The sequence below is a fragment of the Legionella sp. PC1000 genome, from assembly GCF_014109805.1.
Classification (GTDB): Bacteria; Pseudomonadota; Gammaproteobacteria; order Legionellales; family Legionellaceae; genus Legionella; species Legionella resiliens.
On the sequence record NZ_CP059400.1, the window covers coordinates 229,829 to 277,500 of the forward strand.

The window sequence follows — 47,672 nt, forward strand, 5'->3', positions numbered from 1 at the left end:
CCAAATAGAGGAGAGTCAAAACGAAGCAGCTCAATTGAGAACTACTTTAGACGATGTGCGTACAGAGCAGCAGCTTCTGTTGCACTACGAGCAGATTATCTCATTACAAGAACGTTTTAATGAACAAAAAGAATATTTAATTAAACTGAAGTCCAAAGAACTAAAGTTAAGCAAGAAAATAAAAAATGCCGAATTTATGCAAGTCATGGATAGAGGTGTTGGTTTAAGTTTGTGCACAATGGGTATGATAGGTTTGATTGTGTCCGTATATTTCCCGATGGCTGGTTTAGGAATATTAACTGCAGTATCTGTTATTTCTCTTGCATACTTTATAATTCGGTTAGCGGTGCCGTTGCTGCAACGGTTCGGAGGATGGATTGCGAGCAAATTCAGGCCACGGACTGATGGGAGCATCTCAGAAGAGGATCCAGAGCAAACGTATGAGCATAATCAAGAGCCTTCAACCGATTTGATGATAGAACATTTTTTTGGCAGTAAAAAAAATGCAAATGAATTTTTTAAAAGAATCCCCCAAAAAGATGAGGATTTATCGCTAACGAGTACGACTTCAATATTTCACACCGAGAAAAGCCAATTCAAAGGGAGAGAGATAAAAAAGAGTTCACTTGTTATGAATTAATTATCTGAAAATGGATTCCATAAACTGAAATAGTTGATAACAATTCTATTATCTTGGCCCTAATCTAACGAATTGGTAACAGATCCTAATTTCTTTGTCCAAAAAGCTCATTGCAAAAAATTAAAAACTCCTTTAACTTAAAAATTTACCCTTAAGGAAAAAAACTCATGGTGAATATACTTCGCGAGCAACCCCGTGCATTTCACATGATTTTTATGTTGGAATTATGGGAGCGGTTTGGGTTTTATACAGTTCAAGGGATTTTGACTTTGTTTTTTATTCGCTATTTGGGTTACAGCGACACAATTTCTTATTATACATTTGGTGCTTATTCAGCTCTAGTTTATGGTATGGTGGTTGTTGGCGGATACTTGGGAGATAGGATATTAGGTACCAAACGTACCATAGTTCTTGGCCTTATTACTTTGGCAACCGGTTATTTTTCTTTAGCGATTACAGATAAAGAGCATGTATTTTTTGCGCTGGGTTTAATTTGTGTCGGTAATGGTTTATTTAAGGCAAATCCATCGAATTTGCTCGCTAAGTGTTATGAGGAAAATGATCCTCGTTTGCATGGCGGTTTTACTTTGTATTATATGGCGATCAATTTGGGCAGTATGATTGCATTATTTGCAGGCCCAGCGATTTCGAATCGATACGGTTATTCTTATGCTTATTTGATGAGTGCAATCGGCTTGCTCATCGGCTTAGCCAATTATTGGCTGCAACACCAATTTGTAGCACACATTAATACTGATGCTGACAAACGGAAAATCTCGCACTCTCAGTGGTTGATGATATTGTTTGGAATATTCTTTCTCACTGAATGTGCTTCTTATTTATTACAGCATGTGATGCTTGCTAAAAACTTATTTTGGTTTATTACCATTTCGGTAATTATTTATTATCTATTTATGACGCGTAAAGAAAGCAAAAGCTCCAGAATGCGTATGCTGGTTGCCTTGGCATTGATGCTGGAAGCAATTATTTTCTTTACTTTATATCAACAAATGCCAACTTCACTGAATTTATTTGCCGTACACAATGTAATACCGGTTTTCTTTGGAATCACGATTGATGCACAAAGCTTCCAGGCGCTAAATCCAATCTGGATAGTATTGATGAGCCCTGTTTTGGCTTATTTTTATAATTTCCTTCATAGGAAAGGCATCGAATTTTCCATTCCTTACAAATTTTCTTTAGGTATGACCATGTGCGGCATAAGCTTTTTAATGCTCTTTTTTGCTCGTTATTTTTATACAGATCAGGGCATGGTTTCTTCCTGGTGGTTAATTATAAGCTATTTATTTCAAAGCCTTGGTGAGTTATTGGTATCAGCACTTGGGGTGGCAATGGTTGCAGAATTGGTCCCTGCGCAAATTGCAGGTTTTGTGATGGGAATGTGGTTTTTAACTTCTGCTATAGCCGGGTTTATTGGCGCCACAGTAGCTTCCTATACAGCACTTCCTGAGCAGATTAAACCAGGGGTCGGATCTTTGATGATTTATACTTACGTATTTGCCTGTATTGGTATCGTCACCCTAATTATCGCAGTGTTGATGTGGTTATTATCCCCGCGATTAAGTCGTTATATTGCCACAAAAAAGACAGATTTACACCAGGAAGCAAAAGAAGCAGAATATTCTGTATCTAAATGTTTTATGACCCAGGCGGGATTAGAGCATCGTTCAAATGCTTCTTAGGGCAAAGCAAAAACATGAATAGAACTGTTCAATCTCAGTGGTTTACTCATCTTGGAAATTAGTTAACCCAAATTCAACTGGCGAATTTAGGTTAACTGAATCATTAGGTTAATTGAGTTTGGCTTTTTTATCTCCAATGGCCATGCCAACCGCCGCCGTGCCAGCCAACGCCACGCCAACCGACACCGCCCCAACCGACACCGCGCCAACCTCCATACCAACCACGACCACCCCAATAACCCAAGCCACTATAACCCAAACCACCATAACGCCATCCAGAATAGTAACGACCTGGATAATAGGAGTAACTTGAGTAGGAATAGGGATAATAGCTAGAATAATAATAGCTATTAGGGGCTGCTGCAGTAACATAACAGCCACTTAAAAAAAGTGTAGGTACAAACACTAATACTGCGATAATAATTTTTTTCATGATCGCTTTCCTTAGTCAATGTTCGCACATTAATTATACTGTATGGTCATATATTAATCAAAAAATATTTATTTATATTTCAATTGCTCAGCTGGTAATTGCTTATCAATTGAGGTTTGTTTTAATATAACTTGGATAAACCATGTCCATATCAATGGGTTCTATCGTGCGTATTTTATGAAGTACGGTTGTAAGCAGTTGAGAAAATGAATATTGAAATCAGTCTGCATTCGCTAAAATTAATAAAGAAATATTTATTAGCCGCCGGTGTTCATCCACGTGAACTCCGCTCTATTTCTTTGCCTGCTGATTTTATAACGTTGATGTCTTGGCTCGATGAAGAGCTAATAAAAAATTCCGAGAAATCATCAAAGGAAGAAAAGCAAAAAATAGAATTTATTCTTGTCTCCTTACGCACTGAGCTATTGCGCGATCTTTTCCTTTCTATGCAAGGAGATGATACCAACTTGCCTAAAGAAGTTGAAAATAATACGAAGGAAAAAATGAAGTTCGTAGTACTTACCATGGCAGGTATTTTGGTGGCAGCATGTCAGGGGTTTGATGGTATTGTGACTATGTTGAGTATTTTCAGCTTGCCTTCCTCGATAATTCTAGGCATTGGATTTGCGTTTTCATTCCTTTCTGTAATTGTTTTTTGTGGATTCGATTTAGTAAGAGTTTCGAATGCTCTAGGGATTAAGCTTAGTGATGCGTATAAGCTATTGGATGCATACTTGTTACAATTGCAAATGATTAAATCCATTCGAAAGAAAATAGATGATTATTATCTTTCAGATTTGTCTTCAAGTGACTTGAAGCAATTGGAGCTTATAATTTCCATGCTGCAAAAACACTTTGCATTACTTACTAAAGCCAGCACGCAATTTGAAAAGGCACTAAATAGTGAAAGCATTCAAACGGTTAAAACTCTGATTTCAGGTCTTTCTGCATTACTTTTCTTTGGGGGTGGTTTTTTTACAGGCCAATCAGTAGCTCTTTTTATGTCAAGTCTTATCATTAATTCAGCAATTCCGCCTTTTTGGCCGGTAATTATTTTTAGTGTCTTGGTAGGTTTAGCGGCATTGAGTATTTATTGGTATGTAGAGCGCCCGGTGCTAGACAAATTAGTGAGCAGTTGGTTTGGTTTGAATGAAGAGAGTGTAAAAAAATTATGTGATAAGCATTTAATCATTAAAGAAGAAAAAAAATTAGACCATTTGGAGGGGAAAGTAATCAGTGCTGCCAGGGTACCTCAAAAAAAGCCACAGCCGGAGCAACTTATTGATGAGCATGAGTCACAGGAACATAATGAATCAGTTCATGAACGAGTCAATATTGGTGCTAGAGTAAGTACTAATTATTATTCTTTTCTTAAACCATTGGCCCCCCCAGATCCATTACCAGCAATTTTAATTGAGGAAGAAAATTTTGATACTATCACGTGTTGTTCTATTTAGTGTGCGTTCACACCCGGAACGGTAATAAGCGTAAGAAAAAGGCAATTCGATGGTAATAGCCAGTTAAAGTTTATAAAAATCGAGTTGTAGCAATGAATTCTTCCTTTATATCAATTCACAGGTGAATTAAATTTTTTTGACAAATAGCGGAAATTTTTAAAAGCTTTACTGACGGTTTTTTCAACTATACTCATGGATGAAGCACCAATAGAACATCGTCAAATTCATTAATTGAGGCTGGATAGGTAATAGGATAAGAATATGTATTCAAAGGCACTTTCAAGGCTCGATAAAGCTGCGTCATTTTGTCATGTTGACGCAGAGGCTTTAGAAAAACTCAAACACCCTAAATCCTGTCTGGAAATATCCCTTCCCGTTCGCATGGATAATGGGGAGTTAAAAATTTTTACCGCCTATCGAGTCCATCATAACGACAGTCGTGGTCCTATGAAAGGTGGTATTCGTTTTCATCCGAAATTGAATTTGGATGAGATGAAAACCCTTGCGTTATGGATGACAATAAAATGCGCTGTTGTTGATATTCCGTTTGGGGGGGCGAAAGGCGGAATAATCGTTGATCCAAAACAATTATCTCGCATGGAGCTGGAACGGTTAAGTCGAAGCTATATTGAATTAGTAGCGGATTTTATCGGTCCAGACAAAGATATTCCTGCTCCCGATATGTACACCAATGAGATGATCATGGGCTGGATGATGGATGAGTATGCCACCATTGCTCGCCAAAATGTTCCAGCAGTAATCACCGGTAAACCTATTCCCTTGGGAGGATGCCTTGGACGTGAAGGAGCAACTGGCCTTGGGGCTTATTATTGCATTAAAATTCTTGAAAAAAAGAAAAAATGGAAACCTTCTAAGGTAAAGGTTGCTGTTCAAGGATTTGGGAATGTTGGAAGGAGCATAGCTCAGCTACTTTACGACGATGGCTATAAAATTACTGCAATAAGTGATTCAAAAGGAGGAGTTTATAATAATAAAGGCATCGATATACCGCGCATAATTGAAATTAAAAACTGCTCTACCAAAGCGGAGTCTCTCTATTGCAAAGAGTCTATTTCTGATATGGTGCAGGAAGATAAAATCACCAATGAAGAATTATTGGAACTTGATGTAGATTTACTTATCCCGGCTGCGGCGCAAAATCAAATTACTTCAGAGAATGCAGCAAAAATTAAAGCCCCTGTCATCATTGAAATTGCTAATGGCCCAATAACTGTGGAAGCAGATACAATACTGGAAAAAAAGAAAGTATTAATTGTGCCCGATATATTAGCCAATGCAGGTGGGGTAACCGTAAGTTATTTTGAGTGGGTGCAGAATAAATCAGGTTATTATTGGAGCTTAGAAAAAGTTCAAAAAGAATTACATACTATTATATCCCGTGAATTCAGTAATATTTGGAAGTTGATGGAAAAACACCAAATAGATATGCGGCAAGCGGCTTACATTCATGCTTTAACTCGATACGATAAAGCCGTGACAGCTCAAGGTACTCGCGGATATTTCGCAAAATTATAATCCATAGTTCCGATTAGAACAGGCTTTTTTGCATTTCCATTAGAATTGATGCAGGATAAAAAAATTGGTTTTAATGTGTAAGTTAAATATTCAATGTATCTTTTACAAACGGGATCGTTATTTTTCGCTGCGCTGCAAGAGAGGCATCATCCAAGCGATTGAGTAAATTATGTAAATCATGCATATTGCGAGAGCATCTATTCAATAAGAATTGTCCTACACTTTCTGGTAAGTCAAATCCTCGTTTTAAAGCATGGAGTTTTAGAGTATTAATTTTATCTTCATCATTTAATTCCATCAACTGAATCACTAATCCCCAACTTAATCTAGAGCGCAAGTCCGCCAGTTGGATAGGGATTGTGGTTGGTGATTGATTTCCCGAAATGATCAAAATACTTTTTTCCATGTCTTTTATTTTATTATATAAATGGAATAAAGCCTCTTCCCAGGAGGGATCTTTTGCGATTACATCAATATCGTCAATACATATTAATTCTTGCTCTTCCAGTCCTTCTATAGTTTGCGGTCCCCATTCTTTGAGGAGTGTTAAAGGGAGATAGATTGCGGAATGAGCATGGGCGGCTTGGCAACACGCTTGTAATAAATGAGTTTTACCACTGCCAGCATTGCCCCAGAGGTAAAGCAATCGGTCTTCCCTATGTGTGAGCATGTTATGTAATTGCTGTTGCAGCAGTTTATTACTTCCCCAATTAAAATCAGCAAGGGTTGCTTCATCATTTAATTTTATAGCTAATGCCAACTGCTTGTTCATTATGAGTGTTCTTTTTTGGGCCATGCTTTTCTGCCCCAGGTCCAAATATAATCAACATAAGTAATTGCGGTAGTAAACGTCGTTAAAATGATCAGAACATTAAGGAGATAGGGAGGAAATTCAAAATAAGCCAATTCAAATAAACAAAAAGTGACTAGAGTCAGTTGTAATGCCGTATTAATTTTACTGAGCAGCGTGGGTTGAAAGTCCAACTTACGACGAATAAATTGATACCAGGCAAGTACCCCTAAGGAAATGGTTAAATCTCTGAGGAAGACCAAAATTACGAGCCACCAAGGTAATACACCAATTAAGGCTAGAGAAATGAAGCTGGAAGCGATTAGTAATTTATCAGCCAGCGGATCAATAAAAGAGCCAAAAAAACTTTGCCAGTTAAAACTTCGGGCTAAAAAGCCATCTAAGCCATCACTCAATCCTGCGAAAATAAATAAATAAAAAGCAATAACATACTCATGACGATATAAATAAAATAGAAAAGGGGCGATTAACAGGAGCCGCAATAAAGTCAAAGCATTTGGAATGTATTTTAATATCATAGGCCATACGATAATTAATTTAATTACCCCTTATTTTGCCGCCTTTACAATGTTAATTTAGGGATTGGCTTTTTGAAGGGGATATGTTTGCTAAACAATATAGTCTAGTGTATACAATACTCGCAGTTCTGTCACTTATGTTTGTCTTCATTTTTACGATACATAATCACTGTGTTACCAATCATTTGTACGAGTTCAGCATGGAGTTGCCCACATAGCTCAGCAGCCATAATAAGTCGGTCTTCTTTTTCTGCACCATTTATTTTTACTTTTATTAATTCATGTGCAAGTAATGCGATATCTGTTTCTGCAATAACAGCTTCAGTTAACCCTTTAGCACCAAGAAGCACAACGGGTTTCAGATGATGCGCTTGGGCTTTAAGAGATTTTTTGAGTGAAGTATCCACGTAATGTTCCTTAATATAAACAGACCCTAATGCACTGATTTTCGAGACTGAATGATAAAATGGTAAATTATTGCACGTTTTGCTGGGAAAAGGTAGTAAAATTCAGTATCATAGATCAAATTGATACTCTATATAAATTTATGAAGCGTACTAAAAGCAGCAAACGATGGTTGCAAGAGCACTTTGATGATGTTTTCGTTAAAAAAGCACAAGTAGAGGGCTATCGCAGTCGTGCGGTATACAAATTGAAAGAAGTAGATGAGAAAGAGTCGTTGCTCAAACCAGGAATGACTGTTGTTGATCTGGGCGCAGCTCCAGGGGGATGGACTCAGTATGTATCTGAACGGTTACAAGGCCGCGGACGTATAATTGCACTGGATATTTTGCCTATGGATACCATACCTGATGTGGATTATGTACTGGGTGATTTCCGGGAAGATGAAGTGTTGCAAAGGCTCATAAACCTAATCCCAGAACACAGCGTCGACTTGATATTATCAGATATGGCCCCAAATATGAGTGGAACCACTGCAATTGATATTCCACGAGCAATGTATTTGGTTGAGCTGGCCTTTGATTTTGCGGAGAAAATGTTAAAGCCTGGAGGTTCTATGCTTATTAAAATCTTTCATGGGGCTGGTTTTGATGAGTTAGTAAAGCAAGCGAGATCTTCTTTTGAGAAAGTCGTGATTCGAAAGCCTTTGGCTTCTCGTGCTCGCTCAAAAGAAACCTATTTGCTGGCAAAGGGATACAATTTATAGTAACTTTATGATCTAAGAATTTCGATCATAAAATAACAGCTGTACGTCACTAACGAGGTTAATACTTTGAACGACATGGTTAAGAATTTATTTTTATGGCTGATTATAGCGATCGTGCTTGTTTCGGTTTTCAGTAATTTCGGCCCTCGAAACTCGGTTGCTGAGAAACTTTCTTACAGCCAATTTTTGAAAGAAGTCGATCAAGGTATGGTTAATTCAGTCACCATCGAGGATGATAAGATCATCAAAGGGATGACTAAAAATAATAAGCGATTTATTACTTACATGCCTATGCAAGATAATGCTTTATTAGGTGAATTACTGAAAAGCAAAGTCGATGTAAGCGGCCAAGAAAAACAACAAGAAAGTTTCCTCCTCCATTTGTTTATTAATTGGTTCCCGATGCTGCTTTTAATTGGCGTTTGGGTATTTTTTATGCGTCAGATGCAAGGCGGGGGTGGCCGAGGTGCCATGTCGTTTGGTCGTTCAAGGGCACGCTTACTGGGCGAGGATCAAGTTAAGGTAACTTTTGCGGATGTTGCTGGCGTAGATGAGGCTAAAGAGGAAGTTAAGGAATTAGTTGACTTTTTACGCGATCCTACCAAATTCCAAAATCTGGGCGGACGTATTCCTCGCGGTGTGTTATTAGTTGGTTCTCCTGGAACAGGTAAAACCCTTTTAGCTCGAGCTGTTGCTGGTGAAGCTAAAGTACCTTTCTTCACAATTTCGGGTTCTGATTTTGTTGAAATGTTTGTTGGTGTGGGTGCGTCTCGTGTGCGCGATATGTTCGAGCAAGCAAAAAAACATGCTCCTTGCATTATTTTCATTGATGAAATTGATGCGGTAGGTCGTCATCGTGGCGCTGGCCTTGGTGGAGGTCATGATGAGCGCGAGCAAACGTTAAACCAATTACTGGTTGAAATGGATGGTTTTGAAGGAAGTGAGGGGGTTATTGTTGTTGCCGCAACAAACCGCCCAGATGTTTTGGATCCTGCGCTATTACGCCCAGGTCGTTTCGATCGCCAGGTTGTAGTTCCTTTACCGGATATACGGGGTCGCGAACAAATATTAAGGGTGCATTTGCAAAAAGTTCCGGTAGATAGCAATGTGGACATTATGGCGATTGCCCGAGGCACTCCAGGGTTTTCTGGAGCAGATCTCGCAAATCTGGTGAATGAAGCGGCTTTATTTGCTGCACGTGCAAACAAACGTAAAGTCAGCATGGCAGAACTGGATAATGCAAAAGATAAAATTATGATGGGAGCTGAACGACGCTCTATGGTGATGGATGACAATGAGAAAAAACTGACTGCATATCATGAAGCAGGCCATGCGATCGTTGGTTTATCTGTACCCGAACATGATCCTGTTTATAAAGTTTCTATTATTCCGCGGGGCCGCGCTCTTGGTGTGACAATGTTTCTACCGGAGCAAGATAGGTACAGTCATAGTAAACGTCGTTTGGAAAGTCAATTATCCAGTCTATTTGGTGGCCGCATCGCAGAAGAGCTTATCTTTGGTCCGGAAAGTGTAACCACAGGGGCATCGAATGACATTATGCGTTCTACTGAAATAGCACGCAAAATGGTTACCACGTGGGGGCTGTCGACTTTGGGCCCACTGACTTTTGGTGAAGAAGAAGAGGAAGTATTCTTAGGCCGCTCAATGAATAAACATAAAGAAATGTCAGATAGAACCGCACAACAAATTGATGATGAAGTGCGTGCAATTATTGACAGGAATTACAAGCGTGCTAAAGAAATTCTGGTTTCCAATATGGATACGTTGCATTTAATGGCTCAAAGTTTAATTAAATACGAAACGATTGATCTCAAGCAAATACAAGAGATTATGTCTGGAAAGGAACCTTCTCCACCCGAGGACTGGGGTTCATCAAAACCTCTGGATGGAGCTGAAGTGGTAAATAACTCATCAGAAAAGCCAACAGAGAATGAAGTGAGTGTAAATCCTGCTGAAGAGCACTGAGATTATTAGTGAGAGACGCAGGTGAATTCAAAGCAATTTTCAGGTTGGCTTGAGCGTCAACGCCAACCTTCTTTAGATAATCTATCAGAAAAACCATTAATTATGGGCATCTTGAATGTCACTCCGGATTCTTTTTCCGACGGTGGTAAATTTTTATCTCCGGATAGGGCTTGTGAACAGGCATTCCACCTAATAAGTCAAGGAGCTGATTTAATCGATGTTGGGGGGCAATCTACCAGACCAGGTGCACAGTATGTTCCACTTGATGTAGAATTGACCCGGGTCATTCCTGTCATTGAGCAAATTCGTATTAGTTCAGATATTTGTATCTCTATCGATACAAATAAACCCGAAGTAATGGAAGCTGCTGTGGGTGCTGGGGCCAACATAATTAATGATATTTATGCCCTACGCACTGAAGGGGCTCTCGAAATGGCTGCAAAACTAGCCGTTCCTGTTTGTTTGATGCATATGCAAGGAGCACCCCATAATATGCAACAAAACCCATATTATCCAGATGGTGTGCTTACTGAAGTGAAGCGTTTTTTTATAGAGCGCATAACAGAGTGTGATCGTGTCGGTATTCAAAGAAACAATATAATTTTGGATCCGGGCTTTGGATTCGGAAAACAAGTACAAGATAATTTGCTCTTAGTCAAAAATCTTGATAGCTTTGCAACATTTAAAATGCCTCTGCTTTTAGGGGTATCACGCAAAAGCACTATTGGAGCAATTCTTGCTAAAGGAGTGGATGAGCGTTTAATAGGAAGTATAGCGGTCGCAGTTTATGCTGCACTGAAAGGTGCTGGGATCATTAGAACGCATGATGTCGATGAAACAAATCAAGCGTTGCATATGATTGCCACGATAGAGAAGGCCAACATATCAGCTCATACGGGCTAAAAATTCTTGATAAGAGGTGGTTAAGGATGAGTCAACGTAAATATTTTGGTACGGATGGTATACGCGGACACGTGGGTTTATCAAATATTAACCCTGAATTTGTATTGAAACTGGGTTGGGCAGTTGGTCGAGTCCTTGCCAATGGCCAACGCAAAAAAGTAGTGATTGGAAAAGATACAAGGGTATCGGGTTATATGTTGGAATCTGCTCTTGAAGCAGGACTGTCCGCTGCTGGTGTTGACGTTGCTTTGCTTGGACCTATGCCGACACCAGCTATAGCTTATCTAACCCAAACACTTAGAGCAAATGCAGGGATTGTCATCAGTGCATCCCATAATCTGTTTGAAGATAATGGAATCAAGTTTTTTTCCTCTGAAGGAGGTAAATTACCTGATAGTGTTGAGCTGGCAATTGAAGCTGAACTGGAAACGAAAATGCAAACCGTACCTTCTCAGAATTTAGGGAAGGCAACACGAATTAATGATGCAAGTGGACGGTATATAGAGTTTTGTAAATCCACTATTCCGTCATTAACGCGGTTATCGGGGCTGAAAATTGTAGTTGATTGCGCGAATGGTGCGACCTATCACATTGCCCCTAACGTATTTTCTGAACTCGGAGCCCAAGTTATTTCCATTGGAAATCGTCCTGATGGTTTTAATATTAACGAGGATTGTGGCTCAACCTCTCCCGAACTGCTAAGACAAAAGGTCATAAGTACTGGAGCAGATATTGGTGTCGGCCTAGATGGTGATGGCGATCGTGTCATCCTTATTGATTCGGATGGTCGTTTAATTGATGGAGATCAAATCCTTTATATTATTGCCAAAGACAGGCATCAGCGAGGCGTACTAAACGGTGGTGTAGTTGGTACCCAGATGAGCAATTATGGGCTGGAAATCGCTATTAAGAGTTTAGGCATTCCCTTTGTCCGAACTCGGGTAGGCGATCGATATGTTTTAGAAGCCTTGCGGGAAAAAGATTGGAAAATAGGTGGGGAAACTTCGGGACATATCGTCTGCTTGGATAAAACTACAACAGGTGATGGGATAGTTGCTGCCTTACAAGTATTATCAATTATGGTTAAGCAGGGTAAAACGCTGCAGCAATTAATTCAGGGCATCAATCTATTACCACAAAGTTTAGTGAATTTAAAAACCAATTATGCAACCTTACTCGCAGAACACTCACAAGTAGTTGAAATAGTGAGGGCTTTAGAATCAAGTCTAAATGGAGAAGGAAGAGTGTTGCTCAGACCTTCAGGAACTGAACCCTTATTACGTGTTATGGTAGAGGGCCTGGATGAGTCTATGGTGAAACGACACGCGCAAAAGCTATGTGATGATATAAGTCAGATTGAGAGGAATTTAAACATTTAGTGATAAATCAGACATATCAACTGAACCATTTGATAAAAAAATCACAATAGGACTACACATCAGCAATTAGTTTGGGTATAGTCCGCAGTTGAAAATGAAGGGGCATCTGATGAGACACAAGATAGTTGCTGGCAACTGGAAAATGAACGGACAGCTGCAGCAGGTAATTCAATTAAGTAATGAACTTAAAGAGTTACTTTATTCTATTGGCAATGTGCACGTAATTGTAATGCCACCTGCGATTTATATTCCGCAAGTTAGAGATATTCTTGCTGAGAGTATAATTAATATAGGCGCCCAGAATGTGTATCCAAAGGATTTTGGTGCCTACACTGGTGAGATATCTGCACCTATGTTAAAGGAGTTTAACTGTCGTTATATTTTGGTAGGACACTCTGAGAGAAGACATTGTCTTCATGAAGATGAAAATTTTGTAGCGCAAAAATTCCACCATGTGAAAGAACATGGTATGATACCGATTCTTTGTGTCGGTGAAACGCTTGCTGAACGCGAAAAGGGTCAAACAGAACAAGTAATTGCTAAGCAACTGCTTGCGGTAAGTGAACACGATAAAAATTGTTTTCGTGATTGTGTTATAGCTTACGAACCCGTCTGGGCAATAGGTACAGGAAAAACTGCATCACCAGAACAGGCACAGGAAGTACATCAGTTTATTAGAAAGCTGATTGCAGAGATAAATCATAGCGATGCTCAGCGTTTACCGCTTCTTTATGGAGGGAGTGTAAACGAAAACAATGCCAGGGCTTTATTTGCCATGCCCGATGTAGATGGTGGCCTGGTTGGCGGTGCATCGTTGAACGCGAAACAGTTTGTGGAAATTGTGAAATGTATCAATTGATATTAATGATTCATGTAATTGTTGCTGTAGTCTTAATAGGCTTGGTCCTTATCCAGCATGGTAAAGGTGCTGATATTGGTGCGGCTTTTGGATCTGGAGCTTCGAATACCTTATTTGGAAGCCAGGGAACAGGTGGTTTTTTATTTAAACTAACCGGTGGTTTGGCGCTGACCTTTTTCATCACCAGTTTATTGTTATCCTATTTGGTGTCTGTTCAATATCAAAAGGCGGATCAGCAAATAATTCCTCAACAAAACAGTGTACCTGCGAATTCAATTCCAGTACCAGTAGATAATGGTAAGAAAAAATAAATAAAATATCTTCCTCTGCACTTGAATATAGAGAAGATTGGGAATGAATAATTATTAATAATAAAGAATTGCCGAAGTGGTGGAATTGGTAGACACGCCGTCTTGAGGGGGCGGTGGCGAAAGCCGTGCCGGTTCGAGTCCGGCCTTCGGCACCATTTTAATCCGTACAATGGTGAAAAAATGCTATCTCAATATTTACCTGTTCTTATTTTCATAATTATCGGATTGGCATTGGGCTTGGCAATGTTAGGGGCTGGCTCTCTTCTTTCAAAGCACAATCCTGATAGTGCCAAGAACGCTCCTTACGAATGTGGATTTGGTGCATTTGAGAGTTCCCATATTCCATTTGATGTTCGCTTTTATCTGGTTGCAATATTATTTATTATTTTTGACTTGGAAACCGCATTTTTCTTTCCATGGGCTTTAGCTTTGCGCAAAATTGGTTGGTTTGGTTTTGCTGGAATGATGTTATTTTTAGGATTATTAGTAATTGGCTTTATTTATGAATGGAAACGAGGCGCACTAGATTGGGAATAATCCAGGTGCGAAGTAGAGCTTGTTTTACAATTCTCTTGTTTTGACCGCAAGGACTCGATTTTCTGTACTCTGATGCGTTGCATATACTAGCGTATATTCGCTTCGGTGTTCGAAAATCAAGGCCTTGCGACTCAACCCAACGAATTGTAAACAGGCATTAAATTCACTTCTGATGCAACTTCATAAAGAAGGAAGCAATCAGGAGTGGGTATTTTTTATTAATATTTTAACTGCTTAGAGGCTAGCTATGGCGGTTGCAGAATTGCAAAAAAGTGGCTTTGTAACGACTTCAGTCGAAAAACTTCTCGGATGGGCACGTAGTGGTTCTATGTGGCCTATGACTTTTGGATTGGCATGTTGTGCAGTAGAAATGATGCACGTAGGTGCAGCACGCTATGACTTAGACCGGTTTGGAATTATTTTTCGCCCCAGCCCACGGCAATCGGATGTAATGATAGTTGCTGGTACTTTATGCAATAAAATGGCTCCTGCTTTGCGCAAAGTTTACGATCAAATGCCTGAACCACGATGGGTTGTTTCCATGGGTTCTTGTGCGAATGGGGGTGGTTATTATCATTACTCTTACTCTGTAGTTCGAGGGTGTGATCGTATTGTTCCAGTCGATGTATATGTGCCAGGTTGCCCTCCAACTGCTGAAGCGCTGTTGTATGGCATTATTCAATTACAAAACAAAATCAGGCATAAAAAAATCTTAGAAGCTTAAGCTCATCAAAGGTGCAAATAGATGACAAAAAATGATTATTTGGTTGAACAACTCAAAACGGAACTAGCGACTCAAATTAAAGATATTACTGTCGCGTATGATGAGGTAACCATTGAGTGTGATGCATCAAATTTAAAAGCAATGATGTTGGAGCTACGTGATCTAGAGATATTTTGTTTTGATCAGCTTATTGATCTTTGCGCTGTGGATTATTTGCTTTACGGTGAATATGATTGGGAAACTGATTCAGCGACTGAAAGTGGATTTTCTCGCGGGGTAGAACGTCAAGATACTAAAGTTTATGCGCTGAATAAACCTCGTTTTGCTGTAGTATATCATTTACTTTCTACGAAATTGAATCGCCGATTACGTGTTAAAGTGTTCGTTGATGAGTCTCATTTAATTGTTCCCTCAGTACATCATTTATGGAAAGGCGCAGATTGGTTTGAACGCGAAGCCTATGATTTATATGGCATTTTATTTGAGGGACATCCTGATTTAAGACGTATTTTGACAGATTATGGATTTATTGGACATCCATTTCGTAAAGATTTCCCACTCAGTGGTCATGTTGAAATGCGCTATGACGCAAAATTTGAAAAGGTCATATACGCTCCAGTAGATATTGAACCCAGAGTTTTAGTGCCCAAGGTTATTCGTAATGATAACCGGTATATTGGTGAGAAAAGGGGCGAATAATGATTGAATTAAAGAATTACACCTTAAACTTTGGTCCACAACATCCTGCCGCGCACGGAGTTTTGCGTTTAGTTCTTGAGCTTGAAGGTGAAACCATAGTTCGTGCGGATCCCCATATAGGCTTGTTGCATCGTGCTACAGAAAAATTAGCAGAAACAAAACCTTACATTCAATCCATTGGTTATATGGATAGACTCGATTATGTGTCTATGATGTGTAATGAGCATGCTTATGTGCGCGCAATAGAAAAACTTTTAGGCATAGAAGCCCCAATTCGTGCTCAATACATTCGTACCATGTTTGATGAAGTAACTCGCATTTTGAACCATTTATTATGGTTAGGTGCTATAGCCCTGGATATCGGTGCGATGACAGTATTTCTATATTGCTTCAGAGAGCGCGAAGACTTATTTGATTGCTATGAAGCAGTATCAGGAGCACGAATGCATGCTACCTATTATAGACCAGGTGGTGTCGCTCGGGACTTACCTGATACGATGCCTAAGTATAAGGCATCGAGGTGGCATAATGAGCGGGAAGTTGAAAAACTTAATGAAGATCGAAGCGGTAGCTTGCTTGATTTTCTCTGGGCATTTACGGAACGGTTCCCTCGTTGTGTCGATGAATATGAAACATTGCTAACCGATAACAGAATTTGGAAACAACGTACTGTAGACATAGGTATTGTTTCACCCGAAGAAGCTTTGCAATGGGGGTTTACAGGACCAATGCTTCGTGGTTCTGGTATCGCATGGGACTTACGTAAAAAGCAAAGTTATGCGGCATATGATCGCGTGGATTTCGATATTCCAGTAGGTAAAACCGGAGATTGTTATGACCGCTATTTGGTTCGCGTTGAAGAACTAAGACAATCAAATCGCATCATTAGACAATGTATCGAATGGCTCAGAGCGAATCCCGGCCCTGTTCGCCTCGATGATCACAAGGTTACCCCACCCCGTCGTGTCGAAATGAAAGAAGATATGGAATCATTAATCCATCACTTCAAATTGTTCACTGAAGGTTTTTGTGTGCCGCGAGGAGAAGTCTATAGTGCGGTTGAGGCACCAAAAGGTGAGTTTGGTATTTATATGGTTTCAGATGGTGCTAATAAACCTTATCGACTGAAAATTCGTGCTCCAGGATTTGCTCATCTGTCCAGCTACGATGCAATGACTCGAGGACATATGATTGCTGATGGGGTCGCTATTTTAGCGAGTCAGGATATAGTATTTGGTGAAATTGATCGTTAATTTGTGACATGTCAGTTCTTACGATTATTAAAATGACATTCCAGAAAATTGTAATTTAAATTAATAAAGGTTTAGAAATGTCTGATAATTCAGCAAAAATATTACATCAATTGGTGTCAGCTCCAAGAATAAAGGACATCGATCATTGGATAGCAAAATATCCAAAAAATCAAAAGCAATCAGCCGTAATGAGTGCTCTGCGCATTGTCCAAGAAGAGCATGGTCATCTAACGACCGAATTAATGGATGCTGTAGCTGACTATCTCGACATGCCTACAATTGCCGTATATGAGGTAGCTAGTTTTTACACTATGTACGAACACAAGCAGGTTGGCAGACATTCGATAAACGTATGTACCAATATCTCCTGCATGCTGCGTGACTCAGCCGCAATTGTTAACTATTTGGAAAAAAAATTGGACATAAAGCTGGGCGAAACCACAGATGATGGACGTTTTACTTTAAGATCTGTTGAATGTTTAGGTGCCTGTGTTAACGCACCAATGATGCAGGTGGACAAGGATTATCATGAAAATCTGACTCCTGAATCTATAGATAAAGTGTTGGAAGAATACCAATAAAAGATAGAGGTGGTTACCGTGGTTGAATTAAATCAAGTTTGTTATCGAACATTTCATCTACCAGAGCCTTGGACGCTATCTGCTTATGAAAGTGTTGGTGGATACAGTGCATGGAGAAAAATATTAAAAGAGCAAACTTCTCCACAGACAATTATTGATGAATTAAAAACCTCTGCTTTGCGAGGTAGAGGGGGAGCAGGATTCCCAACCGGATTGAAATGGAGTTTTATGAACCGTAATAGTCCGGTACAGAAGTATGTGGTATGTAATTCTGACGAAGGCGAACCAGGTACTTGTAAGGACCGGGAAATACTTGCCCTAAATCCACATCAACTTATTGAAGGAATGGCGATTGCTGGATATACCATGGGTTCAACTGTGGGGTATAACTACATCCGGGGCGAATTTTGGTTACCTTATGAGCGTACAGAAGCCGCATTGAAAGAGGCTTATGCGGCAGGTTTGCTTGGTAAGAATATTTTAGGCTCCGGCATTGATTTTGATTTGTATAATCATTTGGGTGCAGGCGCTTACATTTGTGGTGAAGAGACTGCATTGCTTAATTCCCTAGAAGGGAAAAAAGGTCAGCCGCGGTTTAAACCTCCATTTCCTGCTAACTATGGTTTATATGGAAAACCTACAACCATAAATAACACAGAAACTTTTGCTTCTGTTCCGGTCATTATGGAAAAAGGTGGCGAGTGGTTTTTAAAAATCGGTAAGCCCAATAATGGTGGAACTAAATGCTTTAGTGTGAGCGGTCATGTCAATAAACCAGGAAATTACGAGATCCCGTTGGGAACACCATTTAAAACGCTTCTTGAGTTAGCTGGTGGAGTGATTAAGGGCCGGAAAATTAAAGCAGTGATTCCTGGCGGTTCGTCCATGCGTGTATTACCTGGCGATGTAATGATGAAACTTGATATGGATTATGACAGCATCCAAAAAGCAGGTTCAGGGTTAGGTTCTGGTGCGGTAATTATTATGGACGAAACAACCTGTATGGTTGATGCGTTATACCGTATTTCTGAATTTTATATGGATGAGTCCTGCGGTCAATGTACTCCATGTCGTGAAGGTACAGGCTGGCTAGTCCGATTATTACACCGTATTAAAGAAGGCCATGGGGAACCTGGGGATGTAGAAAAGCTAGTCAATGTTGCGAATAATATCGAAGGACGCACTATTTGCGCACTCGGTGAGGCAGCAGCTTGGCCTGTACAAAGTTTTGTTACGCATTTCCGCGACGAATTTGAATACTTCGTTAAGCATAAACGCTCGATCGTCGCAGCATAATTAAAAGGTTTGACCATGACTACTACTATTGAAATCGACGGTAAGACATTTGAAGCAGAAAACGGGAAAATGATCATCGAAGTTGCCGATGAGGCAGGTATTCATATCCCACGTTTTTGTTATCATAAAAAATTATCTGTGGCTGCAAATTGCCGCATGTGTTTAGTTGAAGTAGAAAATGGCCGCAAGCCAGTTCCTGCATGTGCAACCCCAATTACCGATGGGATGAAGGTTTTTACCAAATCGAAAGAAGCACTGCACTCTCAAAAAGTAGTCATGGAATTCCTGCTTATTAACCATCCACTAGATTGTCCAATTTGCGATCAGGGCGGAGAATGTGAGCTTCAAGATATATCCATGGGATATGGTGCGGGTGAATCACAATATACAGAAACCAAACGTTCCGTAGACGATGATAATTTAGGTGCGCTGATTTCAACTGAAATGACTCGCTGCATCCATTGTACTCGCTGCGTTCGATTTGGTGAGGAAATTGCCGGATTAAGAGAGTTAGGTGCAACAGGGCGCGGCGAACACATGCAAATTGGGACCTATGTTCAACACAGCATGAAATCAGAGGTTTCGGGTAATATTATCGATTTATGTCCTGTTGGTGCGTTAACTTCAAAACCCTTTCGCTTTACTGCGAGAGCCTGGGAACTCACCCAACATGATGGGGTAGCGCCACATGATTGCCTCGGTTCAAATATTTACTTGCATACGCGTCGAAACAAGTTAATGCGTATTGTTCCTAAAGAAAATGAGGCAATTAACGAAACGTGGCTCGCTGACCGGGACCGATTTAGTTATTTGGGTTTAAATAGTCCGTTAAGAGCCAGCCAACCCCAGATTAAACGTAATGGACAATGGGAAGTTGTCGATTGGGAAACTGCTCTGAAATTTACTGCAGAAGGACTGGCTCGCGTTATAAAACAAAATGGTGCTGAGCAAGTAGCGGCTTTTTCCTCAAGTTCCTCTACATTGGAAGAAATGTATTTGTTGCAAAAATTAATGCGTGACATCGGGGTTCATAATCTTGATCACAGATTGCAGCAAGTAGATTTCAAAGATCAGGAGCATCAGGGTACGACACCAAAAAATTCATTACCTTATGAAGAAGTCGAATTACAAAATACAATTGTGCTTGTTGGATGTAACATTGATCGAGAAGTGCCTCTAGCTGGTGTAAGAGTGCGTAAAGCTGCTCGCAATGGAGCTAAAATTTACGCTATAAATCCAGTAGATTTCGAATATCGTTTTGATTTAAGTGATCGATTCATTATTTCACCTTTAGAAATGCCAATGCAACTTGCCAAGCTTGCTTTAGCACTGGCCGGCGATATAAAGAAATTACCTACAGAAGTACAAAAATTATTGATAGGTCTTGAAGCAGATAAAGCAATTCAACGAGTTGCCAAAGCATTGAAAGAAGAAAAAGCATGCTTAATTACTGGCGCTCTTTGCGAAAATCATCCTGAAGCTTCTTTATTGCGTACATTAGCTTTCCATATCGAGAAATTAAGCGGAGCCAAAGTTTTAAGGCTCACTCAGGGTGCAAACACGGCAGGTGCGTGGTTGGCGGGTATGGTTCCTCACCGAACCACTGCCGGCAAAACAGACTCTACTCCAGGTTTGGATGTGCAGGCAGCACTGAACGGTAAACTTAAAGCCTATTTTTTAATGGGAGTAGAACCTGGTTTTGATTTTGCAAATCCTTATGGTGCAAGACAGTCAATGCTGGGTGCGGAGTTTGTTGTATTAATGTCTGCTTATAATCATGAATCAATGCATGATTATGCCGATGTTATTTTACCTATGGCACCCTATGCTGAAACCTCAGGGACATATATTAATATTAATAATACCTGGCAAACAGTAAAAGGTGCTTTGGCTCCTCATGGTGAATCTCGACCTGCATGGAAAATATTGAGAGTGCTCGGTAACTTATTACATTGTGATGGCTTTGAATATCTGTCAACTGAAGATATCTTGTCAGAAATAAAAAATAGTGTTGCAATCACAATGGAGCAAGATTATAAACCCTATTATCCTGAGAGCCTGCCTCTAATGAATCAATCATTGATTCGAGTAGGTGAGTGGCCACTCTATCGCAGTGATGCGATTGTTAGAAACGCCAAAGAGCTGCAATTATGCGCCGCCGCTGAATCAGCATGCATACGTATCAATCCTATAACAGCAGATAGATTGAAATTAGACGATATTGCTACTGTATCTCAGGGAGATATTGAGATAACATTGCCGCTTAAACGTGATGAACGCATTGCGGCGGATGTTGTATGGGTAGCAAACGCGATGCCTGAGACAGTTGATTTGGGTCATTCATTTGCTGCAATAACTATTAAGCGCTAGGCAGGTAAAAAAATGCTGCAAGATATTGGCATATTAATTTGGATCATCATTAAAATATTAGTAATCGTAGTACCATTGCTACTATGTGTCGCATATTTAATCTATGCAGAGCGTAAGGTTATTGGCTACATACAAGCACGTATAGGACCCAATCGTGTGGGTGTACGTGGTTTGCTCCAACCAATTGCGGATTTAATAAAGTTAATTACTAAAGAAATTATTATACCTACACGCTCCAATAAATATCTTTTTATAGCCGCACCGTTGTTTGCTTTGGTTCCTGCCTTGGCAGGTTGGGCAGTTATTCCTTTTCAGGAAGGGATAGTTTTAGCAAATATTAATGCGGGAGTTCTTTATATTTTTGCAATGAGCTCACTTGGAGTTTATGGCGTTTTAATCGCTGGGTGGGCGTCTAACTCCAAATATGCGATGTTTGGTGCTCTAAGAAGTACTGCGCAAACTGTATCCTATGAGATTGCTATGGGTTTTGCTTTAGTAGGCGTACTTCTGGCTGCAGGCAGTATGAATCTTACGGATATTGTTAATTCACAAAAAGGCGGGATTTTACATTGGTGGTTTATTCCCCTGCTTCCACTATTTTTTGTGTTTTGGATTGCAGGAATCGCTGAAACAAATAGAGCACCTTTTGATTTGGCTGAAGGTGAGTCCGAAATTGTTGCAGGATTCCATGTGGAATATTCTGGGATAGGGTTTGCACTGTTCTTCTTATCCGAATATGCGAGCATGATCCTTATTTCTGTACTCCTCAGCATCCTGTTTTTGGGTGGTTGGATGTCGCCGTTTGAAGGGATTCCATTTTTAGAGAACATATTTTTTGTTGTACCCGGATTTGTTTGGTTAATCGTAAAAGTTTGCTTTTTCCTGTATGTGTATTTATGGATAAGAGCTACTTTTCCTCGTTATCGTTATGACCAGCTTATGCGTTTAGGCTGGAAGGTACTCATTCCGGTCACCATTGTTTGGATTATTGTAACTGCGTTAATGGTGGTTACACATGTTAAACCTTGGTTTTAATGATTAATAGAGAAGCCGATGAAAAAAGCATATCAATATATTAAATACTACATACGCAGTTTTCTTTTCATAGAATTATTGCAGGGTTTAAAGCTAACTGGTAAATATTTTTTCAAGAAAAAAATAACGGTACAGTTTCCAGAGGAACAAACCCCGATTTCTCCCCGTTTTAGAGGAGCACTTGCTTTACGCCGTTATCCCAATGGTGAAGAACGTTGCATTGCGTGCAAATTATGTGAAGCAGTTTGCCCTGCACTGGCAATAACCATAGAATCAGAAGAACGTGAAGACGGATCGCGTCGAACAACGCGATACGATATTGATGTGTTTAAATGCATTAATTGCGGTTTATGTGAAGAATCTTGCCCTGTAGATTCCATAGTTGTTACGCCAGTACATCACTACCATGTCAGTGAACGAGGTCAAAATATTATGACCAAAGAGAAGCTCCTTGCGCTTGGTGATTTGCTGGAGCCGAAACTTGCAGCAGATAGAGCTGCTGATGAAAAATACCGATAACGGGGTAAAGTATGCATGAATTACTAATTCAAATTATTTTTTATGTTTTTGCGGCTATAGCAGTAGGTGCTGCGTTTATGGTAATTATTCAAGACAATCCTGTCCGTAGCGTTTTGTTTCTTGTAGTTACTTTTTTTGCGAGTGCCGTATTATGGATACTTGCCCAAGCAGAGTTTCTCGCATTGATTTTAGTGTTGGTGTATGTAGGCGCCGTGATGACACTGTTCTTGTTTGTTGTGATGATGCTTAATATTGATGTTGAAATAATTAAGAGTCATTACCGACGTTACTTACCTTTTGGCTTAATTCTGGTTGCTTTATTAACAGGGCTGTTAATGGTATCTATTCCTGCGGGTACATTTAAGGCTAATGTTGAAACAAAAACCAACGAAATCACGAGCGTGCAATCATTTAATGCAGAGCAAAATAATCCTGAAGCACAGCCCGTATCGAATACTGAAGCCTTGGGTTTGGTTTTGTATACCGATTATTTCCTGGCTTTTGAAATTGCAGCTGCGCTGTTGTTAATTGCAATTATTTCTGCAATTACTTTAGTACATAGAGGTCCCAGAAAATCGAAAAGGCAGGATGTAAAACAACAAATTCTGACACGTAGAAATGACCGGGTTGAATTAATTAGTATGAAAGCAGAGAAATAAGGTTGGGGAATTCTATATGATACCTGTTAATAATTATTTGATTCTGGGTGCGATTTTATTCGGTTTTGGTCTTATCGGCATAATGATGAATCGTAGAAACATCATTTTATTGCTCGTATGTATCGAATTGATGTTGCTTGCCGTAAATACTAATTTCGTAGCATTTTCCCATTATTATAATGAAATTGGTGGTCAAGTCTTTGTTTTTTTTATTTTAACAGTTGCTGCCGCAGAAGCAGCAATAGGATTAGCCATAGTGATGTTGCTTTTTAGAAATAGAGGCAATATTGACGTTGATAAGATGAATCATTTAAAAGGTTAACATTGTGAGTATCCAACAACTTTGTCTAATAATCGTTTTAGCTCCTTTGGCAGGTTCAATAATTGCCGGTTTTTTCCGTAATCAAATCGGAAGAGTTGGAGCCCATACAGCTACCATTTTGGGAGTTGCAATTTCTTTTGTAATATCGTTGCATGTTGCCTGGCAACTATTCTCAGGAGCTATTTCAACTGAAAGTACAGTGGTTTATCATTGGGCTAACGGTGGTTTAATACTCCCGTTTGAATTCAATATAGGTTTTTTGATCGACCCTCTTAGCGTGGTTATGCTGGTTACTGTAAATTTTATTTCTTTGCTGGTACATATTTACAGTATTGGATATATGGCAGATGACGATGGTTACCAACGCTTTTTTAGCTACATTTCTCTATTTACTTTCATGATGCTTATGTTAGTAAGTGCCAACAATTTTCTACAATTATTCTTTGGCTGGGAAGGTGTAGGGTTAGTATCTTATTTGCTTATCGGATTTTGGTACCAAAAGGAATCAGCGATTGAAGGTAGCCTTAAAGCATTTATCGTGAACCGAGTGGGCGATTTTGGTTTTCTATTAGGTATAGCTCTGATTTTTGCATATACCGGAAGTATCGATTATGAAACTGTTTTCAAAAGCGTAAGCTACCTGGCAAGTCAAAATATTGAACTATTCCACGGACATCCCTGGTCCTTAGTTACAGTGATTTGTTTGGCTTTATATGTTGGTGCTATGGGTAAATCGGCGCAAGTCCCACTGCATGTATGGTTACCAGAATCTATGGAAGGTCCAACGCCTATTTCCGCATTGATTCATGCTGCAACCATGGTTACCGCCGGGGTATTTATGATTGCACGTATTTCTCCTCTAATTGAATTTTCCACCACGGCATTAAGTGTGGTTCTAGTTATTGGTGCAACCGGAGCATTGTTTACAGGTATTTTAGCCCTGGTTATGAATGATATTAAGCGTGTTGTAGCCTATTCAACGTTATCACAACTGGGTTATATGATGGTTGGAATGGGTGCTTCTGCTTATAGCGCAGGGATGTTTCACCTGCTTACACATGCATGTTTTAAAGCACTCTTATTCCTTGGTGCTGGTTCAGTAATCATTGGAATGCATCATGAACAAGATATGCGAAAAATGGGTGGTTTATGGAATAAAATGCCAATTACGTATGTGACTTTCATAATTGGCTCCCTGGCTCTGTGTGCTGTCCCTCCGTTTGCGGGATTTTATTCAAAAGATACTATTATTGAGGCGGCTCAGTTATCACAGATCCCTGGTAGCAGCTATGCCTATTTCTGTGTAGTTGTTGGTGCGGGAGTTACTGCGCTGTATGCCTTTAGATCGTTATTTATGACGTTTCATGGTAAGCCACGCATGGATGCACATACCTTAAGTCATGTGCATGAGTCCCCATGGGTCGTATGGTTGCCGCTTGTTTTACTTGCTATTCCTTCAATTATGTTGGGTTATGTGTTGTATATGCCAATGCTTTTTGATAATCCAACTATTTTAGGCTCCTCTCTGTTTGTTCTGCCTCAACATAATGTTCTGGCGGAACTCGCTCATGAAGTTACTTCTCCGTTTGAAAGTATGTTGCATTCAGTATTTTCACTTACTTTTTGGATTACTATAGCGGGGATTTTTATTGCTTGGCTTTGTTATATCGCTGTTCCTTCGATTCCGGGATTTTTGGCACGTTATTTCTCACTCATTTACAAAATACTGATGAATAAATATGGATTTGATGCGTTTAATAATTTATTTTTTGTAAAAGGTTCTAAGGGCATAGGAACTGCGTTTTACAGGGTGGGTGATCAAACGTTGATCGATGGTTTGGTTGTTAACGGCGGCAGTCGACTTATTAGATGGTTTTCAGCTAAAGGTCGTGTGATACAGAGCGGTTATCTGTATCATTATGCAGCGGTAATGGTTTTTGGATTGCTTGGATTTTTATGCTGGTTGGTACTCGGCTGAATATAGGGTGAAGGTATGCATTATTTGCTCAATTTACTAATTTGGTTACCGATAATAGGCGGTGTTTTTGTTCTTCTCGCTGGAGACGATCGTAGCCCGAATATTTCGCGTTATTTGGCTTTGTTTACCATAATACTTTGCTTGCTACTTTGTATTCCTCTTGTTGTAGGTTTTGATCCTAAAGTATTAGGAATGCAATATTTGGAGGAATTCCAATGGATGCCCGCTTTAGGAATTAGCTATAGCTTGGGTATCGATGGAATGTCTTTACTTTTGATTGTTCTTACTGTCTTTACGAATTTGGTTGTGATACTGGCAACCTGGGAGAGTATTACCAATAGAGTTTCTCAATACTTGGCTGCATTTTTAATTATGCAGGGATTATTGGTTGGTGTTTTCTCCGCGTTGGATGCAATCGTATTTTATGTGTTTTGGGAGGCTACACTAATCCCAATGTACCTAATTATTGGTATTTGGGGATCAGATAATCGCGTCTATGCCGCAATTAAATTTTTCTTATATACTTTTTTAGGCTCTGTGCTCATGTTGGCTAGCTTTTTATATATGGGCTATATAGCAGGTACATTTAATATTGAAGCATTTTATGCAATTAAACTGGGAATGACTGCTCAAACACTGATTTTTATTGCATTTTTCCTTGGTTTTGCAATCAAGATACCCATGTTTCCAGTACATACCTGGTTGCCTGATGCGCATACTGAAGCTCCAGCAGGTGGCTCAATAGTATTAGCAGCAATTTTATTAAAGCTCGGTGCTTACGGATTTATCCGTTTCTCTTTACCTATTGTCCCCGATGCCTGTAGCCGTTATGCTGGCATAATGATAGCCTTGTCTTTAATTGCAGTCGTTTATATTGCCCTGGTTGCAATCATCCAAAAAGATATGAAACGTTTAATTGCATACTCTTCAATTTCACATATGGGATTTGTGACATTGGGTTCTTTTGCAATTTTTGCAATTGCAAAACAAACAGGATTGAGCGCCGCTGGCCTAATTTTGGAAGGTGCAATTGTGGTCATGATTTCTCATGCCTTTGTCTCAAGTGCTCTTTTTGCTGGCGTAGGTTACATTTATGATCGTATGCATACCCGACGGTTAGCAGATTTTGGCGGAATAGTGAATACCATGCCAATCTTTGCATCGTTTTTTATGCTTTTCTGTATGGCGAATGCAGGATTACCAGGTACTTCTGGGTTTGTTGGTGAATTTATGGTGATTCTAGGCTCCATTAAAGCAGGTTTCTGGGTAACATTTTGGGCGGCGACTACGCTCATCACAGCAGCTGGATACAATCTATGGATGTACAAACGTGTTATTTTTGGCCCTGTAGCAAATGAAAAAGTTGCAGCGTTAAAAGATCTTACGGGCTATGAGTTAAGTGCTTATATCCTACTTGCTTTGATGGTTATCGCTATGGGCGTTTATCCTAAGCCAATGTTGGAATATATACATCAAACAGTAAGCCATACTCTGGCATTAGCAAGTCAATCAAAATTGTAATCAAGGTTAATCAATATGACAGCATTACTTGAAAATATCCACGTAGCCCTTCCGGAAATAATCCTGTTAACCGCAGCGTGCATTGCATTGCTTGCTGATTTATTTTTGCGGGATCGGTGTAAATCAATAGCCTATTTTATATCCTGTATCGGTTTGGTTTTAGCTGCTGTTGTTAGTTTCCTCTATATTGGTACGTTTAAGGTAATTACGCTTAATGGTCTATTTATCAGCGATGATATTGCAAATTTAATGAAGTTTTTTATATACCTTTCAGTATTGTTGAGCTTTATTTACTCAAGAAACTACATAGATGAACGTCAAATGCCTGCTGGTGATTACTATATTTTGGGAATGTTTTCTACCTTGGGAATGATGTTCTTAGTTTCAGCACATTCGTTACTCACTATTTTTCTGGGATTGGAATTATTGTCATTACCTTTATATGCCATGACGGCTATTCGAAGAACTGATGGTGATGCTTCTGAAGCGGCAATGAAGTACTTTGTAATGGGCTCAATCGCATCTGCCATGCTCTTGTACGGTATCTCCCTAATTTATGGAGCAACAGGAAAACTGGACTTACTCGACGTTGCAAATGCAATTGCTGCGAACTGGCAGCAGCAAAACACATTGCTTGTGTTTGCCTTGGTTTTTATCCTATCTGGGGTTGCATTCAAATTGGCAGCAGTTCCTTTCCATATGTGGGCGCCCGATGTATATCAAGGGGCTCCAAGTTCAGTTACCTTATTTATTAGTGCTGCACCAAAGATTGCAGCAGTAGGGATGACCTTTAGGTTGTTAACTATTGGTCTGGTAGATATTAGCGCGCAATGGCAACAAATTCTACTGGTAATTACTTTGCTTTCAACAGGGTTGGGTAATTTATTTGCCGTGGTACAAACCAGTATAAAACGCTTACTGGCTTATTCAGCAATATCACATATAGGATATGCTCTGTTTGGTATTTTAGCCGCTACGAACGCGGGCTATTCAGCCGCACTCTACTATATTTTAGTTTACGGAATAACTTCTGCAGCTGCATTTGGTCTAATTGTCTTAATGTCTACACAAGGAATGGAAATTGACAATATCGATGATTTAAAAGGACTTAACAAAAGAAACCCTTGGCTTGCATTTTTGATGTTAATTATTATGTTTTCACTTGCAGGTGTTCCACCCACTGTTGGGTTTTTTACTAAATTACTTGTTCTCAAAGCCCTAGTTGATGCTCAAATGACATGGGTTGCAGTGCTTGGTTTATTCTTTACAGTAATTGGTGCATATTACTATTTAAGAGTTATTAAAATCATGTATTTCGATAAACCCATACAGGTTGATCCTGTAATTATGAATAAAGGAAATGTTTTAATACTTTCCCTCAACTGTTTGTCGCTACTTTATTTAGGTATTTTTCCCAGCGCCTTAATTGTAGCTTGCATTAATGCTTTTGGGACCTAGGGCCTGTATGCAATCCTACTCTCTTTCGCGAGGCCTTGATGGAGGCATATATATATGCCTGGCTTATATGCTCGATAATCAAGGCTTGCGGCTTACTCTAGCGAATTGTAACCAAGCCCTAAAATAGAGTAATTTGCTTCTGCATGAGAAAATTGTTCGTTTTTATCATATAGAATATATATTTATTTATAATCTTAAGCGAAAGTACTTGCTAAGAGTACTGACTCTCAGTATACTTGCCATCAGTTGACGCGGGGTGGAGCAGCCTGGTAGCTCGTCGGGCTCATAACCCGAAGGTCGTAGGTTCAAATCCTGCCCCCGCTACCACTTATTTTGAACCCCATTTATGGGGTTTTTTATTATGTATAATTTGTAACTGCACTGATAGTAGTAGCCCAGTAAAGCCAAGGTCACGCTCGGAACTAATTGCTTTAAAGATAACACTTCCAGAGTTTAGTCCTTGTCCAAGCTCAGGTTACCCTATTGTATTTGTATTAGGCATACGTGCCCTTTTTAGTTTGTTAATACTATGATACAAGATGAATTGGAACATTTGTTAGCTCCTACGATTACAGATATGGGCTATGAGTTTTGGGGATGTGAATATCTTTCACAAGGTAGGCATTCCTTATTGCGCATATATATTGATAAGGCTGCTGGAATAGGAATCGAAGACTGTGAAGCAGTAAGTCATCAAGTGAGCGCTTTGCTTGATGTGGAAGATCCTATTTCTGGAAATTACAGTTTGGAAGTGTCATCACCCGGCATTCCAAGGCCTTTATTTAAAAGTTGGCAATATCAACGTTATATAGGACATGAAGTACAAGTAAAAACTTTTAAGCCGGTAAATGGTAAACGTAAATTAATAGGTACTATTGTCTCAGCATCTGAAAATTCTTTAGTACTTAACATAAATAACGAAGATCAAGAGTTACTTTTTTCAAATATTGTGAAAGCAAATTTGACAGTATAGAGAGGCGAACAATGAGCAAAGAATTGTTACTGGTTGCAGAGGCGTTATCAAACGAAAGAGGTGTAAGTAAAGATGTTATTATACTTGCCATTCAGGCCGCACTGGAGTCTGCAACTCGCAAGATCTTTGGTTTGGATATAGGTGTAAGAATTAAGTTAGATCCTCGTACAGGCGAGTATGAAACCTTCAGGTATTGGGATGTAGTTAATGAGGATGAGCTAGAGCATCCTGAGCGCCAATTAACTGTTGAACAAGCAAAAGAGCGCAATCCAGACGCAAAAACTGGTGATCGCATAGAAGAATCAATACCATCAATTGAATTTGGAAGAATTGAAGCCCAAACGGCGCGCCAGGTTATTATGCAAAAAGTTAGAGAGGCGGAGCGTGAGCTAGTCATTGATCAATTCAGAAGCAAGTTAGGACAGCTGATTTATGGAACTGTTAAGAAAGTAACTCGCGATAATATTATTATCGATTTAGGTGGTAAAGCAGAAGCATTTTTACCACGTAGTGAGATGTTGCCGCATGAAATGTTTCGTCCAAATGATCGAGTTCGTGCTTACTTATATGAGATCACACCTCAAGCTCGTGGACCACAGTTGTTTGTAAGCCGGACACGTAATGAAATGCTTATTGAACTTTTCCGCATAGAGGTTCCAGAAATTGGCGAGAATGTTATTGACGTTAAAGCTGCAGCACGTGATCCAGGAAATAGGGCTAAAATTGCAGTTAAAACCAATGATGGACGAATTGATCCTGTAGGGGCTTGTGTAGGTATGCGTGGTGCTCGAGTTCAGGCTGTTTCCAGTGAACTTGGCGGGGAACGGGTGGATATTATTCTATGGGATGATAACCCGGCTCAGTTAGTGATCAATGCGATGGCTCCAGCAGAAATTTCTTCTATTGTTGTTGATGAAGATACACATACTATGGATCTGGCTGTAGAAAAAGATCAACTCTCTCAGGCAATTGGTCGAAATGGTCAAAATGTTCGTTTGGCAAGTCAATTAACTGGCTGGACCTTGAACGTTATGACTACAGACGAGTTTGAAAATAAAAATTTGGAAGAGTCAAGTAAAATTGTTAAATTATTTACTTCCGCACTGGAAATTGATGAAGAAATTGCTACATTACTAGTAGCGCATGGTTTCTCTTCTCTTGAAGAAGTTGCTTATGTGCCTAAGGAAGAATTACTTGCTATAGAAGAATTTGATGAAGAAATTGTTGAAGAATTAAGAAATAGAGCAAACGATAAGTTACTCACTATGGCTCTTTCTTCTGGAAAAGAGCTATCTGGCTCACCTGACGAATCGCTACTCTCAATGGAAGGCATGACTAACGAGTTAGCTAACAAATTAGCCTCGAAGGGAATTACTTCCATGGAGGATTTAGCTGAGCAATCTGTCGATGAGTTGTTGGAAATTGAAGGAATGACTGAAGAAAAGGCCGGTTCTTTAATTATGAAGGCCAGAGAACCATGGTTTTTATAAGGCTATGGATTTATTATAAATTAATGTAGTGCAAATATGCAGTTCGTTCTTAAATAGCGAATATAACTGCTGAAAGGGGATTAAAATATGGCGGATGTGACGGTTAAACAATTAGCCCAAGTCGTTGGTATTCCGGTTGAACGCTTATTGAACCAGTTACAGGAAGCAGGTTTGTCTTTTTCTGATGACCAACAGACTGTGAATGAAGAGCAAAAACGGATCCTACTTAATCATTTGAAGAGAACTTCTCTCCGTGATGTCAATGTTTCGCCGGAAAGAATTACTTTGAGAAGGAAAAGCTTATCACGGGTTACTGTCGGCCATGACGCTCATAGTGGAAAAACTGTGAATGTTGAAGTACGTAAGAAAAAGGTATTTGTAAAACGTACCCCAATAGTAGAGCAACCTGAAATTGAAGAACCTGATGTTATGCCTGAAGAAAATCGGAGTGTACTCGAGCAACATCCTGCTGAAGTTGTTTCTGAAACTCAATCTGTATCTGAAACATTTCCTGAGACAGAGGAACATGTTGGAGAAACTGCTGCAGCTATTGAGGCAGTTGAAGCAAAAGAGCAACTCGAATCGGCAGAGAAGCCAGGGGATGAGGGGACTAAAGAGCACCAGGGATCCCATAGTGAAGAATCTCTTGAAAAAACAAGCACACCTGAAGAAATCGCAGAACTTCCTAAAAAAGAAGATCACAAACTGGAAAAGCCATCTAAAAAGAAGCATGTAGAACAAGTAGTTGAATCTGATGCGTCAGACTTTAGAAAAGTGAAGAAAAAACCTAAATATCAATCCGCTTATGATCGAGATGAAGAAGAGCAAGAAATACATAGACGCGGCGGGCGTAGTAAATTTAAAAAGCGTAAAGGCGTTGAGAAGTCAGACAAATTAAGAGAAGCCGAAGAATCATTAAAACATAGTTTTGCATTACCCACTGCACCTGTAGTAAAAGAAGTTTTGGTACCCGAAACCATCACTGTTGCTGAGTTAGCAAAAAGAATGTCTGTAAAAGTTGCTGAGGTCATTAAAGTGATGATGTCACTCGGAGCAATGGCGACTATAAACCAGGTTATTGACCAAGAAACTGCGGTTATTGTAGTAGAAGAGATGGGCCATAAAGCACGAATCATTAAAGAAGATGCCATTGAGCTAGGTCTGGGAGAGTCCATTACTAAAGGCAGTCATACAGAATCTAGAGCACCTGTAGTTACAATTATGGGGCACGTGGACCACGGGAAGACTTCGCTACTTGACTATATTCGCCGCACTAAAGTTGCTATTGGTGAAGCTGGTGGTATTACGCAACATATTGGTGCATACCACGTGAGTACACCCAAGGGCGATATTACTTTCTTAGATACCCCAGGTCATGCTGCATTTACAGCGATGAGAGCTCGAGGTGCACAGGTCACGGATATTGTTATTTTGATTGTTGCTGCAGATGATGGAGTGAAGCCGCAAACTATAGAGGCAATTCAACATGCGAAAGCAGCGAAGGTGCCGATTATTGTTGCAATTAACAAAATGGACAAGCCAGATGCGGATCCTGAACGTGTCATGAATGAATTAACAGGACATGAAGTCATTCCAGAAGCATGGGGTGGTGATACCATGTTTATCAATATCTCTGCGAAGTCAGGTGTGGGTATTGATGATCTGCTTGATGCAATATTGTTACAATCTGAAGTTTTAGAACTGACCGCAGTTACTGATGGTGCCGCTAAAGGTGTTGTCATAGAATCACGTTTGGATAAAGGTAGAGGCCCTGTAGCAACGGTATTGGTACAGAGTGGAACGCTCCATAAAGGAGATATCCTGCTTGCCGGATTCCAATATGGCCGCGTACGTGCTCTTGTTGGTGATAATGGAGATATGGTTGATTATGCTGGTCCATCAATTCCAGTCGAGGTTCTTGGTTTATCAGCAATTCCTCATGCTGGAGATGAAGCAGTTGTTGTTCCTGATGAGAAAAAAGCCAGAGAAGTTGCCCTGTTCCGTCAAGGTAAATTCCGTGATGTAAAACTAGCCAGACGTCAGAAATCAACTATTGAAGGCATCATGGAAAATATGGCTGCTGGTGAGTCCAAAGTGCTTAACGTTGTACTTAAAGCAGACGTTCAGGGTTCTCTGGAAGCCATTTCAGATGCCTTAGTGAAGTTATCTACAGATGAAGTTAAGGTGGAAGTTATTTCAAGTGGTGTTGGTGGTATCACTGAATCTGATGTTCACTTGGCTATAGCATCTAGTGCAATTTTAGTTGGGTTTAACGTTAGAGCAGATAGCAGTGCTAAGAAATTAGCGGAACATGAATCAGTGCAACTACATTATTACAGTGTCATTTACGATATTGTTGATCAGATTAAAGGTGCATTAACTGGAATGCTTGCGCCGCAATTCAAAGAAGAAATTATTGGTATTGCAGAAGTTCGGGATGTATTCAAATCACCAAAAATTGGTGCGATTGCTGGGTGTATGGTCGTTGAAGGTGTTATTAAGCGAAATAACCCTATTCGTGTGCTGCGCGCCAATGTGGTAATCTATGAAGGAACTTTGGAGTCATTACGAAGATTTAAGGATGACGTGGTAGAGGTTCGCCAAGGGTTTGAATGCGGCATTGGAGTCAAAAATTACAATGACGTGAAACCAGGTGATCTTATTGAAGTGTATGAAACAGTAGAAATTAAGCGTGATTTATAAACATGGGGCATAATTTTAAACGTACAGATCGTATCGCTGAGATGATTCAGCGCAAACTAGCTCAAATAATACCTAAAGAAGTAAAAGATCCGCGCTTAACAGGTTTCGTGACCATATCAGCAGTCAAAGTTGCTGCTGATTTGGGACATGCGAAAGTATATTTTACTGTCCTTAACGATGATAAAAAAACAGCAGTAGCTATTTTAAATGCTGCTGCGAGTTATTTGCGCAGTGCTTTGGCGCGAAGCATTACTTTGCGGACAGTTCCCCAGCTTCATTTTGTATATGATGAATCAATAGAATATGGACAACGCTTAAGTCGTCTCATCGATGAAGTGAATCCGCCATCCTCTGATGATAATGAACGCGATTAACCCTTTAATAAAAGATGGAATTTTGTTGCTGAATAAGTCGGAAGGAATGACCTCAAATACGGCACTCCAGAAGGCAAAAAAACTATTGGGAGCGCAAAAAGCAGGGCATACTGGAAGTCTAGATCCTCTCGCTACTGGAATGTTGCCTCTTTGTTTTGGTGAAGGAACTAAAGTATGTCAGTTTTTGCTCGATGCAGATAAATGTTATCAGACTATCGGTCTATTAGGCATCAAAACCAATACTGCTGACGCAACAGGTGAAGTAATTGCTCGTGCGGAAGCATTCACCATTTCCGAGGAAAGTTTGCTTCACGTATTGATGCAGCATACAGGTTATATAAAGCAGATTCCTTCTATGTTTTCCGCGTTAAAGCACAATGGTGTTCCTCTTTATCGTTTAGCCAGAAAAGGGATCAACATTGAAAGGACAGCACGTGAGATCCTGATTAGTAATTTACAACTTAACGCATTCGATGGAATTCAATTTTCATTAACTGTGACGTGCAGCAAAGGAACCTATATTCGTAATTTAGTGGAAGACATTGGCGATGCTTTAGGTGTAGGGGCTCATGTGACGCAGTTGCATCGAGTGCATACATCTGGTTTAGAAAATATGCCTATGTATTCGCTAGACGAATTAGAGAGTATGTCTATGTCGGAGAGAGTTGCATGCTTAATTCCTATGGATCGAGCAGTTGACCATTTTGAGCCAGTGACCCTTTCAGATGATGAACTGCTCGCAATTCGCCAAGGCAGAGTAGTAACAAATAAGCTAGAGGTAGAAATAACAGATTGTGTTCGTCTTTATGATAAAGAAGCACAATTTATTGGGTTAGGCGAACGAAATACGCAAGGTACTATTAAAGCGAAACGATTACTTTCTTTTTAATCTTTTCGAAGTGTAAATGAGATATTCTAACTAAATATGAAATTTTTTGCACAAAAATAAATTTCAGTACTTGTTTCGTTGGACATGCCTTGGTAGAATGTTCGCCTTTAAATGAATACTTAGTAGTTCCGGGAGTGTATAATGTCGCTAAGCAGCGCGGATAAAGCAGCAATTGTTAAAGAATATAAGCGTTCTGATACAGATACAGGTTCACCTGAAGTTCAGGTTTCGATCATTACAAGCCGTATCAAATATTTAACCGAGCACTTTAAAGAACACAAAAAAGATTTTCATTCTCGACGTGGGCTACAAGAACTCGTTAATAAGCGTCGTAAGTTGTTAAAATATTTAAAGCGAAACGATGATGCTCGCTATCAAAAGTTGATCCAATCTCTGGAACTTAGAGATTCTTATTGATTGATGAGCAAATACATTTCTTTAGAAATAGAAATGTACTTTTATAAAAGATACTTTAAATAAAGGCGCAATTTTCTGCGCCTTTTTTTCGTTATAATTACTTAATGAGGAAGATTACGTGGCTAAGTTTACAAAAGAAATAGCATTTGGTGACCACACTCTTATATTGGAAACTGGCGAAATTGCACGACAAGCTGATGGGGCAGTATTGGCCAATATGAATGGTACTCAAGTATTAGCTACTGTAGTTGGCAAAAAAGAAGGTGGCGAAGAAAATGGATTTTTTCCATTAACAGTAAATTACCAGGAAAAGTTTTATGCAGTAGGTAAAATACCTGGGGGATTTAACAAGCGTGAAGGTAGACCCACAGATAATGAAACACTGACTTCACGACTTATTGACCGTCCTATTCGTCCTTTGTTTCCGGATGGTTTTTGTAACGAAGTACAAGTCATTGTCACTGTACTGTCCTTAAACCCCGAAGTTTCTCCTGATATTGTGGCAATGATAGCCTCCTCCGCAGCTTTAGCTCTTTCTGGTGTTCCTTTTAACGGGCCAATAGGTGCTGCCCGTGTTGGCTATAAAGAGGGTATTTACTTATTAAATCCAAGCCGTAAAGAGTTAGAGCAATCAAGGCTGGACTTAGTTGTTGCAGGTACTAAAGATGCTATTTTGATGGTTGAATCAGAAGCAAAAGAATTAAGCGAAGACATTATGCGCGGTGCGATCATGTTTGGTCATGAAATGATGAAAAGCGTGATCAAAGCAATTGAGGAGCTCGCTGCGCAAGCAGGAAAAACACGCTGGGAATGGACTGCTCCTGAAGTCGATTCTTATTTACAAGAACGAGTTTCAGACATGGTGAAACAAGAAGTTGAATCTGCATATCTGATTAAAGACAAGCAAGAGCGTTATCAGCGACTTGATGAATTAAAAAATCAAGCAATTGCTGCATTTCAAGCTGAGAATGATGAGTTAAAAGCAGACGTTATTGGTAATATGTTTGTTGAAATAGAGCGTGCTACAGTGCGCAATCGTATTCTTGATGGTGAGCCACGCATTGATGGCCGCGATCATAAAACAGTCCGTCCTATTGCTATCCGCACCAAACTTTTAGAAAGAACACATGGCTCTGTTTTGTTTACTCGTGGTGAAACACAGGCTATTGTTGTTGCTACCTTAGGTAATGAGCGTGATTCGCAAATTTTAGATAATATTGCCGGCGAAACGAAAGACCGCTTTATGTTGCATTATAATTTCCCTCCTTATTCAGTAGGGGAAACGGGCATGGTTGGTAGTCCTAAACGTAGAGAAATTGGGCATGGCCGTTTAGCAAAACGAGCAATCATGGCTGTATTGCCTGAAGCAAATGAATTTCCCTATGTGTTACGAGTTGTTTCCGAAATCACTGAATCGAATGGATCAAGCTCAATGGCTACTGTATGCGGAACCAGTCTTGCGCTGATGGATGCAGGTGTTCCATTAAAAGCACCTGTTGCTGGAGTTGCAATGGGTTTGATTAAAGAAGGTGAGCGGTATGCTGTGTTAACTGATATATTAGGTGATGAGGATCATTTAGGGGATATGGATTTCAAAGTAGCGGGTACTGAACAGGGAATCACCGCATTACAAATGGATATTAAAATCCAAGGAATTACCAATGAAATTATGGAGCAAGCCTTAGATCAAGCCTTAGCTGGCCGCTTACATATTCTTGGTGTCATGAATAATGCCTTAGCTGAGCATAGAGAAGAATTATCCCAGCATGCGCCACGTATTACCACAATGAAAGTTGCTGAAGACAAAATACGAACTATTATCGGTAAAGGTGGAGCAACGATTAAGGGGTTAATTGAAAGTACAGGCGTGTCTATCGATATAGATGATACAGGTGTAATTCAATTATTTTCTCCAGATATGCTAGCATTGGAAGAAGCACAAAAACAAATTAAAGCATTAATCGCAGAAATTGAAGTGGGCCAAACTTATCAAGGCAAAGTAAGTAAGATTGTTGATTTTGGCGCTTTTATTAATCTTTTACCTGGAAAAGATGGGCTACTCCATATTTCCCAAATCTGCAGTGATCGATCGCAAAAAGTCGAATCTGTATTGCAAGAAGGTCAAGAGATCGCAGTATTTGTTGCTGGGATTGATAAGCAGGGACGTGTGAAGCTTGAGTGGAAAGATAAACCGCAAGCAGAAGAAACCACAACTGCTCCTGCTGAAGAAAAACATCATGAAGAAGAGCATCATGAAGCAGCTGATGTGGGCAATCGTGGCGAAGAAGAATAAGATAGTCCCTCTTCTTCAAGGAGATGCAGGGAATAATTTGATTGTAGCCTGGGCGAAGTAAAATCTAGCCCAGGAATACATGAATACGTTTTCCCTGGTTTCGCTGTGCATCACCTGAATCTTATAATACATCTCAAAAACCAATCTAACTCTACGCCTGGCCCCACGAACAAACGTGAAGGAAGGGCGTAAGCGAAGGATGAGATTGAGAGATTCAGGTGCTTGCTTCATCTCGGCTATAAATGAATACAGGAGTGGGTATTTATTTATTATGTGTCAAGGTTAAGAATTCAGCCCGACTGGTCGGATTATTACGCATATCGCCAAGCATAACTGAAGTAGTCATTACTGAGTTTTGCTTTTCAACGCCACGCATCATCATGCACAGATGTTTTGCTTCAATCACTACTGCCACACCGCGTGCGCCAGTAATCGATTCCAAGCAGCTCGCTATTTCCGTAGTTAATCGTTCTTGAATTTGCAAGCGTCGAGCGAAGTAATCAACAATACGTGCTATTTTTGATAAGCCTATTACTTTTCCATTGGGTATGTATCCCACATGACATTTTCCGAGAAAAGGAAGTAAATGGTGTTCGCACATGGAGTACATTTCGATATCCTTCACAATGACCATTTCACTCATGTCGGAATCAAAAAGCGCATCGTTGATAATTTCTTCCAAGCTTTCATTATAGCCCTTAGTCAAATAACGCATGGCATTGGCAGCACGTGCAGGAGTATCAACTAACCCTTCTCGAGTTATATCTTCACCTAGTTGTATTAGCAGTTCTTTATATAGTTTTTCCATAGTTTTTTCCTACCCCGGGGGCCAAGTCATGTGACGTCCGCCCAGTAAATGTAAATGAATGTGAAATACTGTTTGGCCGCCATCGGGATTAATGTTAAAAACTAATCGGTATCCTGTGTCACTTATTCCTTCAGTTTGAGCAATTTTCTTTGCCCCTAAAATCATTTTTCCCAACAGGGCCTGGTTTTCATCGCTGGCATCATTCAACGTAGCGATATGTTGCTTCGGAATAATCAGCAGATGTTTAGGAGCTTGCGGGTTGAGATCACGAAAAGCCATTATCTCATCGTCTTCGAAAACTACTGATGCAGGGATTGCACCTTGTGCAATTTTGCAAAACAAGCAATTCATAAGCAATCTCATTTTGATTAAAAGAGATATTATACATTGCATTACTTATAATGCGACAGCTTCTCTTTGCCTTTTGATGTGTTTTTTCGCATAATAGCCGCATTTGCAATGCAATTTTACCTTGGCCGCAATGATTTTTATAAATATGGAAAAATTCAGCAGGGTAAGAATTGTTTTATTTTTGAATTATTCCTGGCGCTTTTACAAGATAACAGGTGTTGAATAATCTAAAAGACAGATTTCCTGTTCTTTAGTTTTAGCTAAATTAAAATGTCGTTATATTTTTATTTCGATTAGAGGGGAGAAGAATAAATGAGTTTAATGAGAATTAGCAGTGGTCGTGATTTGCCCAAAGAAATTAATGTAATTATTGAAATCCCTATGCATAGTCAACCCGTAAAATATGAAGTCAATAAAGAATCTGGAGTGTTATTTGTTGATCGTTTTTTAACAACACCCATGTTTTACCCTGTCAATTACGGTTATGTCCCTCATACTCTGTCGGAAGATGGAGATCCGGTTGATGTTCTTGTGGTGACTCCAGTTCCTCTTGTAGGCGGGTCAGTAATTCCATGCCGACCAGTGGGTATGTTAAAAATGACTGATGAGTCAGGTATCGATGCTAAAATTCTGGCTGTTCCTACGAACAAGTTAACTAAAATTTATGAGTCAATAAAGTCACATGAAGACATGCCACAGCATCTACTAAACTCATTAGAGCACTTTTTCAGTCATTATAAAGACTTAGAAGAAGGTAAATGGGTTAAACTAAATGGTTGGGTTGGTCCTGATGCAGCGTTTGAAGAGATCCTGGCCAGCGTAGCTCGTTTTAATAAAGAGCAAAAATAGGAAAAGTTATATTTTTTATCTATTGTGAAAGAATTAATGGTTCTGGGTTAAAGCATTTCCGCCTTTAACCCAACTGAATGGCTGCATATCTTACAAATTACAAACATATCTAGAAAGGCTGCAAAGTTGACTCCATCTCGCTTTCTTGGAAACCATGTGATACTTTATTTCGTGTTATAAAAGCTTGAGGAATTTCGGTGGCATACCATCTTTCTACATTATTTATCATACTGCTTTTTTTAATTCTCTTGGCTGCTTTTTTTGCAGGCACTGAAATCGGTATGATGTCGATTAATCGCTATAAGCTAAAACATCTAGTCAAGAAAGAGAATAAACAAGCGACAAGGGTGAATCAGATACTCTCTCGACCCGATCGACTGTTGAGTGTTGTATTAATCGGTAATACTTTGGCAAATATTCTGGCCTCAACAATCGCAACGCTAATCGGCCAGCATATTTATGGAGATGCTGGTATTGCTATAGCTACAGTTCTTTTAACGTTGGTTATTTTGGTATTTGCTGAAATGATACCCAAAACATTTGCGGCGATTTATCCGCAGCAAGTTGCATTTGCTACATCACTGCCTCTGCAAATACTCCAACTGATTTTTGCGCCTGTAGTGTATCTTTGTGTTTCCATGTCTAATGGGGTGTTGCGTTTATTTCGCGTCTCAATTGACAAAATACAAAAGGAATCATTGACTGGTGAAGAGTTACGCTCCGTTGTACACGAGGCAGGAGGGTTATTGCCAGTTGAACATAAAAGTATGCTGATTAGCTTACTGGATTTGGAGCAAGCTACTGTAGAAGATATTATGATTCCTAAGTCAGATATTGTGGGTATCGATATAGAAGAACCTTGGTCAGAAATCTTATATCAATTGGAAACAGCAAAACATACTCGCCTGCCTTTATACCGCGATTCAATTGATGATTTGGTAGGAATGATCCACGTACGTGATGTGTTAAATCTGGCTATAGAAAATGAGTTGGATCTTAATAGTTTACTGAAAGCAGCAGATGAACCTTATTATATTCCTGAGGCTACTTCCCTCAACATACAGATTTTGAATTTTAGAAAAATGAAAAGACGCAGTTCTTTTGTGGTAGATGAATATGGAAATATTCAGGGCTTAGTCACTATGGAAGATATACTTGAAGAAATTGTAGGCGAGTTCACTACAGATGTAGCTGCGCTTAGTCGTGATATCCTCCCGCAAAGTGATGGCTCAGTTATTGTTGATGCAGGTTTAACATTGCGCCATTTAAATCGATTGATGGGATGGAGCTTGCCTATGATAGGGCCCAAAACGTTAAGCGGTTTAATTGTTGAACATCTTGGATACATCCCTCCAGCTGAGTCATGTTTAACTATAGAAAACTATCGCATGGAAATATTAAAAGTCGGAGACAATACAATCAAAAGCATTAAGGTGTTTAAAATAAGTAAGAAGCGTAAATAAAAAATAATACGATTATCCTAGAAAAGGCAGTTTGAAACCTATTTTAGCTTGTGCAGGAGGTTCAAACTGTTTTTTTAGGATTATGTATCAGTTTCTTTTAAAGTGATTACCTGGGCAGTAAACATATAACCACCATTGCGGATGGTTTTAATTAATGCCGGTTTTTTTGCATCAACCTCTATTTTCTGTCGAAGCCGACTTATTTGTACATCAATTCTTCGATCAAAAGGATTGAGATCACTGTTTTTAGTAATGTGTAATAGAAGTTCCCGATCCAGGACTCGTTGGGGTTGCTGTACAAAAGTAAGTAGCAAGTCATATTCGCCAGCGCTTAGCGATAATTCTTCATTGGTATTATCACGAAACACTTGCCTTGATGCAGGATACAGCCGCCAATTGGCAAAAAGAAGAATTTCTTTTTCATGCTCAGATTGTTGTTGTGCCCGTAAGACGCGCCGGTTAATTGCACTGACTCGTGCATGAAGTTCTCTTGGTAATAACGGTTTTATAATGAAGTCATCGGCTCCAGCTTCAAGTACTTTAATACAGGCTTCTTCGTCTGCAACATCATTGATAATGAGTAAAGGTACAGGATAGTTTGTATAGAATTGATGAAGTGCTTGGGCGTCGTTCTTTAAAATAGACCAATTAATCAGAATTGCAATAGGTTTCCCTAACCCATTTTGAACGGGAATTAAGTGATTTTGTTGGATGATGTTTATATTAAATTGTGCAAAATATTTCTTGAGATCCTCACTCACAGGATCGTTATCAATAAATAAAAGATAACTAGGTAGTGGCATTAATGTAATTCCAGTTTGCTTCGCGGTATTCGCTATAATTTTGGCAAGATTAGTATCGACTTGCAATTATTTTCGCTATTATTCTAAGAGTTATTGGCTCCATTTTCTATCCCCGCTGGAAATAGGCTTCATGATTGACTCGATAGAGTATTAAATGTTCTAGCTGAAACACAGTCAACACTAGGATGATGTTTAGGAGAAGGATGATGCAATACAGGGCTAAGTTTTCAATTTCCACGAATGAAGTTCCTCTACCCTCAACACAATTGGACCAATTATTTTCCAAGTTACAGTTTAATATATGGTTGGAGGGATTCGTAAATTTTTTGAATAAAAGTAATACGGCCCCCATTGAATCGGTAGCTGTAGTGTATGACTGGAATATGGAACAGCTATACGCTGCATTAGATTATTTTTCTAATTCAAAATTCATTGGTTTGGTTAATGCAATTTTCTTCTATAAGATGCATCCCGATCAATTATATACTGATGCAATTCATCCTGAAAAACTAATTTCAGTTCAGATGCGTTTGGAAGTATTACATTATTATATCGAGTTATTGCAGCAAAAATTGTATGAAGTGGCTTTGCAAAATGAATTAACTCCAGGAGTTGATTATTTTTTGCATGATGAGGAATTACCCCCAGGTATTATAATCGAAACAAATGAAGAGGTTAGGCAACTAATCCAAACAGCTGTTAAAGGATTAAAACTAAACTCGAATTTAACTCCTACGAAACGAGCGATTGATGGTTTGCATGACCTTAGGCGGGCTTATAAATTTTGGTTTAATCCAGATCGTTTCATTGATGCAGTGAAGATGTTACAACAAAATGTATTATCCGAGATCTTGGGACAACAGCGGAGCTCAATTATTCTCCAAGAAAAACTGGTGAGCTTATATAGCCAGCTGACTACTACGGATTGTCTGGATTTGTATGGGTATTTTGCCAATAATGATACGCACGATTTACTCTATACGTTTTTTAATATCGCTAGAGGTGGTACTTTTGAATGGTTGCCATTATTGAATAGTGAGGAAAAAACAGCGGTAATAGAGGTATTTAATACCATATGCTGTGTCATTGAAGCGTTACGTATTGAATTAAGAAAAAGGCATCTTCTTACTGAACCTTATCGGTATGATTTAACAAAACCCAACATGGAAATAGAACAGCGATATCGTAATGCAGTCCTTAGAGTAATTAAAATTTATAAACGAAGTCATGTAATTCCTGGAGATGTTATTGAACAGTTATTTCAATATATGGAACAGGCTGATTGAGTACGGAGGAGTGCACCGTAAAGAAGAGGTTATCGGTTTTTAAATTTTTGAAACAACAAAGGATTTTAGGAACTATCCAAAGTTCCCTAACAAGATATAGTCTTAGGGGGTTAATTTTTGCCTTAAATAATTAGCCCTTTTTTTTCTTTCCTTCTAAGAACAATATATGCAAATATTTAATAATTAAGGCACCAAGTTTTCTCTGTCTACCCGATTTAGTCAGGGGAATACCAATCTTTCGCGAAATTTTAGCTTTTAGGGCAGAGATGCCGATCAACCTTTTCCAAGAAAAACCGCCCAGATTCATATTCAACTCCCTCATCATAAATTGAGTGAGTATACTTGTTTTTCTTGGTTTAAAGTAAAAATAAAATAATTTAATTGTTTTTTATTCTTGCTCGTGAGAGGGGCTATTTATATGCCAATTATAAATATAACTGTCGATGCTATTGATGTGTTTCAGTTGGCTTAATAAGGGTTCTTTTGCAAATTGTAATAAATGAAAAATTACATATTGTTTGGTTCCGCCAAAATCTTCTTCATACCAGTCATATAATTTAGAGATAATCAACTTTCCTTCGATAACATTTACTCCTCTAAGGGAATTAACGTAAGCTGATGCAGCTTGGTTTAATTGTTCTTCAATGAGTTTACCCTGATAGACTTTTCTACTCAAATTTGGGGCCCCAATAGTCCCATTGTTTACAGCATAATGAGTGCGGGGATCATTCCAAATGGCTCGAATGATGCGATTATTAATGTCATCTAATGTTAAAGTAGTATTTTTAATGGTGATAAGATTCGCTCCCCAGGGCCCTATACTGAATAATCCTGGTGAAATATTAATTTCCTGAACCGAAGTAACCGGATAATAATTTGCTATAATTTGTACAGTCAAAGCATTGTATACATTAATCCAATAAGCTAATTGTTCATCGCGGTTGTAATTATTAATATTGATTTCTGACATGCTTTTTAAATAATCTTTAAGCAAATTCAGGTCTGTTTGTGTCATGTGCGTGTAATCAACCAGATTGATGTTTTCTTCATTAGTGACAATGCGGCGATTTAGGAAATCTTGCCAAAGTTTATGAGAAATAGCTTCTGTTGATAAAGGATTATTTACCTCCCATTTGGGCCATAAACTTTTGTAAAAAGATGCATGCGCCAGTCCAGAAACGAGAAGCATCAATATGAAAATATATTTATTACGGAGTACTGTTTTAAACATTAATTATTGCTCTATTGCGAAGGGCATTTCCTATAGTATTGCCATCCAAAAACTCTAATTCTCCTCCAGAAGGAATGCCATGCGCCAATTGGGTGATGTTTAGTGACACATCACGCAAAAGCTGGTGAATAAAATGAATGGTGGTCTGCCCTTCTACACTAGGGCTTAATGCTAATATCACTTCTTTAATTTCTTCTTGAATAATGAGATTTTTAAGTCTCGGTAACCCTATGTCTTCTGGCCCTAATCCATCCAATGGGGATATTTTCCCCATAAGAACAAAATACTTACCTTGAAATGCATTACTTTGTTCTATGGCAGATACATCAGCAGGACTTTCTACAACACAAAGCAAGGATGAATCCCGATTTGGGTTTTGGCAGAGGCTACAAAGTTTTTGTTCTGTATAGTTGGCACAACGTTCACAATGATGAATATTGTTCATCGCTTGCTCCAGGCATGATGCAAGGTGTAACCCTCTCTGTCTTTGATGCTGGAGTAAATGAAATACCATACGTTGTGCTGATTTTGGACCTACGCCTGGTAGACAGCGTAGCGCTTCTACCAGACGGTTTAACATATCCATCTTTAGGATTATTCCTTATCACCTTTATCGCCGCCCATTAAATCAGTTGGAATATTTAGACCTGCTGTTAATTGACTGATTTTTTCTTTAGATGCTTTTTCAATTTTTCGTACTGCATCATTAATTGCTGCGGCAACTAAATCTTCCAACATTTCTACATCTTCTTCCATCATTGTCGGTTTGATCTTCACTTCAGTGGCATCATGTCGGCCATTCATTTTAATAACTACCATACCGCCACCTGCTTCACCAGTAACAACTAATTGACTTAATTGTTGTTGCGCTTCTTGCATACGTTGTTGCATTTTTTGCGCTTCTTTCATCAGGTTGCCAAGATTTTGATTCATATCCATTATTAAGGCCTCATATATTTAATTTAAATTCGATATATTATAAGTCATCTTTCAGCGGGACAATAGAATTTTTGACCAATTCTGCTGAAAATTCTTGTTGAAGTTGCTGAAACATGGTGTCATTGTTTAATGCAGCTTCGGCTTTGAGTTGTTTTTGTTGCATTGCTTGCTCTTTTTGCTGTGCCGGAGAGGATTGAACTGACTCATCAGTGTTAAGAATAACTTTCACTTGATTTTTATAATATTGAGCTAGTGCCATTTCAAGACGGGAGAGTATCGTCGGGGTAAACAAAGATTGGTGCCCTTTGGCAACACGTAAAGTGATTTCTCGTCCATGTTTTCCAACTAATTCCGCATTTTCAGCTGCATTAAGCGCTAAGCCGGTAAGTTTGAGATGAGGAATAATACTTGCCCAATCGCTATCTTCCGGGTTAGTGACCTGCGTTTGTTCTTCCTTTTCTTTATCATCTGAATTTGGATTTGGCTCAGAATTTGCCGGATTTTGTATTTGCTTTTCTGGAATGCTTGAAGGGGCCGGTTCTTGCATAGGAACAGGCGGCTGCAGCGTAGATGGCAAGGTAGTTTTGTAGGATGCTAAAGGTGGAGGCGCTCCTTTAGGCACTGGCCTAAAAGTTAGCATCCGCAACACGGTCATATTAAAGCCAATGATTAAAGTCGGGGCTAGATGAATTTCTTCGCGTCCTTTAAGTCCAATTTGATAAAACAGCTGTATGTCTTCGGCCGGAATGTGTTGTGCTAGAGATATAATTTCCGGTGGAGGGCTAATTAGTGGATTATTATCTCCAATAGTTTGGCATATAGCTATTTGGTGAAGATAGTTAAGCAGCTCATCCAGAACATACTGAAAATGTCCCCCTTCTCTTGAGATACATTGGCTGATCTTTAATACAGCAGAAGCATTTTGCTCCGCCAGAGCACGTAGTATCTGTAGGGCATAATCGTGTTGAGTATAACCTAGGATCATTTTGACATCATTTGCCTGTAATTGGGTATCGCAACTCGTAATCGCTTGATCCAGAAGGCTTAATGCGTCACGCATGCTGCCTCGAGCAGCCTGAGCCAATATGTCTGCAGCTTGAACTTCAAAGTCAAGTTGTTCTTCCTTAAGGATCAGTTGTAAATGATGACTGATTAACTCCGTAGGCAAGTGCCTTAGATTAAATTGTAAGCAACGAGATAAGACGGTTACAGGAAGCTTTTGCGGATCTGTTGTAGCTAAAATAAATTTAACATGTGCAGGCGGTTCTTCCAGCGTTTTAAGAAGAGCATTAAAACTATGCTGTGAAAGCATATGCACTTCATCAATTAAATAGATTTTAAACCGGCCAATGGCTGGTGCATACTGTACGTTATCTAATAAATCACGGGTATCCTCAACTCGAGTTTTAGATGCACCATCAATTTCGATTAAATCGATAAAACGACCCTGTTCAATAGCGTTACAAATAGTACATTGTAAGCAGGGGGCTGAGCTAATACCTTTCTCACAATTAAGTGATTTAGCTAAAATGCGGGCAATACTGGTCTTTCCTACACCGCGAGTGCCGGTAAAGAGATAGGCATGGTGTAATCGCTGCTGATTCAACGCATTGATTAATGCCTTATTTATGTGGTCTTGGCCAACCAGTTGGGAAAAGGTGCGTGGTCGCCATTTACGGGCTAGTGCCAGATAGCTCATACATGTTTTCACAAGTTGGGCGGCAGCTCTAAGAGCCGCACTCCGGCGCTCGAATCAATCGTTACCGCTGCTCCCTTCCGGGCCTGACGGGGTTCACGATCTATCGCCGCGAAGGGACCAATAGAGCCACCATAGTTGAATCGTGAAGAGTAACAAAAAAAGAAAGGGATAGCCAGATCTATCAGAAATTAATTCTCTCTACACTTGAATTGTGAAAAACATGCCCCTACATTAATATATGTTCATCTGTGGAATGAATTTTTTTTAAGAACCAATTTTTTTAAAAAAAGAAAAAAAGTGTTTGACACAGGGAACGAAATCAGTAGAATACGCAGCACGCCTTCGGGGCGGGTTCATTAAGAAGAGAGAAGACAAACTGTGTGGGCACTTTAGAAACCTTTGAGTGCTTAGAAGAAAATAGAAGTAAAGAAGCTAGTTTTAAACTGGC

The 47,672-nt window shown here is 39.4% G+C and carries 45 protein-coding genes, 2 tRNA genes, 1 other RNA gene and 2 pseudogenes (1 of these 50 cut by a window edge); 37 read left to right on the forward strand and 13 right to left on the reverse strand.

Features of this window, described 5'->3' with window-relative positions:
- Together FOLKNPGA_RS01015 and FOLKNPGA_RS01020 are read left to right on the forward strand one after the other, a co-directional pair.
- Positions 1 to 640, forward strand: the 3' portion of a protein-coding gene (locus FOLKNPGA_RS01015; protein ID WP_182351347.1) for a hypothetical protein. The gene continues 569 nt to the left of window position 1, outside the view; 640 of the gene's 1,209 nt are visible here — the last part of the coding sequence; its start codon lies beyond the left edge, outside the window; it ends in the stop codon at positions 638 to 640.
- Positions 641 to 807: 167 nt separating this feature from the next.
- Positions 808 to 2,343, forward strand: coding sequence for an oligopeptide:H+ symporter (locus FOLKNPGA_RS01020; protein WP_182351348.1), 1,536 nt, complete (start codon positions 808 to 810; stop codon positions 2,341 to 2,343).
- A 127-nt stretch (positions 2,344 to 2,470) separates the two neighbouring features.
- On the opposite strand, the gene FOLKNPGA_RS01025 is transcribed toward FOLKNPGA_RS01020, so the two are convergent.
- Positions 2,471 to 2,776 carry a hypothetical protein gene (locus FOLKNPGA_RS01025; RefSeq protein ID WP_182351349.1) on the reverse strand — a complete coding sequence of 102 codons (306 nt, stop codon included), beginning with the start codon at positions 2,774 to 2,776 and terminating at the stop codon, positions 2,471 to 2,473.
- Between the two features lie 206 nt (positions 2,777 to 2,982).
- Here FOLKNPGA_RS01025 and FOLKNPGA_RS01030 point away from each other — a divergent pair, with 206 nt between their 5' ends.
- A complete protein-coding gene (locus FOLKNPGA_RS01030) occupies positions 2,983 to 4,233 on the forward strand; it encodes a hypothetical protein (RefSeq protein ID WP_182351350.1) in 1,251 nt (416 codons plus the stop codon).
- A 261-nt stretch (positions 4,234 to 4,494) separates the two neighbouring features.
- A complete protein-coding gene (locus tag FOLKNPGA_RS01035; RefSeq protein ID WP_182351351.1) occupies positions 4,495 to 5,769 on the forward strand; it encodes a Glu/Leu/Phe/Val dehydrogenase in 1,275 nt (424 codons plus the stop codon).
- A gap of 82 nt (positions 5,770 to 5,851) precedes the next feature.
- On the opposite strand, the gene hda is transcribed toward FOLKNPGA_RS01035, so the two are convergent.
- The 3 genes from hda to yhbY form a co-directional block, all read right to left on the reverse strand.
- Positions 5,852 to 6,541, reverse strand: a complete 690-nt coding sequence (gene hda, locus FOLKNPGA_RS01040; RefSeq protein ID WP_182352715.1) for a DnaA regulatory inactivator Hda — start codon at positions 6,539 to 6,541, stop codon at positions 5,852 to 5,854.
- Entirely contained in the window at positions 6,541 to 7,098 is a 558-nt protein-coding gene (locus tag FOLKNPGA_RS01045; protein WP_182351352.1) for a CDP-alcohol phosphatidyltransferase family protein, read from the reverse strand. The genes hda and FOLKNPGA_RS01045 overlap by 1 nt, the downstream gene beginning before the upstream one ends.
- A 131-nt stretch (positions 7,099 to 7,229) precedes the next feature.
- Complete coding sequence (gene yhbY, locus FOLKNPGA_RS01050; protein ID WP_182351353.1) at positions 7,230 to 7,505, reverse strand: ribosome assembly RNA-binding protein YhbY; 276 nt, start codon at positions 7,503 to 7,505, stop codon at positions 7,230 to 7,232.
- Positions 7,506 to 7,645: 140 nt separating this feature from the next.
- On the opposite strand from yhbY, the gene rlmE reads away from it, so the two are divergent.
- The 30 genes and pseudogenes from rlmE to pnp all read left to right on the forward strand — a co-directional run bounded on the left by rlmE (position 7,646) and on the right by pnp (position 37,795).
- Positions 7,646 to 8,266, forward strand: a complete 621-nt coding sequence (gene rlmE / locus FOLKNPGA_RS01055; protein WP_182351354.1) for a 23S rRNA (uridine(2552)-2'-O)-methyltransferase RlmE — start codon at positions 7,646 to 7,648, stop codon at positions 8,264 to 8,266.
- A 75-nt stretch (positions 8,267 to 8,341) separates the two neighbouring features.
- A complete protein-coding gene (ftsH, locus tag FOLKNPGA_RS01060; RefSeq protein ID WP_182351355.1) occupies positions 8,342 to 10,252 on the forward strand; it encodes an ATP-dependent zinc metalloprotease FtsH in 1,911 nt (636 codons plus the stop codon).
- A gap of 21 nt (positions 10,253 to 10,273) precedes the next feature.
- A complete protein-coding gene (folP, locus tag FOLKNPGA_RS01065; RefSeq protein WP_182351356.1) occupies positions 10,274 to 11,155 on the forward strand; it encodes a dihydropteroate synthase in 882 nt (293 codons plus the stop codon).
- 26 nt (positions 11,156 to 11,181) lie between these two features.
- The gene (glmM, locus tag FOLKNPGA_RS01070; protein WP_182351357.1) at positions 11,182 to 12,534 is read left to right on the forward strand and encodes a phosphoglucosamine mutase; all 1,353 of its coding nucleotides are present in this window, start codon (positions 11,182 to 11,184) and stop codon (positions 12,532 to 12,534) included.
- 109 nt (positions 12,535 to 12,643) lie between these two features.
- Positions 12,644 to 13,393, forward strand: a complete 750-nt coding sequence (tpiA, locus tag FOLKNPGA_RS01075) for a triose-phosphate isomerase (RefSeq protein ID WP_182351358.1) — start codon at positions 12,644 to 12,646, stop codon at positions 13,391 to 13,393.
- Positions 13,381 to 13,704 (forward strand): preprotein translocase subunit SecG, encoded by a 324-nt coding sequence (gene secG / locus FOLKNPGA_RS01080; protein ID WP_182351359.1) that lies wholly within the window; start codon positions 13,381 to 13,383, stop codon positions 13,702 to 13,704. Before tpiA ends, secG begins: the two co-directional genes overlap by 13 nt.
- A gap of 70 nt (positions 13,705 to 13,774) precedes the next feature.
- Positions 13,775 to 13,859: transfer RNA gene (locus FOLKNPGA_RS01085), tRNA-Leu, on the forward strand.
- 25 nt (positions 13,860 to 13,884) lie between these two features.
- On the forward strand, positions 13,885 to 14,241 hold the full coding sequence (locus tag FOLKNPGA_RS01090) for an NADH-quinone oxidoreductase subunit A (protein ID WP_058516495.1): 357 nt from the start codon (positions 13,885 to 13,887) through the stop codon (positions 14,239 to 14,241).
- Between the two features lie 247 nt (positions 14,242 to 14,488).
- Positions 14,489 to 14,965, forward strand: coding sequence for an NADH-quinone oxidoreductase subunit B family protein (locus FOLKNPGA_RS01095; RefSeq protein WP_182351360.1), 477 nt, complete (start codon positions 14,489 to 14,491; stop codon positions 14,963 to 14,965).
- A gap of 21 nt (positions 14,966 to 14,986) precedes the next feature.
- Complete coding sequence (locus tag FOLKNPGA_RS01100) at positions 14,987 to 15,664, forward strand: NADH-quinone oxidoreductase subunit C (protein ID WP_182351361.1); 678 nt, start codon at positions 14,987 to 14,989, stop codon at positions 15,662 to 15,664.
- Positions 15,664 to 16,917, forward strand: a complete 1,254-nt coding sequence (locus FOLKNPGA_RS01105) for an NADH-quinone oxidoreductase subunit D (RefSeq protein WP_182351362.1) — start codon at positions 15,664 to 15,666, stop codon at positions 16,915 to 16,917. The genes FOLKNPGA_RS01100 and FOLKNPGA_RS01105 overlap by 1 nt, the downstream gene beginning before the upstream one ends.
- Positions 16,918 to 16,994: 77 nt before the next feature.
- The gene (gene nuoE, locus FOLKNPGA_RS01110; protein WP_182351363.1) at positions 16,995 to 17,498 is read left to right on the forward strand and encodes an NADH-quinone oxidoreductase subunit NuoE; all 504 of its coding nucleotides are present in this window, start codon (positions 16,995 to 16,997) and stop codon (positions 17,496 to 17,498) included.
- An 18-nt stretch (positions 17,499 to 17,516) separates the two neighbouring features.
- Entirely contained in the window at positions 17,517 to 18,794 is a 1,278-nt protein-coding gene (gene nuoF, locus FOLKNPGA_RS01115) for an NADH-quinone oxidoreductase subunit NuoF (RefSeq protein WP_182351364.1), read from the forward strand.
- Positions 18,795 to 18,809: 15 nt separating this feature from the next.
- A complete protein-coding gene (gene nuoG, locus FOLKNPGA_RS01120) occupies positions 18,810 to 21,164 on the forward strand; it encodes an NADH-quinone oxidoreductase subunit NuoG (protein ID WP_182351365.1) in 2,355 nt (784 codons plus the stop codon).
- Positions 21,165 to 21,176: 12 nt separating this feature from the next.
- A complete protein-coding gene (nuoH, locus tag FOLKNPGA_RS01125; protein ID WP_058516489.1) occupies positions 21,177 to 22,199 on the forward strand; it encodes an NADH-quinone oxidoreductase subunit NuoH in 1,023 nt (340 codons plus the stop codon).
- 18 nt (positions 22,200 to 22,217) lie between these two features.
- Positions 22,218 to 22,718 carry an NADH-quinone oxidoreductase subunit NuoI gene (gene nuoI, locus FOLKNPGA_RS01130; protein WP_182351366.1) on the forward strand — a complete coding sequence of 167 codons (501 nt, stop codon included), beginning with the start codon at positions 22,218 to 22,220 and terminating at the stop codon, positions 22,716 to 22,718.
- 11 nt (positions 22,719 to 22,729) lie between these two features.
- Complete coding sequence (locus tag FOLKNPGA_RS01135; RefSeq protein ID WP_182351367.1) at positions 22,730 to 23,377, forward strand: NADH-quinone oxidoreductase subunit J; 648 nt, start codon at positions 22,730 to 22,732, stop codon at positions 23,375 to 23,377.
- A gap of 16 nt (positions 23,378 to 23,393) precedes the next feature.
- A complete protein-coding gene (nuoK, locus tag FOLKNPGA_RS01140) occupies positions 23,394 to 23,699 on the forward strand; it encodes an NADH-quinone oxidoreductase subunit NuoK (protein ID WP_019232919.1) in 306 nt (101 codons plus the stop codon).
- Positions 23,700 to 23,703: 4 nt separating this feature from the next.
- Positions 23,704 to 25,677 carry an NADH-quinone oxidoreductase subunit L gene (nuoL, locus tag FOLKNPGA_RS01145; RefSeq protein WP_182351368.1) on the forward strand — a complete coding sequence of 658 codons (1,974 nt, stop codon included), beginning with the start codon at positions 23,704 to 23,706 and terminating at the stop codon, positions 25,675 to 25,677.
- Between the two features lie 15 nt (positions 25,678 to 25,692).
- Positions 25,693 to 27,198, forward strand: coding sequence for a NuoM family protein (locus FOLKNPGA_RS01150; protein WP_182351369.1), 1,506 nt, complete (start codon positions 25,693 to 25,695; stop codon positions 27,196 to 27,198).
- A gap of 15 nt (positions 27,199 to 27,213) precedes the next feature.
- Positions 27,214 to 28,656: an NADH-quinone oxidoreductase subunit NuoN gene (gene nuoN, locus FOLKNPGA_RS01155; protein ID WP_182351370.1), complete on the forward strand. Its 1,443-nt coding sequence runs from the start codon at positions 27,214 to 27,216 to the stop codon at positions 28,654 to 28,656.
- A 250-nt stretch (positions 28,657 to 28,906) separates the two neighbouring features.
- Positions 28,907 to 28,983: transfer RNA gene (locus FOLKNPGA_RS01160), tRNA-Met, on the forward strand.
- 202 nt (positions 28,984 to 29,185) lie between these two features.
- Entirely contained in the window at positions 29,186 to 29,629 is a 444-nt protein-coding gene (rimP, locus tag FOLKNPGA_RS01165; protein ID WP_182351371.1) for a ribosome maturation factor RimP, read from the forward strand.
- An 11-nt stretch (positions 29,630 to 29,640) separates the two neighbouring features.
- On the forward strand, positions 29,641 to 31,119 hold the full coding sequence (gene nusA / locus FOLKNPGA_RS01170) for a transcription termination factor NusA (RefSeq protein WP_182351372.1): 1,479 nt from the start codon (positions 29,641 to 29,643) through the stop codon (positions 31,117 to 31,119).
- 87 nt (positions 31,120 to 31,206) lie between these two features.
- Positions 31,207 to 31,555, forward strand: a pseudogene (locus FOLKNPGA_RS19155) (translation initiation factor IF-2 associated domain-containing protein); the annotation flags it as partial.
- Between the two features lie 248 nt (positions 31,556 to 31,803).
- Positions 31,804 to 33,822 (forward strand): annotated as a pseudogene (infB, locus tag FOLKNPGA_RS01175) (translation initiation factor IF-2); the annotation flags it as partial.
- 2 nt (positions 33,823 to 33,824) lie between these two features.
- Positions 33,825 to 34,196 (forward strand): 30S ribosome-binding factor RbfA, encoded by a 372-nt coding sequence (gene rbfA / locus FOLKNPGA_RS01180; RefSeq protein ID WP_182351374.1) that lies wholly within the window; start codon positions 33,825 to 33,827, stop codon positions 34,194 to 34,196.
- Positions 34,183 to 35,085, forward strand: a complete 903-nt coding sequence (gene truB / locus FOLKNPGA_RS01185) for a tRNA pseudouridine(55) synthase TruB (protein ID WP_182351375.1) — start codon at positions 34,183 to 34,185, stop codon at positions 35,083 to 35,085. The genes rbfA and truB overlap by 14 nt, the downstream gene beginning before the upstream one ends.
- Positions 35,086 to 35,226: 141 nt before the next feature.
- Positions 35,227 to 35,502: a 30S ribosomal protein S15 gene (gene rpsO, locus FOLKNPGA_RS01190; RefSeq protein ID WP_182351376.1), complete on the forward strand. Its 276-nt coding sequence runs from the start codon at positions 35,227 to 35,229 to the stop codon at positions 35,500 to 35,502.
- A 118-nt stretch (positions 35,503 to 35,620) separates the two neighbouring features.
- A complete protein-coding gene (pnp, locus tag FOLKNPGA_RS01195; protein WP_182351377.1) occupies positions 35,621 to 37,795 on the forward strand; it encodes a polyribonucleotide nucleotidyltransferase in 2,175 nt (724 codons plus the stop codon).
- A gap of 262 nt (positions 37,796 to 38,057) precedes the next feature.
- Here pnp and folE read toward each other — a convergent pair whose 3' ends face one another.
- Together folE and FOLKNPGA_RS01205 are read right to left on the reverse strand one after the other, a co-directional pair.
- Positions 38,058 to 38,603 carry a GTP cyclohydrolase I FolE gene (gene folE / locus FOLKNPGA_RS01200; protein WP_182351378.1) on the reverse strand — a complete coding sequence of 182 codons (546 nt, stop codon included), beginning with the start codon at positions 38,601 to 38,603 and terminating at the stop codon, positions 38,058 to 38,060.
- A 9-nt stretch (positions 38,604 to 38,612) separates the two neighbouring features.
- Entirely contained in the window at positions 38,613 to 38,954 is a 342-nt protein-coding gene (locus tag FOLKNPGA_RS01205) for a histidine triad nucleotide-binding protein (RefSeq protein WP_182351379.1), read from the reverse strand.
- A gap of 312 nt (positions 38,955 to 39,266) precedes the next feature.
- Between FOLKNPGA_RS01205 and ppa the strand changes: the two genes are divergently transcribed.
- Together ppa and FOLKNPGA_RS01215 are read left to right on the forward strand one after the other, a co-directional pair.
- Positions 39,267 to 39,803 carry an inorganic diphosphatase gene (gene ppa, locus FOLKNPGA_RS01210; protein ID WP_182351380.1) on the forward strand — a complete coding sequence of 179 codons (537 nt, stop codon included), beginning with the start codon at positions 39,267 to 39,269 and terminating at the stop codon, positions 39,801 to 39,803.
- A gap of 197 nt (positions 39,804 to 40,000) precedes the next feature.
- Positions 40,001 to 41,266 (forward strand): HlyC/CorC family transporter, encoded by a 1,266-nt coding sequence (locus tag FOLKNPGA_RS01215; RefSeq protein ID WP_182351381.1) that lies wholly within the window; start codon positions 40,001 to 40,003, stop codon positions 41,264 to 41,266.
- Positions 41,267 to 41,346: 80 nt separating this feature from the next.
- Here FOLKNPGA_RS01215 and FOLKNPGA_RS01220 read toward each other — a convergent pair whose 3' ends face one another.
- Complete coding sequence (locus FOLKNPGA_RS01220; protein ID WP_182352716.1) at positions 41,347 to 42,069, reverse strand: winged helix-turn-helix domain-containing protein; 723 nt, start codon at positions 42,067 to 42,069, stop codon at positions 41,347 to 41,349.
- A gap of 203 nt (positions 42,070 to 42,272) precedes the next feature.
- On the opposite strand from FOLKNPGA_RS01220, the gene FOLKNPGA_RS01225 reads away from it, so the two are divergent.
- The gene (locus FOLKNPGA_RS01225; protein ID WP_182351382.1) at positions 42,273 to 43,355 is read left to right on the forward strand and encodes a hypothetical protein; all 1,083 of its coding nucleotides are present in this window, start codon (positions 42,273 to 42,275) and stop codon (positions 43,353 to 43,355) included.
- Positions 43,356 to 43,485: 130 nt separating this feature from the next.
- Here FOLKNPGA_RS01225 and FOLKNPGA_RS01230 read toward each other — a convergent pair whose 3' ends face one another.
- The 6 genes from FOLKNPGA_RS01230 to ffs all read right to left on the reverse strand — a co-directional run bounded on the left by FOLKNPGA_RS01230 (position 43,486) and on the right by ffs (position 47,347).
- Complete coding sequence (locus FOLKNPGA_RS01230) at positions 43,486 to 43,662, reverse strand: hypothetical protein (RefSeq protein ID WP_182351383.1); 177 nt, start codon at positions 43,660 to 43,662, stop codon at positions 43,486 to 43,488.
- A gap of 81 nt (positions 43,663 to 43,743) precedes the next feature.
- Entirely contained in the window at positions 43,744 to 44,586 is an 843-nt protein-coding gene (locus tag FOLKNPGA_RS01235; RefSeq protein ID WP_182351384.1) for a DUF547 domain-containing protein, read from the reverse strand.
- A complete protein-coding gene (gene recR, locus FOLKNPGA_RS01240) occupies positions 44,579 to 45,172 on the reverse strand; it encodes a recombination mediator RecR (protein WP_182351385.1) in 594 nt (197 codons plus the stop codon). Before recR ends, FOLKNPGA_RS01235 begins: the two co-directional genes overlap by 8 nt.
- 8 nt (positions 45,173 to 45,180) lie before the next feature.
- Positions 45,181 to 45,525, reverse strand: coding sequence for a YbaB/EbfC family nucleoid-associated protein (locus FOLKNPGA_RS01245; protein WP_019232941.1), 345 nt, complete (start codon positions 45,523 to 45,525; stop codon positions 45,181 to 45,183).
- 37 nt (positions 45,526 to 45,562) lie between these two features.
- Positions 45,563 to 47,224 carry a DNA polymerase III subunit gamma/tau gene (dnaX, locus tag FOLKNPGA_RS01250; protein ID WP_182351386.1) on the reverse strand — a complete coding sequence of 554 codons (1,662 nt, stop codon included), beginning with the start codon at positions 47,222 to 47,224 and terminating at the stop codon, positions 45,563 to 45,565.
- A 26-nt stretch (positions 47,225 to 47,250) separates the two neighbouring features.
- Positions 47,251 to 47,347: signal recognition particle sRNA small type (gene ffs / locus FOLKNPGA_RS01255), an RNA gene on the reverse strand.
- Between the last annotated feature and the right edge of the window lie 325 nt (positions 47,348 to 47,672).

Coding starts and splice junctions, on each gene's coding strand:
- FOLKNPGA_RS01020 (WP_182351348.1), top strand. CDS start 808: ATGGTGAATATACTTCGCGAGCAACCCCGTGCATTTCACATGATTTTT.
- FOLKNPGA_RS01025 (WP_182351349.1), bottom strand. CDS start 2,776: ATGAAAAAAATTATTATCGCAGTATTAGTGTTTGTACCTACACTTTTT.
- FOLKNPGA_RS01030 (WP_182351350.1), top strand. CDS start 2,983: ATGAATATTGAAATCAGTCTGCATTCGCTAAAATTAATAAAGAAATAT.
- FOLKNPGA_RS01035 (WP_182351351.1), top strand. CDS start 4,495: ATGTATTCAAAGGCACTTTCAAGGCTCGATAAAGCTGCGTCATTTTGT.
- hda (WP_182352715.1), bottom strand. CDS start 6,541: ATGAACAAGCAGTTGGCATTAGCTATAAAATTAAATGATGAAGCAACC.
- FOLKNPGA_RS01045 (WP_182351352.1), bottom strand. CDS start 7,098: ATGATATTAAAATACATTCCAAATGCTTTGACTTTATTGCGGCTCCTG.
- rlmE (WP_182351354.1), top strand. CDS start 7,646: ATGAAGCGTACTAAAAGCAGCAAACGATGGTTGCAAGAGCACTTTGAT.
- ftsH (WP_182351355.1), top strand. CDS start 8,342: ATGGTTAAGAATTTATTTTTATGGCTGATTATAGCGATCGTGCTTGTT.
- glmM (WP_182351357.1), top strand. CDS start 11,182: ATGAGTCAACGTAAATATTTTGGTACGGATGGTATACGCGGACACGTG.
- tpiA (WP_182351358.1), top strand. CDS start 12,644: ATGAGACACAAGATAGTTGCTGGCAACTGGAAAATGAACGGACAGCTG.
- secG (WP_182351359.1), top strand. CDS start 13,381: ATGTATCAATTGATATTAATGATTCATGTAATTGTTGCTGTAGTCTTA.
- FOLKNPGA_RS01090 (WP_058516495.1), top strand. CDS start 13,885: ATGCTATCTCAATATTTACCTGTTCTTATTTTCATAATTATCGGATTG.
- FOLKNPGA_RS01095 (WP_182351360.1), top strand. CDS start 14,489: ATGGCGGTTGCAGAATTGCAAAAAAGTGGCTTTGTAACGACTTCAGTC.
- FOLKNPGA_RS01100 (WP_182351361.1), top strand. CDS start 14,987: ATGACAAAAAATGATTATTTGGTTGAACAACTCAAAACGGAACTAGCG.
- FOLKNPGA_RS01105 (WP_182351362.1), top strand. CDS start 15,664: ATGATTGAATTAAAGAATTACACCTTAAACTTTGGTCCACAACATCCT.
- nuoE (WP_182351363.1), top strand. CDS start 16,995: ATGTCTGATAATTCAGCAAAAATATTACATCAATTGGTGTCAGCTCCA.
- nuoG (WP_182351365.1), top strand. CDS start 18,810: ATGACTACTACTATTGAAATCGACGGTAAGACATTTGAAGCAGAAAAC.
- nuoH (WP_058516489.1), top strand. CDS start 21,177: ATGCTGCAAGATATTGGCATATTAATTTGGATCATCATTAAAATATTA.
- nuoI (WP_182351366.1), top strand. CDS start 22,218: ATGAAAAAAGCATATCAATATATTAAATACTACATACGCAGTTTTCTT.
- FOLKNPGA_RS01135 (WP_182351367.1), top strand. CDS start 22,730: ATGCATGAATTACTAATTCAAATTATTTTTTATGTTTTTGCGGCTATA.
- nuoK (WP_019232919.1), top strand. CDS start 23,394: ATGATACCTGTTAATAATTATTTGATTCTGGGTGCGATTTTATTCGGT.
- FOLKNPGA_RS01150 (WP_182351369.1), top strand. CDS start 25,693: ATGCATTATTTGCTCAATTTACTAATTTGGTTACCGATAATAGGCGGT.
- nuoN (WP_182351370.1), top strand. CDS start 27,214: ATGACAGCATTACTTGAAAATATCCACGTAGCCCTTCCGGAAATAATC.
- rimP (WP_182351371.1), top strand. CDS start 29,186: ATGATACAAGATGAATTGGAACATTTGTTAGCTCCTACGATTACAGAT.
- nusA (WP_182351372.1), top strand. CDS start 29,641: ATGAGCAAAGAATTGTTACTGGTTGCAGAGGCGTTATCAAACGAAAGA.
- rbfA (WP_182351374.1), top strand. CDS start 33,825: ATGGGGCATAATTTTAAACGTACAGATCGTATCGCTGAGATGATTCAG.
- truB (WP_182351375.1), top strand. CDS start 34,183: ATGAACGCGATTAACCCTTTAATAAAAGATGGAATTTTGTTGCTGAAT.
- rpsO (WP_182351376.1), top strand. CDS start 35,227: ATGTCGCTAAGCAGCGCGGATAAAGCAGCAATTGTTAAAGAATATAAG.
- folE (WP_182351378.1), bottom strand. CDS start 38,603: ATGGAAAAACTATATAAAGAACTGCTAATACAACTAGGTGAAGATATA.
- FOLKNPGA_RS01205 (WP_182351379.1), bottom strand. CDS start 38,954: ATGAATTGCTTGTTTTGCAAAATTGCACAAGGTGCAATCCCTGCATCA.
- ppa (WP_182351380.1), top strand. CDS start 39,267: ATGAGTTTAATGAGAATTAGCAGTGGTCGTGATTTGCCCAAAGAAATT.
- FOLKNPGA_RS01220 (WP_182352716.1), bottom strand. CDS start 42,069: ATGCCACTACCTAGTTATCTTTTATTTATTGATAACGATCCTGTGAGT.
- FOLKNPGA_RS01225 (WP_182351382.1), top strand. CDS start 42,273: ATGATGCAATACAGGGCTAAGTTTTCAATTTCCACGAATGAAGTTCCT.
- FOLKNPGA_RS01230 (WP_182351383.1), bottom strand. CDS start 43,662: ATGAATCTGGGCGGTTTTTCTTGGAAAAGGTTGATCGGCATCTCTGCC.
- FOLKNPGA_RS01235 (WP_182351384.1), bottom strand. CDS start 44,586: ATGTTTAAAACAGTACTCCGTAATAAATATATTTTCATATTGATGCTT.
- recR (WP_182351385.1), bottom strand. CDS start 45,172: ATGGATATGTTAAACCGTCTGGTAGAAGCGCTACGCTGTCTACCAGGC.
- FOLKNPGA_RS01245 (WP_019232941.1), bottom strand. CDS start 45,525: ATGGATATGAATCAAAATCTTGGCAACCTGATGAAAGAAGCGCAAAAA.
- dnaX (WP_182351386.1), bottom strand. CDS start 47,224: ATGAGCTATCTGGCACTAGCCCGTAAATGGCGACCACGCACCTTTTCC.